Genomic DNA, 56,665 nt, shown 5'->3' with positions numbered 1-56,665 from the left:
GGTTTAACGCCCAATGAGTCAGAGCGAAGATACAGGAAAACTTACGAAGCCGTGGCCAAATTTAGTTGACCACTACAACCTTTTCTCCAGTCGCTTGTTTCTCATGGTGAGTTAGCGGTGAAATAACGGAACAACGTTCATAGTTGTTTTGAGGCCCTTTCGCTATTGCCATTTTTAGACGTAAATTACTTCTCCATGGCTGCACAAATTAATTATTTAACTGATGACTTAACGTTAAAGAAACGTTTTAGCCGGCTTGGTCGTTCCAGTGGTGCTTTTCTCTTCATATATCCAGCAATTGCAGTTGAACTTCGTTATTTTAATAAACTGCGGATTGGATCTTGTTGTGACCACCAATGCCATCTAAAATTTGATCTAGATCAAGGAAAGCTGGAGGTCGTGATGCGTAAAGAGAAGACTAATGTCGTGTCTATGTTGCAATATCGTCAGCGGCAACTTGGCGTGCTGCGGCAACAACGTGATGCAGAAACCGATCTCTATGGATTAGAGGCGTTGGTTACCAAGATCGCTGCAATCGTTGCTGTAATTGAGTGGCATCAAGCCAATAGCGGCGAAGTGGCAGAGAAGGCAGAAGCAGATTGGCTATTTAAGCAGCAGGCTAAATTTCTATTCAGTTAATGCGTGTGTGGCCGATCTGGGTGGTTCGGTTACGCAGCAGCTTAAGTAAATGCTGAAAATGAAAGCATTATGTGTAATTTTCACCCAAATCTTGCGGTGTTATCAGTGCGGAATTCTGAATGGATGTAAACGCACGCCAAAATAAAGTAACGCCTGTGTTACACATTGGTTTTAAAGGCGTGAGCGGAACTTTGTTTAATCGATAAATCGACTCAAAATTGCCGTGTGTTGCGATAAATGTCGGCATGGGTAAATATTTAGTGAGAAGCTGATCACGGTTCGATAAAGATAAAGGTTAATGAAATGATAAAGCTGTTGAAAGGGGTTTTGAGCTGACGGATAGTGACGGCGTTTCATCACAGACAGGGAGATATTTGGATGAACGCAACAGCATTTTCTCGTGCGGCAGTTGCCGTAGCAGTCTTGGCGGCTGTACCGTTTTCTCAAGCAGCGACTGAATTTAAATTTGGTGGCTATGTTAAAACCGATGTGATTGTTTCTGATTACAGTGAAGGCGCACCGGCAGACAATAACGTCGGCCGCGACTTTTACGTACCAGGCACGCTCTTAGGTGGCGACAAAAATCGCGACGGTCTGGTTACCGACATCAGTGCCCGCGAGTCCCGCTTTAACCTTTCCAGTAAGTCCGATATCAATGGCCATAAGCTGAAGTCATTCTTCGAAGTGGATTTCTTAACTCACAGCGATGGCGATGAACGGATCTCTAACAGCTACTCTCCTCGTTTACGCCATGCCTTTGTCTCTTACGACAAATGGATGATGGGTCAAACTTGGTCAACGTTCCAAAATCCTGGCGCGTTGCCGGAAGCATTAGACTTTACCGGTGCCGGTGAAGGCACAGTGTTTATGCGTCAAGCGCAGGTGCGTTACAGCAACGGTGGTTTACAGTTATCGATTGAGAACCCGCAAACCGTGGTTCGCGATGTTTATCTCAACGCTGATGGTCAACCGAAACAAGATCGTTTGAAGCCTGCGAGTTCTTACATTCCTGATGTGGTGGCGCGTTACAACTTTAACGCCGGTGATGCCAAGATCTCTGCCGCTGCAATTTTGCGTCAACTGAGTTTCGAGGAAACACGTGCTCGTGATGGCCTGAAAGTGGATGAAACTGAAACCGCTTACGGCGTATCGGTATCCGGTATCGTGCCAACCGTGGGCAAAGACAAATTCAAGTTTATGGTCAACTACGGTGACGGTGTTGGCCGTTACATGGCACTGAACTACATCGTGGACGCAGTATTAACGGACAACGCTAAGATGGAAACCATCGGCATTGTGTCTGGCTTCGCCACTTACCAGCACTGGTGGAGCGATAAGCTGCGTTCTAACTTTGTGGTATCGATGTTGGAAGCGGATTACGACACCAAGCCGGTTGCGGCGATGAACGAAAGCTCGATGAGCTACATCGCTAACTTGCTGTACTCGCCAATCAAGCCGGTTACTGTTGGGGTGGAATACTTACACGCCAGCAATGAATTGACCAGCGGTGCCGATGGCGACATGGATCGGTTCCAAGCGACCTTTAAGTACGCGTTCTAATACGCGCTTTAATTAGTCTGCTGACGTAAAAAGCCAGAGCATCTGCTCTGGCTTTGTTGTGTTATCGGCATTAAAAAAGCGGCGATTAAGCCGCTTAGTGCAGACAGGAGAGTTTAAGCGTACAAGCCTAAGTTAGCTTTGGCGTAGGCCACAAACTCATCACAGCCACCGATGTGGTCTTGATCAACAAAGATCTGCGGCACGGTGTGCACTGGCTTACCTACGGTTTTTTCCAGCTCTTCTTTGGTGACGCCTTCCGCGTGCATGTCTACGTAGCGGAATTTAAAATCATCACGCTGCTCTTCTAAGGTGGCGGCGATCTCTTTGGCGCGTACGCAGTAAGGGCAGCCAGGGCGGCCAAAAATTACAACAAACATGTGTGCTCCTTCGTAAGGTTTGCCTCGTTATAACACAAAATAGTGTGGCAAAACGGGGCTTAACCAGCGCTATCGGCTGTACGGTAGCGACCGGTGTAATCAAATAGGGTTTCGATCACTTTCCAGAAGCGTTTCTTCTCCAGCCGCGCGATAACAAAATCGGGGTGGCGAAAAAGGTGCTGATTCTGGATCACTTGGTCAATGCTGTTGAGCCGTAATGGTTGGCCCGGATTCTTCAAGTGTTGCCGAATAAACTGGTGGTAAAAATGCCCTTTTTGTCCCGGTGAGTCAAAAGCAAAAGTTCGATTAAGTTCATCGCCATCTTCATCGTACCAGGTCACTTTTAATCGACTTTTACCATCTTTACCGCTGCTTTGGCTGAGGTTTAGGCCGCTGCAACGGATCACTTTATAGTCCTTTAGCTTTAAGACTTCTTGCAGGCGCTTGTCCGGATCCACCAGCTGTTTATCGCAGTGGTGACAAAATCGAGCGGCGATGTCGTTTTCCGCTAAACAGTCGGGGCACTCTTTGTAGCGGAAACGGTAGTCACATTGAACCGGCTTACCTTCGCTGGGCGCGGAGCCTTGGCAACGCCGGCCAAAGTGTTCAATCACCAGATCAAACTCGTCTTTACGGCCCCAAAAGGCGTTGTTATGGCCACATTTAGGGCAGGGGACTTCCACCGCCACGGTATCACTGTGGGGGCGCGGCTCGCCGATCTCCGGCGAATAGATGGAATAGCCGTTACCGGCGTAATCCAGCACCAAGCAATCTTTTTTGTTGTCGGCCAAGCGCAATCCACGACCCACCATCTGCTGAAATAGCGCGGCGGAATCGGTTCGCCGCAGTAACGCGATCAGATCCACATGGGGGGCATCAAATCCGGTGGTTAACACCGCAACATTTACTAAGTATTTCAGCTTCTTGTCTTTGAACTGGGCAATCAACGCCGCTCGGGCTGCTTTTTTCGTATTCGCCGTCAGCAGGGCCGCTTCGGTGGCGGGCAGGTTCGCGAGGATCTCTTCGCCGTGGCGAACGGTTGCGGCAAAGATAATCACTCCTTGCCGCTGGCGAGCTTCTTCAACGATCTGTTGGCAGATTAACGTGGTGGCCCGGCCACGCAGTTCTGGGTTTACTTCCGGCAGTTGTCCTTCTGCATTAGGCAGCAGCCAGCTGGCGACGGCGCCATCCACCATGGTGGGTGGGGTTAAGAAGCCTTGCTTGATCAAGTGGCTAATGGGCAGTTCAAACACACAATCGCGAAAGGGCTTGGCTTCGGTGCTGCGTACGGTGCCGTTATGGTGCTGTTGGTAGATCCAGCCACTGTCGAGCCGATAGGGGGTGGCCGTCAGCCCTAGCACACACAAACGTGGGTTCAGCTGGCCTAATCGCGCTAACAGGGTTTGGTATTGGCTGTCGTCGGTTAGGCTGATGCGATGGCACTCGTCAATGATCACAATGGAGTACGCTTCGTCGATCTGCTCGGCAACCATTGCCAGCGATTGCACCGAGGCAAACACCACTTTGGCGCTGGTATCCTTTTGGCCTAACCCTGCGGAATAAATGGTGCTGTGCTCGCCAAAGGCGGCAAACTTTTCTTGGTTTTGCGCCACCAACTCTTGCACATGGGTAAGCACCAACACGCGCCCCCGTGCCAAGCGCGCCAATTCAGCGATCACCAAACTTTTACCGGCGCCAGTGGGTAACACCACGACGGCGGGGGCACGGTACTGGCGAAAATGGGCTAATACCGCGGTCACGGCGTCTTGTTGGTAGGGGCGAAGGGTGTAGGCCATGAGCGAAGTAATCTGCGAAAGGTGACGTTATTGTACCTGCAATTGCGGCGACAGCGGCAACTACTGTGGGGGCTGTGTGGTGCTAAACATCGTTGCACGAAAAACAAGAAACCCCAGCGCTGGCTGGGGTCTCTGTTTGCTATCAATTTATGGTGAAGGTTACAGCACCATTGCGGCGACCCAACCAGACACCAACAAGGGCAGGTTGAAGTGCAAGAAGGTGGGGATCACCGAATCACGGATGTGATCGTGTTGACCGTCGGCATTCAACCCCGAGGTTGGCCCTAAGGTGGAATCCGAAGCCGGCGAACCTGCATCACCTAGGGCGGCGGCGGTGCCAACCAGAGCGATGATCGCCATAGCGGAAAAGCCGAAGCTGAGCCCCAGCGGCACGTAGATGGTGGCGATGATTGGGATGGTTGAGAACGACGAACCGATCCCCATGGTAATAAATAAGCCAACCACCAGCATCAGCATGGCGGCAAGGGCCTTGTTATCCCCAATATAGGCTTGAATTGAATCCACCAGCAGCGGCACTTCACCGGTGGCCTTAACCACATCAGCAAAGCCTTTGGCAGAGATCATAATAAAGCCAATGGTGGCCATCATGTGCACGCCGCGGGTAAAGGCGTCTTGCGCGCTGATCTCGTTTTTATCAATGCCCGCTAACGACAACACCACAAAACCGATAAGGGCACCGAAAATCATTGAACCGGTGAGCAACTGCACGGCTAGTGCCATGGCAATCGCGGCGACTGCAACAACCAAGCGGCGGGTATTCAGCGGGCCTTGATGCTGTGGTGCCATCGCCGCCGTTTTGGCGGCATCGTATTGGCGCGGCTTGCGGTAACTGTAAAGTACCGCCACCAGCAAGCCTGCAATCATCCCCAGTGCCGGAATGATCATCGCGGTGGCTACGCTGCCTACGGTGAGGGTGTCGGCCAAGCCGTTGCTGATCAGGTTAGAAAGCAACAGCCCTTCTTGGAAGATCAAGCCAAAACCCAGTGGCACCGCCATGTAGGTTGTGACCAAGCCAAAGGTGATAACACAGGCCACCAAACGACGATCCAGTTGCAGAGATTCCATCACGTGCAGCAGCGGCGGGATCAGAATTGGGATAAAGGCGATGTGCACCGGCACCACGTTTTGCGACATAACCGCCATCGCCATAATGGCCACCAGCAACAGTACTTTTACGTGTTTGATGGCACCGGCTTCTGGCGCCAGCCCTAAACGGTTAATGATGTTGCGAGAGAGCAGATCGGTAATGCCGGTATGCGCCAAGGCAACCGCAAAGGCCCCCAGCAATGCATACGCCAGCGCGACTTCGGCGCCGCCACCTAGGCCATTGTTGAAGGTAGAGATGGTATCGGACAGGCTCATGCCAGCGGATAGGCCGGCTACCAGTGCCGAGATGATCAAGGCGATCACCACGTTAACTCGTACTAGGCTAAGCCCTAGCATCAGAGTAACGGCGATAATGACAGCATTCATGTTATTGGTTCTCTCGTTTCTTTTTGTGAGCTTTGTTTTTGAACTGAGCCATATTACGGTGAAAAGCCATTGTGTCCACAGGGCAAACTGCAATATGGTGCACGGACAGCGTGAAATAGTGATCTGCGCCGAAACTGTGCGCTTATTCAGCGATTCAAAAACCCTGACACTACAATCGGAAAAGCCGACGCTTTTAACGGTTGTATGAGTGAAAACTCGATTTATAATGCACGCATAGGTTAACGAAACGGTTAGCCATTACGGAATATCTAACCATACTATTGGAGATGGAACATGAGCGTATTAGTAGGCCGTCAGGCACCGGACTTCACTGCAGCAGCAGTACTGGGCAACGGCGAAATCGTTGAAGACTTCAACTTGGCATCTGCCATTAAAGGTAAGCCAGCGGTTATCTTTTTCTACCCACTGGATTTCACCTTTGTATGTCCTTCAGAGCTGATCGCTTTCGACAAGCGTTTTGAAGAGTTCCAGAAGCGCGGCGTTGAAGTAATCGGTGTTTCTATCGATTCTCAGTTCAGCCACAACGCATGGCGTAACACTGCCATTGAAGATGGCGGCATCGGTCCAGTTAAGTACCCACTGATTGCTGACGTTAAGCATGAAATCTGTAAAGCCTACGACGTAGAACACCCAGAAGCTGGCGTGGCTTTCCGTGGTTCTTTCTTGGTAGACAAAGACGGTCTGGTACGTCACCAGGTAGTGAACGATCTGCCACTGGGTCGTAACATCGACGAAATGCTGCGTATGGTTGACGCACTGCAGTTCCACGAAGAGAACGGCGAAGTGTGCCCAGCTCAGTGGGAACAAGGTAAGAAGGGCATGGACGCGTCTCCAGACGGCGTTGCTCGCTTCCTGTCTCAAAACACCGACGACCTATAAGCCCTTCGGGCTTAATGAGGTAATCGTCAAACGGGGCGGCCAGTTATCTGGCCGCCCCGTTTCTGTTTTACTGCAGTAACCGGTATAAAAACGGCGCCTTAAGGCGCCGTTGTTGTTGAACCGTTGCGGCAGTTACGCGCTTGGATCTTCAGCTTGCTCTGCCACTAATGGCCAGCCGCCAAGCTGTTTCCAGCGGTTAACGATAAAGCAGAACAACTCGGCAGTACGCAGAGTGTCGTACAGCGCGCTGTGCGCTTCTTTATTGTCAAAGGGGATGTGGGCCGCGCGGCACGCTTTGGCTAAAACCGTTTGCCCTAAAGCAAGGCCAGCTAAGGTGGCGGTGTCAAAGCTGGCAAAAGGGTGAAACGGTACCCGCTTCATTTTATTGCGCTCTGCGGCGGCATTCACAAAGTTCTGATCAAAGGTCGCGTTGTGGGCAACGATAATCGAGCGGTTACAACCGGCTTCTTTTTGGCCCTTACGCACCCCTTTAAAGATCTCAGTTAACGCTTCTTTTTCCGATACCGCGCCCCGTAAGGCAGAAAATGGTTCGGTGATGCCGTTAAATTCCAGCGCTGCCGGTTCAAGGTTTGCGCCTTCAAACGGTTCAACGTGGTAATGGAAGGTTTGATCGATCTGCAACCAGCCGTTGCTGTCCATCTTTAACGTGACTGCGGCAATTTCCAGCAGCGCATCGGTTTGGGCGTTAAAACCGGCAGTTTCAACGTCGATAACCACGGGGTAGTAGCCGCGGAATCGTTGGGATAACAGGTTGTCTTCAGTGTTGCTCATGCAATTCAATAAGCCTTATGATTAGCGCGCCATTATTACATACCGATCGCCCTGAGCAAACGCCCTAAAGCTCTTGGTGTTGGCGCCGATAACTAGGGCACGAGTAAGAGGTTGAGGTTTGCAATGAACAGATGGGTGGCGCTGCTACTGATGATGGTAGCGAGTAATAGCGTAGCGGGGATCCGCCACTACCAAGCTGGGCTAGAAGATTCCAGCTGGAATTTAAGTCAATCCAGCCCATTGCAATGTGTGCTGAGCCATCAGATCCCACGTTATGGCAGTGCACAATTTGTCAGTCGCGCCTCTAAGCAACTGAATATGCAGTTCACCTTAGATATGCTGCGGAAACCAGACTCGAAAACCTCGGCCAAGTTGCAATCGGTGCCACCGGCATGGCGACCGGGCAAACCCGCGCAGCCGATCACCGATCTGACTTTCTATCGTCAGTTTGATGGTGAGTTGGGAAAACAAGATTCTTGGTTGATGCTGAATGAATTGGAACGAGGCATGCAACCGACGTTTTATTACCAAGACTGGCAGGATAAGCAAACCGTTGCGGTTGGCTTATCCGCCGTGAACTTCAGCCCCAGCTACCAGCAATTTGTGCAGTGTTTAGATCGCTTACTGCCTTATGGTTTTGATGATATTTCGTTTACGGTGCTGCACCACGATAAGTACGGTGAATTAACACGGGAATCGGTGAAGCAGTTAGAACGGGTAATCACCTTTTTAAGCTTGGATCCCAGCTCAGAGGTGGTGCTGTTGGATGTTTATACTGATGCCTACGGTACCGAAGAAACCAATACCGCGTTAACCCGTAAGCAAGCGCAGAAATTGAAAGACCGGCTGATTGAAAAAGGGATCCCTGAACAGCGGATCACCTCGCAGGCCCATGGGGAAAAACGCCACGTTGCTGGCAACGCCAGTGAACAGCAGCGCCAGCGCAACCGCCGAGTGATGGTGCGAATCGAGCCATTCTAACCAATCCAGATTAACCGTTAAGCTGAGCCATTAAGGCGGTGCAGGTGATCCCCACCGCCATGGCAAAGGCCACGCTGGATAAGCTGCCAAGCATGACATATTCCGTTAGGGTGCGATCGTTGCTTTTAGAGAGATCCCCAAACCGAAACACGCTTTTTGCCGCCAATAAAAATCCCACACCCGCAAATTGGTCAAGCAAGACAAAGGTTAAGATTAAACCGCGCTCTAGGTAGCCAATGGTGGCTCCGGCGGCAATTAAACTGCTTTGCTGATTACGATTGCCTGCAATTGGCCAACGCTGCAGCAAGGTGCTGATCAGCACCGAAGCGGGTTTGGTGCAAAGCGCATAAGCCAACAACAGCAACAGGGCGTTATCGCCGTACTTGCTCATCCACATACCAAGCCGTTGCAACGGCCATTCGCTGAGCCACAACCACGCCAAGGCGATGGTGGCCAGATGCGCCGCCTGATCCCACAGCAAACTGGTTAATCCGGGCTGGCTGTAGCTTTTGGCCCAATCGATCAAGCCATGACCAAACATTAAGGCCAGCCCAGCCAATAAAGCCCACGGCCAAGGCACGAATGGGATCAGGGCGATAACCGTTAAGCTCCCATGCAAGGCACTGTGTTTGTACAGCGCAGGGGAGCGCCAATGACGTTGTTGGCGACAACGAACCCAATCGTCCGGTTGCAGCAGGAAGTCTGCCATTACGTGCGCCAACAGCAAAACCAGAAGCAGTTCAATCATCCTTGAGTACCTGTTCAAATTGGCTGAGCAACTGCTGCAACAGAGGCGCCCCAGCACGGCTTAAGTGGCGGCTAACCGTGGACTGATCCAGCCCTAACCGCTGCGCCAGTTGGCTCTGCTCGGTAACCGATTCAAACAGAAACGGTTGCAACACCTGCGCTTGCTTTGGCGTAAGCCCCTGTAGATGAAAACTGAGCCACTGCAGCAGCAGCTGATAAGGCGCAAGAGTCGGATCGGAGCTAAACAGCGCGATCTCATTGCCTTTTAAACTGTCTAAGCCTAAACCGGACAGTTCAAATGCTTCACCGCTGGAGGTGGCTCCGTTGCGGCGAAGCTGGCTGATCTCACCAACGCCAATGGCCAAGCGGCAATCGCTGCCCTGTTTCTGTTGGCGCTGGCCAATGAGGGTCAGTTTTAACTGCAAGGCACAGCGTAGGGCCAGTGAAGGCTTAGGTAAGGTAATTTGGAAGCCATCACCGCGGAAAAAGTGATGCTTGGTTCCCGCCGTATCATAGTGGGCTAACACCGAGCTCACCAACGCTAAGGTGGTATCCAGTTCGGGCGTGCTCATCTGTCGCGATGACACAATATCGCCACTGATCACGGCAACGGTCATGAGGGGCTCCAACTGTTCATTTATGTACAAAATGGCACATATTTTAGGTTATGTATATTTATGTGCATTTTGCGTGGCGATGGCATCACGGCTTAAACTCAACAATCACTACCCTAACAAGGGGCCTTGTGGTTGTTAAGTCAATAAAAAAGAGCGGCCTAAGCCGCTCTTTGTCTGGTTCGATGCACACCATTATCGGTTGAACGTTAACGCTTGGCCCACGGCTTCGCTGCTGGCATTGCGCCCATCAAACACGCGATGGCCACCCACCCAAGTGGAGGCGATAGTTGAGCGCAAGGTGGTGTTCTCAAACGACGACCAATTGCACTTATACAACAAGTTGTCTTTGTTAACGTGGTAAGGCTTATCCAAATCCACCAACACCAGATCCGCGTGGTAGCCTTCGCGTAAGTAGCCGCGCTCTTTCAGGTTGTAACGTTCGGCAACCGCGTGGCTGGTTTTCTGCACAATGGTTTCTAGGCTGAGTTCACCCGCGTGGTAGTGCTCAAACAGTGACTGCAGCGCATGTTGCACCAGCGGCACCCCTGATGGCGCCTTAAAGTAAGTGCCTTGCTTCTCGTCCCAGGTGTGCGGGGCGTGATCGGTGGCGATGATGTCGATGATGTCACGGCGCACCGCATCCAGCAGCGCTAACCGGTCCCGCTCGGTTTTAATCGACGGGTTACATTTAATTTGGCTGCCAAGGGTAAGGTAATCCTGCTCGCTGTAAAACAGGTGGTGCACACAGGCTTCGGCGGTGATGTTGGCCGTACCTAAGGCATCTAACTTTTTGCCCGCTTCGAACAGCGCTAACTCTTCGGCGGTAGAGATATGCAGTACGTGTAAGCGAGTGCCGTACTTACGCGCCAGCTCCATCGCGGTTTTGGTTGATTTAATGCAGGCTTCGCGGGAACGAATGCTGCCGTGTAACTGCATTGGTACGGCTTCACCGTACTTGGCGCGGGCGGCTTCTTCGTTGATGGCGATCATTGGACTGTCTTCACAGTGGGTTGCCACTGGGATCGGTGCATTGGCAAAAATCCCTGCCAAGGTCTCTTCATTATCAACCAGCATGTTGCCGGTTGAGGCGCCCATAAAAATTTTAATGCCGCAGGCGGCGTTGGGATCCAACGACTTAATCACTTCAAGGTTGTCGTTGGTGGCGCCCAGATAAAAGCTGTGGTTTGCCACTGATACCTCAGCAGCACGGGCAAATTTAGCTTGCAACGCCTCAACGTTGGTGGTTTGAGGGTTCACGTTGGGCATCTCCATAAAGGAGGTGATCCCACCGGCGATGGCGGCACGAGATTCAGTGGCCATGCTGCCTTTTTGCGTCAAGCCTGGCTCACGAAAGTGAACCTGATCATCGATCATACCGGGGATAAGCAACTTCCCTTGGGCATCGACAACTTCGGCACCGGCTGGTGCGGTGATCTGGCCACCGATCTGCTCGATACGGCCATTTTTGATTAATAGATCACCGCTTTGGCGGATCCCTTCGTTAAGAATTTCAGCGTTACTGATCAATGTGGTGGTCATATTGTTATACGTCTTGTTCTGACTGATAGGGCGATGGTAATAATAACGGTTTCTCAGCTTTATGCCCATCGAAGGAGTGAACCAATGGTTCGAATAATGTCAGCGTTTGTACTGATTTGGTTAAGTTTTTCAGCACAATCGCTGGAGCTGCAAGGAACCTTGACTCAAGGCAGCTTGATACGTGGCCAGCTCGAACCCGGTGCCCAGCTGCGGCTCAATGACGAACCCATTCGCGTAACAGCCGAGGGCAAATTTGTGTTGGGTTTTGGCCGGAAGGCCGCATTAGAGCAGCGTTTAACCATTATTGGTGCTGACGGGAAAATGCGCGAAGAAAACATCCAATTAAGCCCGCGGGAATACAAAATTCAACGCATCGAAGGGATCGCCAAACGGATAATGAAGCCGGATCCAGACAACGTTGCGCGGGCTCAGGCCGATGCTAAACGTACCCGTGCTGCACGGGCGCGATTTGAACAGCAAACCAGCTGGCAACAATCGTTTATTTGGCCATTAAAGGGGCCTATTACCGGCGTTTATGGCAGTCAGCGTTTTTACAATGGCGAGCCTCGCAGCCCCCATTATGGGGTTGATGTCGCGGCCCCAACCGGAACCACAGTGGTTGCGCCCGCGGATGGGGTGATTACGCTGGTGGGGGATCTGTTTTACTCTGGTGGCACCGTGATCATCGATCATGGCTTTGGAGTCAGTTCGACTTTTCTTCACCTGAGCAAGATGCTGGTGACAGAAGGGCAGCAGGTAAAACAGGGCGACATCGTGGCTGAGGTTGGCGCGACCGGCCGTGTGACTGGGCCACACTTGGACTGGCGCATGAACTGGTTCAAGCAGCGAGTTGACCCAGCTCTACTGGTACCACCAATGGCACGGTAATGCTAAGTGCGAACCTTAATGCGCCTTTAAATATGGACTCCAACAATAGGCTCTAAGCGCTTACGGAATTGAGATTAAGGACAGCGATGAAATACGACTTTACTGCGGCAATCGATCGTCGCAATGGCGATAGCATTAAGTGGAATCGCTACGGCAGCGAAGATGTGATCCCGATGTGGGTGGCCGATATGGACTTTGCCATTGCCGATCCGATTAAACAGGCGTTGCTGGATCGGGTCGAACACGGTGTGTTTGGTTATGCCGAGGTCGAGCCATCGCTGCGGCAGCTGGCGGTGACGTGGTTGGCCCAGCGTTGGGATTGGCAAATCGATCCTGCGTGGCTGGTGCCACTGCCTGCGGTGGTGCCAGGGCTCAATTTTGCGGTGCAATCGCAACCGCAACTGACCTCGCTGGTGTGGCCACAACCGGTGTATGGCCCCATCGCCCAGGTGGCAGAGCACTTAGGCTTAGCGGGCGCAACCTTTGGGGTGAGCAGCGATGGCTGGGATCTGCAGCAGTTAGAACAACAGTTACAACAAGGGGCACGCACGGTGATGCTGTGCTGCCCGCAAAACCCAATAGGCAAAACATTTAGCCTCAGTGAGTATCAGCAACTGGCCAAGCTGATTGAGCGTTACGATGCCTATGTGATCAGTGATGACATACATGGGGACTTGGTGCTTGATGGCCAGCGCCACCTGCCATTAGCGAAGGCGTGTCCGCAACTGGCCGAGCGCGTGGTGACGCTGATCGCCGCCGGCAAGGCGTTTAATATAGCAGGGCTGCCTTTTGCCTTTGCTGTAGTGCCAAATGCCCAGTGGCGTAACCAATTGCAGCAACGGTTAGCCGGTTTTGCCCCTGCGCCAGATGTGCTGGCGATGACGGCGCTAACGGCGGCATGGCAACACGGAGCACCGTGGCTGGAGCAACTCTTGCCAGTGCTAACAGAAAATCGCGATTATCTGATTGAAACCTTGGCGGATCTGCCGGAACTTACAGTACATAAGCCGGAAGCAACTTACTTAGCGTGGATCGATTGCCGCCAATTAGGTTGGTCGCACCCAGCACAGCGATTACGGCAGTTTGGGCTTGGCGTATCCGATGGCAGCGAGTTTGGTCAAGCCGGGTTTATTCGCATCAACTTTGCTTGCCCGAAAGCAACGTTAGTTGAAGGATTAGCGCGGCTGCGCCAAGCGGTGCTGGCAACGCGCTAGTGGTTGCAGGCGCAGGCGGCCGTATTTAAAACCACAAAAGCCGGTATATACCGGCTTTTGTTATAACAGGAACGAATTAATCTGCCGCAATGGGCATTAACCCCAGCACCTGACGGATATCCCATGGATGCACCTTAACGGTGATCCCTTCATGACGAAACGCAACCGTTGGGTTGGTTACCGGTTCATCTTCGCCCTTAGGGCAGCTGGCTTTCATCTCGATACCGATGGAGCCGTCGGATAACACCGGCCACTTGGCGATGATGGCCGGTACTTGACGGATTGCCGTGAGGATCTGGGCTTTATCCTGAGCATCGCATGGCAAAATCAACTCGACATGCTCCCAGCCGTCGCGGCGCTTCTTGCCATCGGGGAAGGGCAGTTCCACTAACTCAATCGCCCACGGGCCAACTTGCATTGGTGTGTTCAGTTGGATCAGCAAAATTGGGCGGCCGTTAATCTCTTTCTCTGATAACAGTTGGCCACGCTCAAGCAGGGCGTCCTTGATGGCTAAGGCATGGTTTAGTTCGGTGATCCGCAAGGCAACGTGATCTGCCTGCAGCCTGGCGCGAACCAACCCCAATCTGTCAGCTAATTTAGCGGCTTTGTCGGCGAAGGCTGGCAGATCTGCCATCAGTTGCTCATAAGTCATGTTCGATCCCAATCGGCACTGGCAATCATGTTGCCTTGTAAATCTAACACTTTGAATTTTTTGCCATCAAAGTGCCCAAAGCTCGCTACATTACCGCCTTTTGGACTGGTTATCGAGCCGGGATTAAAGTGCAGCCGATCATCCACCCATTGCGCTACAGGCAAGTGAGTATGACCAAAAGCGATCCCTTCGCCCGCCTGCAGAGGCGGTAAATTATCCGGCCCCATTAAGTGGCCATGGGTAAGACACAGGCGCCGCTGATTGAGCAGTAACCAATTGTAGTGCGCCAAAAGTGGAAATTGGCACAGCATCTGATCCACTTCCGAATCGCAGTTACCACGCACCGCAATGATCCGATCAGCGTATTGGTTGAGGCGTTCGGCGACACCTTGGGGATCGTAACCATCAGGGATTGGGTTACGAGGGCCGTGATTTAAAATATCACCCAGTAGCACCAAGGTGTTGGCTTGTAATTTCTGTTGCCACTGCAGGGCTTGCTCTAATGCGGACAACGAGCCGTGAATATCAGAGATAAACAGCATGGTTCGGATACTCAAAAAGGGATTTTGGCAGATTTTACCCGTAGTTTTGAAGCCAGCCTAGGGTTAAATCCGGTTCGACTAACCGTACCCGCAAGTGGCTTTAAACAGTGCTGTTAATGGCATGTTGACTGGTGTAATTTTGACGTGCGACAACACAATAAATAACCAAAAACGTCAGGAAAGTCGTGCCAGGGAGGCAAAATGAAGGACGAAATCACAAAAACGCTGCAAACCGGACCGATGCCCGCAGACAGCAGCGGGGATCAGCTGCCTAGTGGGTTAGTAGCAACCATGTGGATGTGTTTGTTGGCCTCTGTTGATAAACAGCATCTCGAAGAGATAGGCGACTGCAATATGGCGGTGGCGTTCGATTTGGGGATAGCAGTACAAGTGGCAGAAGAGGAAGTGATCCCGTTACCGGATCTGATGGTCGAAGTGTTCGAGTTTTATAATGAGAAACTCGAACTGACCCTGCCAAGCAAAGTGATGGCCAAGCAAGTAGCCGAGAGCTACTACCATGCTCAAGTGGCGCAAAAGCAGCTGCATTAACGTTAAACGTAAACGACAGACACAAAAAACCCCGCCTTAGCGGGGTTTTTCAATAACTCGTCGTGCGTAGTGCACTGGCGGCGTTATTACAGGCGAACGACGTTCGCAGCCTGAGGACCTTTAGGGCCTTGTTCGATATCGAACTTAACCGCTTGGCCTTCAGCCAAAGACTTGAAACCATCGCCTTGGATAGCGCGGAAGTGAACGAATACATCGCCGCCGCCGTTATCTTGGCTGATGAAGCCGAAGCCTTTGTCGTCGTTAAACCATTTAACGGTACCAGTTGCTTGAGACATGGGTCTCTCCTGAATCAATTGTGCTAATTCACGTCAATGCGTGAATGATAAAACCTGCGGCGAAACCGCCGCAGTAAGATAGTTACGAGCAGATAATGCCCGAGAACTATTACAAACGTACTACGTTTGCAGCTTGAGGACCTTTAGGGCCCTGCTCGATGTCAAATTTCACAGCAGCACCTTCTGCCAGAGATTTGAAACCATCGCCTTGGATAGAACGGAAGTGAACGAATACATCGCCGCCGCCGTTGTCCTGGCTAATAAAACCGAAGCCTTTGTCGTCGTTAAACCACTTAACAGTACCAGTTGCTTGAGACATGATCTCTCCAAAAATCTAATATAACTAAACGCCACCAATTTGCACTAATAGGCCACACATGCGGCCGCTTGGTGAGAAGCGCTTCACGACGACAAGGCTTGAAATTAGGTAGAACAAGCTTTTGAGCGGAAGAGTTCAAAATCAAATTGTGGCGGTCTCGCCCTTGACGGACACCTGCACTATACCATGTAGCTCGTTGATTACCATTGTTCAGTCATTAAATAATTAGATAAATAATGTTTTCGCGATGAAAAACAATTCAGTGGCTAAAAATTATCAAATAGGGGCAAGGTAAGTGCGTGAAATTCCCGCATTACCAGACGCGAACCACTAATCCTTTTAGGTAAAAACCTTCAGGGTAAGCGCAACCAATAGGGTGATCGGCTGCCTGAGTCAGCTTTTCGACTATCTGACCATCGCGGCCGGCATCCAGCGCCGCGTCGGCAACGATCTTCTGGAACAGCGGCGCATCCATCAAGCCCGAGCAAGAGTAGGTGAGTAAGATCCCGCCGGGTTTGATGCATTGCATCGCGACCATGTTGATGTCTTTATAGCCTCGACACGCGCCAACCAGCTGGGCCTTGTTATCCGCGAACTTAGGTGGGTCGAGGATGATCACATCAAACTGTTCTTTATTGTCGCGATACTGTCGGAGTAATTTAAACACGTCGGCTTCAACGTTATTTAACTTCGACAGATCCAATTGATTCAATTCCGCGGTTTTTTGAGCCAAGGCTAACGCTGGGGCAGAGACATCGGCATTGATCACTTCAGCCGCGCCAGCACGCAAGGCGTAGGTGCCAAAGCCACCGGTGTAGCTAAAGCAGTTAAGCACGCGTTTATCTTTAACGTACTTAGCGGCAATCGCGCGGTTGTCGCGTTGATCAATGTAAGCGCCGGTCTTATGCCCCTTTTCTACATCGACTAACAACTTAAGGCCATTTTCCATAAAGGTCATCGGCTGTGGTGGCAGTTCACCGTGGATCAATCCCGCGGTTGGGGTTAGCCCTTCTTTCTTACGTACCTCCACATCGGAACGCTCGTAGATGGTCAATTGTGGGAACTGCAGCTGCAATGCCTCGATCAACAAATGTCGCTGTGCTTCGGCGCCTGCGCTTAAGATCTGGCACACCAAGACGTTGTTAAAGCGGTCGATGGTGATCCCCGGTAAGCCGTCGGACTCGCCAGCAACCAAGCGGTAGCCAGTTAGGCCGCACTGTTCAATGACATGCTCACGCCCAGCCTGACAACGCGCTAAGCGGCGCTGGAAAAAGGCTAAATCAATGGTTTCTTGCTGATCGAAGGTCCAAATACGAACGCGGATCTGCGATTGAGGTGAGTAGGCGCCGCGGCCTAACCATTTTCCCTCTTTCGAGTACACCTCGACGGTGCTGCCTTGTTCAGGGTTGCCTTCAACGCGTTCTACCCCATTGGAAAAAATCCAAGGGTGACGACGAAGCAGGGATTTATCGCGGGCTTTTTTTAAGATGACTTTGGCAGACATGGCGTTTGATTTTGCATTTGGAGAGAAAGAGGGCGGATTGTAGGCATGGAACCTAAGCAGAGCAAGGGTAAGCCGGTCAGCAACGGCGTGTTCTGTCCCGCAGTTTGTTCATCTGTGGCACAATGGCGCCCCATTTTTGAGAGTACCGACAGCAATGAGCGACACCAACTTCGATGGCCGCGCGGCTAAATTTGCCAATAACATCTATGGCACCAGTAAAGGGCAAGTGCGTGAAGCGGTTCTGTGGCATCTGTTACAGCAACAGTGGCTGCCGACCTTGCCGACGCAGGCGCGATTATTGGATGCCGGCGGTGGCCAAGGGCAGATGGCGCGTAAAGTGGCCGCGGCTGGTCACAACGTTGTGTTAACGGATCTGTCCCAAGAGATGCTGGCGTTGGCTCAGCAGCAGGCACAGGATCAGCAGTTGCAATCGCGGTTTGAGTACATTCATGGCCCAATCCAGCAGCTGCAACAGCATCAGCTGGGTCAGTTTGACGGGATCATGTGCCATGCGGTGTTGGAGTGGGTGAGTGAGCCGGAAACCGTATTGGCGCAGTTGCAGCAGCATCTAAAACCCGGAGGGTTGCTGTCCTTAGCGTTTTTCAACCACCAAGGGGCGGAGTTGCATAACTTGGTTGCGGGTAACTTCGATAACCTCGGCGCCGCCATGACGACCAAGAAGACCAAACGGGTTCGATTGGTGCCGCAACACCCGTTACATAACGAACAGGTGCTGGTTTTGGCGCAGGCGCAGGGGTTCGAGTTGGTAGAACAAGCAGGGGTAAGAGTGATCCACGATTACTTGCGCGATAAGTCGTTGCAACAAAGCCAGCTGACAAGGCTGATCGAGCTCGAAATTGAATACTGCAGTAAACCGCTTTACCGCGAGATTGGCCGCTATACCCATATGTTGCTGCGAAAGCGTGAGCTGCCATCGTGCTAATTGGCTAAGCCAACATCGTTGATGTTAAGGGTTAGGCTATCGCCCGAAGTGGTCGCCTGATGGATGTAAAGCAGGAAACCGTTAAGTGCGGCCAAGTTCAAAGAACCGCGGGCCAAAGTTGACGAGTTGATTACATTTCTGCATTTTAAACCCCATTTATTTCATCCGAGGTTGAAGCTTTGTTGCGTAATTGGCGGAAAACTCGACAGCAACGAGACATCTTCTCGACGGCAACCAAACGCCATCAGGCTCAAGCGCGGCGCTGGCAAGCAGCTAAAGCCCCGCTGTGGAGCCGGATCTTGCCGCGTACTGTCGCCAGCCAGCGATCTCTGCTGTGCTTATTGGTACTGGCTGGGTTGGGGTATCTATTTAGTCAACAAAGTGGGGTTGCCAGCCACGGCAATTCATCCTCGGCGACTCAACGCCAGAGTGTACCTTTACCTGGCACCGCAGCCGCCAACGGCAATTCGGTGACAAGGTTAACGGCCAAGCCTGTGGCAACGGAGCCGCAGCTGGCTACTGCGCCACCCCCTGATGGCAGCACTGAGCCAGATGAAGCGCGGCCAACGGTTGCCGCAATCGATGCGACCAATGCCGCGGCGGCAGAGTCGCTTGAATTAACGGCTCGCATCGATCTTGGCCCACAACACCGCTATCAGGTGCAATCTGGCGATACCCTTAGCGCCATCTTTGATCGCTTTAATTTAAGCCAAAAGCAGATGTATCAAGTGCTGGAAGCCGATTACTCGGTGCTGGCGCTGGATACCTTGATGCCAGGCAATCAACTGAACTTTTGGGTGGACGCCGAAGGCTTACTGACCAAATTCGAGATTGAATTCGATCGCAGCCATCAGGTGGTGTTTGCCAAAGCGCCGCAAGGGTTTGAAGTTAATGAAGTGTTGATCGACGGCCAGTGGCAGTCGCAAAGCATTGGCATCAATATCCAAGGCAGCTTTTCTCGTTCGGCGCAGCGCGCGGGCTTACGATCTGCGTTGGCAAATCAGATCCACACCATGTTTAAAGATAAGCTCGATTTTCGCCGGCGCTTACGTGCTGGGGATACCGTGCGGGTGTTACTGGAAAACCAAAGTATTGATGGCAACGCGACGGGCAACAGCCGTTTATTAGCGGTTGAATTTGAAGGCCGAAATTGGCAACACACCGCTTATCTGCACAGCGATGGCAACTATTACGATGCCGATGGCGCGAGCTTGGCCCGCGCCTTTATGCGCCACCCTTTTGCGAAGTCGTACCGCATCAGCTCTAAATACAATCCACGTCGATTGCACCCAGTAACCAAGCGCGTTTCGCCTCACAACGGCACCGATTACGCCGCTGGCCGTGGCACGCCCATTTTAGCTGCGGGTGATGGGGTGGTGAAGCGAGTGGAAAACCACCCGATTGCGGGGAAATACGTGGTGTTGCAGCACGGCGGTGAATACCGGACTCGTTACTTGCACATGTCACGCATTGATGTACGCAGAGGCCAAACCGTGGTGCGTGGCCAGAAGATCGGTGCGGTGGGATCGACGGGGCGCGTAACCGGCGCGCACCTGCATTACGAATTCCACATTCGTGGCCGTGCGGTGAACTCCCTTACCGCCAAGATCCCGATGGCGACGTCGGTAGAGAAACAAGATAAGCAGCAATTTTTGGCTCAGGTTTATCTGTATCAAACTCAGATGCAAGAGATGTTAGCCAAGCAAATGGGGGTTGAAGGCGGCAATGACGCGGGCGAAGTGATCGTGACCGTCGCCGACTAATACAAGCTCACCCTCAATGAGGTTACGCGGATCCCATCAGGGCTGGCGGAATCTCATCGAGGGGCAGCGCTTCTTGTTCGCAGCATTCAATGCTGCCGTTATCAGCATCGTAGTACCACTGCTTATCCAGATGTAAGTTGCTGGGTAGGGTGTCGCTGATCGCAGCGATTGCCAGCCCATAACAGCGGTTACCGCATTGCCGCTGCTGCGCCATCCTCTGGGCGTTTGCCTCAGAGAGTTCGGTCATCACAAAGTCAGACAGGATCACCAGATCCGCTTGTTGAAATTCACCCTGAGTCATCAGCGTTAAACCGTGATTGAGCGCGGGCTCAACATCGGTGCCCCCGCAAAACGATTGCCCTAAGAACGCCAATAATCCCGCCAACCCGTTTTTGTCATCCAGCTTAAGGGTGTCAATGTCGGTGGCGAAGTTGATCAGGTAACAATCGCGTTGTTGGGCATTGGCGGTGGCGGCCAAATAGAGCGTCACGGCTTTGGCGATCAATTCGGGCGTACCGCGCATGGATAAACTGGTATCCACGCAGAGGATCATCGGCCCCATGTTTTGCTCAACGGTAATGCTGTGGGGCTGCAGCACCATTTTGGTTTGCCATTCCGGCTGCCAGCCGCGCAGTTGGTAACTGAGCAGCTGCTGTTCGGCGTATTTTAGATCAAATAATTCAGCCAGCTGTGGTTCGCCAAGCAGCGCCAATTCACAGGGCAGGGCGTGGGCGATCTCTTGCCCGAGGGTCAGCCCAAACACTTCCTCTTTGGCGGGGGCGTGGGGCGTATTAACCCAACTCGATTGCGGCACCGCAATCATCTCTATCTGTTCACTGAAGGCCGGTTTTCGCTGCTTGCCGATCTCTATACACAGTTGCAGCAGCTGGGGTTGCTGTTGCAGGTAATGTGCCCACTGTTGCAGTTTGCCGACGTCGCTGGCTTGCAGATCGCCGCTGCTGAAATCGATAAGATCGCCGGGCTCAAGCCCCAGCGCATGAAAGTCTCGGCTTAAACTGGCCAACAGATCCAACCACTGTTGAAGCTGCAACCATTGCTGCTGACGAATTAATGTCAGCTGCTGCAGCTGCCACTGCGCTTGGCTTTGTTCAAACTGTTGCCGCCACTGTTGCAGCATTAACCGCCGCAACACCAAGTTGGCGCTGGCCTTGGTGGATAACAGTGCCAGCTGTTGCTGCCAAAAATGTTGGTTCGTGGGCAGTTGTCGTTGGCAAAGAAAAAGGTGGTAGTGCTGCCAATCGCGCTGTATTTGCGGCTTACTGGCTTGCTGTTGTGCCAGTTCCGCTTCGGCTTGTTGCAGGGGCACTTGCAGCGCAGCAAATGGGCTGTCTTGTGCTAATTGCTGCTGTGCCTGTTGCTCCAGTTGTTGCAATACCGTGCTTAACCGCGCTTGCAGCGCCGGTGATTGCGCCAACAGATCGCCATAGTGCTGCTGCAGCTGCGACAACATCTAATCTTGCCCCAGTGCTAACAAGGCATCGCAACGGAACAGATTCAGTTCAATGTCGGCGTATTGCTGCGCTAACGCGAGCTCAATTCGGGCGTTTGCGGCGGCGTCATTAAAGGGGTTTTGAGGCTGTGCCTGATAGTGCGTTTGGTACTGCTTGGCTTGCGCTAACGCTTGTTGCAACTGTTGCTGACACTGGCCAATGCGCTGGCGCAAGGCAGCGATGCTGCTGGCGTCTTGATCGCTGCGCGCGTCACCTTGTTGGTGCAGCACGGTGGGTTTAAAGGGTTTGACCGAATAGGCCGAGGTATCGAAATTGCCGTATTCGGCGTAACGGATCTGCATCAACCCCGCATCGCTGAACTGGCATTGGACGTTTTCCCGCAATGGCCCCAGTGGATCAAAAGGGTGGAACGGTCGACGGCTGTGCATCTGGCTTTGATGAACAAAAAAGTCGATGTAGATGGGCTCGCGGGCATCGTTGTTGTGGCGAGCTTGGGCTTTTACGTAGAAATAGCGGTCACGGGCTTCGATGGGGTGTTCGTTGTCGTTATCGAAGAAGTGCTGCTGTGGATAAAACGCTTGGGTGTCGTAGATGGTTTCGGCGTAAAACAGCGCTTGGTTCAGTTCACTGTCCCATTGGCTTAGCTGCTGGTAGCACTGGGCTAAATCGACGTTAGTAGGTGATGCCGTGGCAGCAATGGCTTGCTCGACCAGCTCAAACAGCAATGGTTGCTGTTGGTTGTTGCTCCATAAACAGTGGCGCAGCAACAGCAAATCGCTGTGATTGGTGTGGTTACGTCCGCAGCAATGGGCGCTGGCTTTGAGTAACTGCGCGGCTCGCTGCCAACGGCGATCAGACACATAGATCGCGTGTTCTGCACCCAACGCCGCGATGGCATCACGCAGGTGCTTGATGGCAAGCAAACTGTCGGGGCTGAGCTGCACCTGTTGCGCCTGTTGTTGCCACTGGCTGAGCTGGGCGCTGCTGATTTGATCGCTCGCGGCCAGTGTTATCTGGCTGGAAACCGGTGGCTGTTGCAACAGGGCTGCAAAGTTATCCCACTGCTCGGTCGGGTTAACCAATAACCGCGTTAAAAAGCGGTCGTACAGTGCTTCGAGCCCTTGTTCGGCTTGGGGGAGTTCGTTTGAAGCGGCGAGCAGCCCTTTCAGTGGCACATCGATAATGGCATCGCCATTGCGAAATTGGCGTTCGTTAATGATGGTTAGCAAGGTGTTGAGGATCGCGGGGCTGGATTTCCAGATCTCATCTAAAAACGCAAACTCGACGGCGGGCAGGTAGCCATCCACTTGGCGGACGTAGCGGTCTTGTTTTAGCGCCTGAATCGAGACCGGCCCAAACACCTCATCTGGGGTGCTAAAGCGGTTCATTAAACATTCGAAATAACGGCTATCGCTAAAGGCGGCGGCAATGCGCCGTGCGAGTAAACTTTTGGCGGTGCCCGGTGGCCCCAGCAGAAACGTGCTTTGGCCTGCCAAGGTGGTTAACAGTGCCACCGCTACAATGTCGCGGCGTTCGTGCAGGCCAGTGCCAATGGCATCAATTAAGCGTTCTATCTGAGCAAGGGGGGAAGAGGACATGGCCGCTCCAACAATGGGATCAGGGATTACCCGCATCATACGATCTCAATGTGCTGCTGCTGAGGGGCAGGGCAATGAGTTGTGGGGCTGATCACTAACTGACATTGAGCGCTGCAATTAAGCGCTTTGTTCTACGCCGTCGTAAGGGGGATTGGCGATGAAATCAGGCGCTGAGCGATTATCGATACTGACCATGTAATCGCCTTCCTCCCATAAAATTTGGCAGGGGTAGCCCAAACTTTTAAAGAGCCTTAGCATCGGTCCATTTTGAGGGTGCACGAGGGCAATGATTTCGGTCACTCCCCAAGCGCGAGCTTGTTCAATCATATTGGCCACCAGCAAACGCCCCAGCCCTTTACGCTGAAACTTATCCACCATCATGCACGACAGTTCGCCAACGGTTTCTTCTGGTTTGGTGCGGATGATGCGACCGGCGCCTGCAAGTTGATCGCCGTACATCACAATCAACGACAGATGAACGGAGAAATCGACGTTGGTATACCGCTGCACCTGCTTGAGGGTGGGCTTATCGATCACCCGCAAAAAGCGCATATAGAGTGACCGCCGCGACACCTCGGGATACAGCGCAACAATCGTGGCGGCATCGTCTGGGTGGGAGGCGCGAATGATCACTTCGGTGCCGTCGTTGGCTTCGGTGGTAATTGCCAGTTGCTGTGCTAGTGCTGCGGTTAAACGGTTGGGTACGGTCATAAGCCCTCCATCGCGTCCAGTATAGCGATCTCCGCTTGGCAGCCATATGGGCAGCGGCACATTTTGTTCATTAAATGGATGATTCCGGTAACTTTGTCGTCTATGCGCTGGTGAGCACGCGGGCAACAAAAAGGCCTGCATCGGCAGGCCTTAAGCAACGTTCCAGAGCGGTAAACGGGGTTATTCGCTGCTGCGGTTCATCCGTTGGGAAATTAAGCCGTCCAGTACCGCCGGATCCGCTAAGGTGCTGGAATCCCCTAAGGCGGCCACTTCATCGGCGGCGATTTTACGTAAGAAGCGGCGCATAATTTTGCCGGAACGGGTTTTTGGCAGCCCCGGTGCCCACTGCACCAGATCGGGCGAGGCCAAGGCGCCAATCTCATTGCGAACCCATTGCCGTATCGCTTGACGCAACTCTTCCGATTCTTCGGTACCGCTGTTTAGGGTCACGTAGGCGTAGATCCCTTGCCCTTTAATGTCGTGGGGGTAACCCACCACCGCAGCTTCGGCCACATCAGGGTGTGCCACCAGCGCCGATTCAATTTCGGCGGTGCCCAAACGGTGGCCAGAGACATTAATCACATCATCAACGCGGCCGGTGATCCAGTAATAACCGTCTTCGTCGCGGCGAGCGCCATCGCCGGTAAAGTACATGCCTCGGAAGGTTTTAAAGTAGGTTAAGACAAAGCGTTCGTGATCGCCGTACACGCTGCGCATCTGCCCAGGCCACGAATCTAAAATCACCAAGTTGCCTTCGCCCGCGCCTTCAATCAGGTTGCCCATGTTATCGACCAACGCCGGTTGCACCCCAAAGAAAGGCCGAGTGGCCGAACCTGGCTTGAGATCCGTAGCGCCAGGCAGAGGGCTGATCAGGATGCCTCCGGTTTCGGTTTGCCACCACGTATCCACAATCGGGCACTGCTCTTTGCCCACCACCTCGTGGTACCAGCGCCACGCTTCGGGGTTAATGGGTTCACCTACCGAACCCATGATCCGCAAGCTGCTGCCATCAAAGTCTTGGTAGTTGTCGGTGCCTTGTGCCATGAGAGCGCGGATAAGGGTGGGGGCGGTGTAGAGAATATTGACCTTATGGCGGTCGATCATCTCGCCCATGCGGCCGGTATCGGGCCAGTTCGGTACCCCTTCGTGCATCAGCACGGTGGCACCGTTAGCAAGCGGGCCGTACACCATGTAACTGTGGCCGGTGATCCAGCCCACATCGGCGGTACACCAATACACCTCATCGTCTCGGTAATCAAAGACGTATTCATGGGTCATTGAGGCATACACCATGTAGCCGCCGGTGCTGTGTAACACCCCTTTGGGTTTGCCGGTCGAGCCGGAGGTGTAAAGGATAAACAGTGGGTCTTCGGCGTTGTGTTCTTCAGCGGGGCAGTGCTCTGAAGCCACGTTCATCAGCTCGTGCCACCATACATCGCGGCCTTCAACGAAGTCGATGTGGGCGCCTGTGCGATTAAGCACAATCACTTTTTCGATGGTGGTGACATCCGCCGACTGCAGCGCTAAATCGATGTTGGCCTTCAGTGGAATGGCGCGGCCAGCACGCATGCCCTCATCTGCGGTGATCACCACACGGGATTGGCCATCAACGATGCGCGAAGCGATGGAATCGGGAGAGAAGCCACCAAAAATCACCGAGTGCACCGCACCAATGCGGGCACAGGCCAACATGGCCACGGCGGCTTCCGGCACCATCGGCATGTAGATGGTTACCACATCCCCTTTACGTACCCCTTGGCTACGCAGGGCGTTGGCGCACTGACAGACGGCAACGTGCAGTTCGCGGTAGCTGAGAGTGCGCTGCTCTGAGGCGTCGTCGCCTTCCCAGATGATGGCGGTTTTGTCGCCGCGCTGCTCTAAATGACGATCAACGCAGTTGTAAGCGGCATTAAGAGTGCCGTCGGAAAACCAGTTAATGAATAGGTTGTGATCGTCAAAAGAGACTTTCTTAATCTTGGTGAACGGTTTGAACCAGCTGATCCGCTGGCCATGTTCCCGCCAAAAGCCTTCAGGATTAACAATCGATTCCTGATACATTTTACGATACTGCTCGTCGTTCAATTTGCTGCTAGCGGCCAGTGCTTCGCTGACCGGATAGAGAGACTGCGTACTCATTAGGGTTTTCCCTCTCCTAACTAAAGATTCGATTTAAGTGTCGCAACCGCACTAAAGTGCAGCCATTAGACCATGGTCTATCGGCCAAACATGAATCATAACTGCTTGATCCATAATGGTAAGGTGGCACACTGAAAGCCGGATTTCGAGGTGAAATGTGTGATGGTTAGTTCATATGGAATTGTAACAATCGCGCTGGCTTACATCAGTTTACTGTTTCTGGTGGCATGGGCTGGAGAGCGATGGACTGGCAAAGGGATGCGCCGTTGGTTGCCCGCCATTTATGGGTTATCGCTGGCAGTATATTGTTCTAGCTGGAGTTTCCTTGGCACCGTGGGGCAAGCAGCCAGCAGCCCGTGGGCATTTTTGCCGATCTACGTAGGGCCAATACTGCTGTTTACCATCGGTTTTGGCTTTCTGCGGCGGGTGGTTACGGTGGCGAATGCCCAAAGCATCACCTCGGTGGCTGATTTTATCGCCGCGCGTTATGGCAAGTCACAACTGCTGGCGATTGTGGTTACCTTGGTGGCCACGCTGGGCTTAATGCCCTACATGGCACTGCAGTTAAAAGCGATGGTGGTGTCAATCAACCTGTTTCAAGGGGACTCACCAACGGATCACAGCTTGTTGGCGCTGGCCATTGCCATCACCTTAGCGTTGTTTGCCATCCTGTTTGGTACCCGTAAGCTTGACGCGACCGAGCATAACCCCGGCATGATCATGGCGGTGGCGTTTGAATCCGTTGTGAAATTATTGGCCTTTGTGGCCGTGGGCATGGTGGTGGTGTTTATCGCCTTTGATGGCCCCGCCGCGTTGTTGCGGCAAGCGCAAAATAGCGCCAGTTTGCCGCCGTTGCATCTGGATTTGCTTGATGTTGCCCCCGATACGTTGATTGCGATGGCGGCCTTTGTGGCCTTACCGCGAATGTTTCATGTGCTGGTGGTGGAAAACCAGCGCAGCAGCGATTTAGAGCGCAGCCGCTGGACGCTGCCCGCCTATTTAGTGCTGTTTTCGTTGTTCGTGATCCCGCTGGCCATTGCTGGGCGTTTATTGATTGGCGATGCCGCCAGCCCAGACACCTATGTGATCACCTTGCCACAACACCTGGGCATGGATTGGCTGGCGGTGGTGGCGTTGTTGGGCGCCATCTCTGCGGCAAGCTCGATGGTGATTGTTGCCGTGGTTACCATCGCCATCATGATCTCTAACGAATGGTTGATCCCAATCTTGCTGCGCAGTGGCAACATTCGTGGCAAAAACTTCAACCAATTCTCCGTTCGGTTATTGAACAGTCGCCGTATCATCATCGTGCTCACGCTGCTGGCGGCCTATGGGGCTTATCTGCAAGTAGGTAATGCCCCCAGTTTGGCTCGAATTGGCATGTTGTCATTCGGCGCCTTTGCCCAATTGGCGCCAGCGTTAATCGGTGCGGTGTATTGGCGTCATGGCCACCGCCATGGGGTAATGGCGGGCTTATTATTGGGGCTTGTTGGTTGGGCACTGGTGTTGGCCAAACCGGTATGGCCAGCGGCCGAATGGCCATTTTTGTGGTTTGGGCTGCACAGCGACATGAGCCAACTGGTGCTGGTGCTGGCGGTTAACACCATTATCTATTTGGCGGTATCAACCTTGGCGCGGCCTTCGGTAACGGATCGAGTGCAGGCGCGGATTTTTACCCAAAGCCAACGAGATAACCGCAGCGGAGAGCGCCGTCACGGCACCATTTCGCAACAAGATCTGTTGCTGTTAGTCAGTCGTTTTGTGGGCCCTGAGCGGGCATACCGCAGTTTTGCCCAGCTGTTTCCCAGCGCCATTGCGAGGGAAACGTGGAATAAAACCGCTGAGCAGAACATGGTGGAAACCGGCGAACGGTTGATTGCCTCTGTGCTGGGGGCTTCGTCGGCATCAACGGTGATGGACAGCGTTTTGCTTGGGCAAGATCTGGCGATTGATCAGGTGTTTAACTTGGTGGATGAGGCCAGCGCAAAAATCTTGTTAAGCCAAGATCAGATGCGCGGGGCGATTGAGCACGCGGCCGAGGGGATCAGCGTGGTGGACAGTGATTTGAATCTGGTGGCGTGGAACCGCACTTACGAACGCTTATTTGATTACCCCACGGAATTCTTAACCGCTGGCATGCCAGTGGCCGAGATCATTCGTTACAACGCCGAACTGGGCCGCTGTGGCGCGGGCGCGGTGGCGGATCATATCGCCAAACGGGTTGGTTTTATGAAGGCCGGCTCCGCCCACAAATCCGAGCGTCGTCGCGCCGATGGTCGAGTGATTCAGATGCAGGGCAACCCCATGCCCGATGGCGGCTTTGTGATGACCTTTTCTGACATCACCGAATTTCGGCGGCAGCAGCAGGCGTTAACTTTGGCCAATGAAACCTTGGAGCAACGGGTGGCTGAACGCACCCAAGAACTGACCGAGCTGAACCAACGGCTGCGTCGAGCCAAAGCCGCCGAAGAGCAGGCCAACCAGTCGAAAACGCGCTTTCTGGCCGCGGTTGGGCACGATTTGATGCAACCACTGAATGCGGCGCGGCTGTTTACGGCGTCGCTGCTGCAAGAGCAAGCGCGCAGTGAGGCCGAGCGAGCGACGTTAGCCAACATCGCTGGTTCATTGCGGGGGGCGGGTGAGATGCTGTCGGATCTGCTGGATATCTCCAAACTGGAAGCGGGCAACTTAGCGGTGAATCGCCGCGCCGTGACCTTAGCCAGCGTGCTGGAGCCGCTGGTGGTGGAGTTTGAGGCGATGGCGGGCAGCGCCGGATTGCGTTTTCGCCACCGCTTGATGGCCGCCAATGTCGACACCGATCCCAATCTCTTGCGCCGAGTGGTGCAAAATTTCTTAACGAATGCTCTGCGTTATACCGATCGAGGCACCATTTTGCTGGGCTGCCGTCGTCGCCAAGGCCAGATTGAAATCCAAGTGTGGGACAGTGGCTGTGGCATCGACGAGGCCGACATGGCGTTAATTTTTGCGGAATTTAAGCAAGTGGATGGGCCGCGCAGCAACAATGGTCTGGGCTTGGGGTTGGCCATTGCCGAACGCATCGCCAATGTGCTGCGTTATCCACTGCAGGCGCAATCGCAACTTGGCCAAGGCTCGATGTTTTCGGTTACGGTGCCGATCACCGATACGGTGGTGGCCCTCCCCAAACCTCGGGCGGTCTTAGCCAATCGAGCCACGCCGCTGGCCGGTGTGGTGGTGCTGTGCATCGATAACGAAGAAACCATCTTGGCGGGCCTTAGCAGCTTGTTAGAGCGGTGGCAGTGTCAGGTGATCACCGCCAGCAGCTTGGCCGATGCCAAGATGCGGCTTGGCTTTGCGGGGGTAGCCCCAGATATGATGCTGGCAGATTACCACCTGGATGATGGTTTAACGGGGCTGGATGCGATGATCGCGATTCGGGCCAGCTACGGCGATGAGTTACCGGGCATCTTGATCACCGCCGACACCCGCAAAGAGTTGGTCGAGCAAGTGGAAGGGCTGCAGTTTGGCTTTATGGCAAAGATGGTGAAACCGGCGGCGTTGAAAGCGATGATCTCGTCCATGGTGCGCCGTGCCCCAGAACGCAAGATCTGAAGCGGCAAGGGTGATCTCGTCGGTCGGTGAGGGCAGCCAGGTTTTTGGGCTAGCTGGCGTAAGAAAGGGCGTCGTGCCGATTTAGCCTTGTTCTTTAATGGTATTGCGGCCGTCGTTTTTGGCCAAGTACAACCGCCTGTCGGCGCAGCTGTATAACTCATGCAGTTGCTTACCATCGGTTGGCCACTGGGCTAAGCCGGCGCTGAAACTGGTGTGGATCTCAATGCCATCGTATTGGCATGGGGTGCTGCCCAGCTGTTGTTGCAGTACCGACACCAGGTGGCTGCTGCCTGCCAGTTCGGTTTCGGGCAACAATAAACAAAACTCTTCTCCGCCTAAACGAAATGGACAGTCGCTGCTGCGCGTGCCGTTGCGTAACAAGTTGGCGATGTGGATCAAGACGGCATCGCCAGCGGGGTGGCCATATTGGTCGTTCACCTGTTTGAAGTGATCAACATCAATCAGCACCAGCGTAAAGGGTTGTTGTTGGAGGGTGAGCTGCTCAATTTGATTGTTCAGCTGGCTGCGATTCAGCAGCTGGGTCATGGGATCATGCTCAGCTGAGGCGCGCAGCGATTGCATCATGCCCGAGCGTTGGCGTTCGTGAATGTGTTTTACCGCCCAAATGGTGCAATACAGCACCGCAAAGCTGGCGACATCGAGCCAAAAGATGTGGCTGGCACCAGTGAGTAGCATTTCGGTGGCAATGCCGCAAAACAGCACCACGTACACGGCGCTCAGCAACAGGGCGGTGCGGCTGCCCAGCAGTGGATAGGTGAATACCGGCACCAGAAAGCTCCACATCAATGGGCCGTTCATCGATATTGTTGAAGTAGCAAGGGCATACAGCTGAGTAAAGCCAAAGCCTAGCATCAGCAGGATCACCCACGGGCTTAGATTGCGGCTGTAACGGCTGATCTGCAACATAAGGATGCAGTAGAGCAGGGTGGCCAGTTCCACTAATGCCAAAGAGTAACGTTGGTTAACGATATTGACGTAAAAGAAGAACAAGTAGGTTAGGCACAAGATCCCGAGCAACACGCGCAGTATTGGCAGTCGGTGGCTGTGATCGCTGATTGCGTTGGAGTCGAAGTTCATCGCCTACAAATAATGGCTGGGGATACCACTAAATTTAGTTGGTTTTTGTAAAAAACTGGCAGGCGGGCTTCACCAATAGTGAGGAGAACAACGCCACCGCAGTGGCGTTATGCGCGCAGAAGCGCGCAAAAAAACGAGGATTAACTGGTTTGGGCGGCAAAGCGTTCAAGCATTTTTGCCATCTCTAGCTGCACTTGTTGCATCCCCTTAAGCGGACGCACCATCACTTTAAAGTCGGTGATTTTCCCCGCGTCGTCCCACTGGATCATATCAACGCCGTTGACTTGAATGCCGTTAAGCTCTAACTGAAACTCTAAAATGGTGTGGTTGCCCGACTGCACTTCGCGTACGTACTTGAAGCTGTCGTTCAGCAGCACCATAAAGGCGGCGCTTAAGTAGCGCTGTACCATCGCTTTACCCTGCTGCGGCTTATGCACTACCGGAGAGTGAAACACCGAGTTCTCGGCCAGTAAGTCGTCTAAAGCCGCCACATTACGGTTGGCGATCATTTGGTGCCAATATTCAGTTCGATTCATGTCACAGTCCTTTGTTATTGGTTAATCAATAACCTGCCAGAGAAAGCCGCGATGGGCTAGTGCTTTTGCTCTTAAACCGCTAAGCATAAAAAAAGCCACTTAAACAGTGGCTTAATCTCTTTCAATGCCGCTTAGGGGGTAAGTGGCTGCTTAGGCGGGAATCACCCACTCAGTGTTGACTCTGCAAGCGTTGGTACCACATGCCGTAGAACATGATCCCCAGTGCAGAGAAGCTGCCAATGGCGCCAATCAGATACCAAGCAAAGCCGATATTGTGCATCTGATACAGCTGCTGAGTGAGCTGCTGCGGTGCGTCGCCGGTTAAAGCAACCAAACGGGTAAAGGCTTCGCCGGTGGGGATGGTGGCAAGATCGACCCCTTTTTCGGCCAGCATCTGCAGCGAGAAAGTCTCTTTCGAGGCGTACAGCTCATACAGCCGTGGCCCCCAGTAGCCTTCTAAGCCCCAACCAATGCCCTGCGGCAGCATCACAAAGCCGAGGTACATCGCCTTTTTCCCGTGCGGCGCAATGTTGCCCATGAATTCATTTTTCTTGGGGCTGATCATCATCTCGCCCAAGCTGAAGAGGGCGATGGCGAACACGATGGCCCAAGCGAAGTTGGAGGAGCCGATGATGAAAAAGGCCACAATTGAAGCAATGGCACCGGCGAGCATGGCGTGCATGATGCGGAATTTCGCGGTTAATGCGGCGATCAAAAAGCAGCTGGTCATGATCATGCCGGCATTGAGGTTAAGCATCCCCTCTGGCATCACCTTGGTGCCAGAGTTATCAAGCCCTAACCAAAATTGAGCAAAGCCGTTTTGGGTGCCTTGGGGGCCAAACAGATCGTTCACGATCACGCTGGTGTCGACCCATTCGGCGATGTGAACCGGTAACACATCAAACAGGGCGTTAAATAGGAACCAGAAACCAGAAAAGACAATCATGTACCAGAAAACGATGGGCTTTTTCAGCTCGGCCAGTGCGTCTTTCCACAGCGCTTGTTGGTTCTCTTCGCCGGAGGCCACTCGAGCTTGGCGGGCTAGGCGTTCTTCTTTGCCGGGCTCTTTGTAAGCCAGCAGCATAATGAAGTTAAGTGAGATAATCGCGGCACAGGCAAAGAACACGTTTTCCCACGCCAACTGGCGCAGGTGTACCGCCATCAGCGGCCCTAAGAAACCGCCAATATTCACCGTTTGATAGAAGATCCCCCAGGCCATGGAGGCGTTCTCTTTTTTGGTGGCCAACACCAAGGTGCCCTGGATCCCCGGTTTGAAGATACCGGTACCAATGGCCAGCAATACGGCACCAGCCATAAAGCCGTAAAAGCTTGGGAAGAATGCCATCACCAGATAGCCAGCGATCTTTAACACGGTTGACGCAAAGATGGTTTCTTTATAGCCAACCCGATCTGAGATCCCACCAGTGAGCACCGGCACAAAGGTTTGCAGCAATGCCCAGATCATCAAGATGATGCCGAAGTCACCCATGGTGATCCCCAAGCCCCCTTCAGAGGCGGGGGCCTTGGCATACAACGCGGCGCTGCTTTTGATGCCGTAATAGGCAAAACGTTCGATCAGCTCCATGCCGCCGACCAGCCAAAAAACATAACTGAGGCTCGCGATAGAAGCCCACAATCCCAATTGTTTTACTTCACGCAGGTCGTTGCCGGCGTGAGTTTGCGTCCCTGTCATAGCTTGGTTGCACTGTTGTTAGAATTTGGCGCTCAAAATACCGTACTTTTAAGCCTCTGGGAACGTTGCACTGGCCGTTTCGATGAGAAAGTGTACTGCAACGGTTAATTGATGCACCTTGCGGGCGGGTCGCAGTGACGACCGAAAGTAACTGCCGTCCGGTTATGGTCGTGTTAATTGGTTGTAATTCGCGACCGTTTTTATTTAAGCTGGGTTCAAGCATGATTCATGAACAGTGTGTTCTGTTCGTATTTTTCTAAATGACTGAAAATATATGAAACTTTGTCGCCTGCGACTGCTTTATTTTCGTAATTTTTCTACATTTGTTGATATTTTGCACACTGAAGAATGTTACACGCCTGAGTGACTTTTCAGCACTTGTTGGTTTTATTGAGTTGTTTGTGTGACTTCGGTCACATTGATGTTTTCTTCTCACAAGTGCCGCTTGATCACTGTCGGTTCACGTTATATCCGTGGACGTGCCATTCCCCGTAATGGGGAAATAAATAAGAAAATTACTACAACGAGAGATCAATGATGAAAAAAGCGCTCGCTTCAACTGCTGTGGCAGTTTCACTGGCCTTGACTTCATTTGCTGCCGCGGCAGCAGACTTCAAACCAGCTGTGGCCTACGATACTGCTGGCAAACACGATAAATCGTTTAACCAAGCGGTTTATGAGAACGGCGTAACTGCGTTTAAGAAAGACAAAGGCGTTAAAGTAAAAGAGTACACGCCATCCAACGATACCCAGCGCGAGCAGGGGTTGGAGAAGTTGGCAAAACGCAACTACTCCCCAATCGTGGTGGTTGGTTTTAACTACGCTGCCGCACTGAGCAAAGTTGCCCCTAAGTTCCCAGAAACTGACTTCGTGATTATCGATTCTGTGGTGGATATGCCAAACGTTAAATCGTTGGTGTTCGCTGAGCACGAAGGGTCGTTCCTGGTGGGCGCTTTAGCGGCCATGAAGTCTGAAACCAACACCGTTGGTTTTGTTGGCGGTATGGATATCCCACTGATCCGCAAGTTCTCTTGTGGTTACGAACAGGGCGCTAAGTACGTTGCCAAAGACGCAACCGTACTGTCTAACATGACCGGTTCTACGCCTTCAGCTTTTGCTGATCCAGTGCGTGGTGCTGAACTGGCTAAGTCGCAGTTCTCTCGTAACGCGGATGTGGTATTTGCCGCCGCTGGTGGTACCGGTAACGGCGTTTACCAAGCTGCAAAAGACGAAGGCAAGCTGGCGATCGGTGTCGATTCAAACCAAAACCACCTGCACCCAGGCGTTATGCTGACCTCAATGGTTAAGCGTGTCGGTTTCACCACTTACAAAGTATTTGAAGAGTACCAAGCGGGTAACTTTAAAGCTGGGATCCAGCCTAATGGGCTGAGCAACGGCGGCATCACCTGGGCACTGGACAAGTACAACCGTGATCTGGTTAGCGCCGATCAGGAAGCCAAAGTGAACGCCATCGCCAACAAGATCATCGCTGGCGAAATCATGGTGCACGACTACATGGCCGACAGCACCTGTAACTACTAATTCGCCCTGAATTAGCGCTCGATTCAAGTCTCACCAAGCCACGCTTGGTGGGGCTTTGCCCCAAAGTGTTACCCGCATAGCGAGAAAATCAATGGTTCAAGCCTCGAACACGCCACGTATGGCGTTGGAACTGCGTGGGATCGATAAACGGTTTGGTGATGTGCATGCCAACAGTGACATCAATCTGAAAGTTCCAGCCGGTACGGTCCACGGCATCATCGGTGAAAACGGTGCCGGTAAATCAACTCTGATGAACATCATCTACGGCTTTTATGAAGCCGACCAAGGCGAGATCTTGGTGGATGAACAGCGTTGTAACATCAGCACCTCTAAAGCCGCGATTGCCGCTGGCATCGGCATGGTGCACCAGCACTTTATGTTGGTCGACAACTTCACCGTGTTAGAAAACGTGGTATTGGGTGCTGAGGAAGGCGCCATGTTGAATGTCAGCCTACGCAAAGCGCGTAAAGAGCTGCAGCGACTGGCGGACGAATATCAGTTGAAGGTGCCATTGGACGCCACCATTGAAGAGCTGTCTGTGGGGCTGCAACAACGGGTGGAGATCTTAAAAGCGTTGTACCGTGGTGCCAAGGTGTTGATCCTTGATGAGCCAACCGGGGTACTGACGCCACAAGAAACCGATCACCTCTTTAAAATTTTGGATGCCTTGCGTCAGCAAGGGGTCACCATCTTATTAATTACCCACAAGCTGCGTGAAATTTTGGCGGTAACAGACAATGTGTCGGTTATGCGCCAAGGGCAGATGGTGGGCCACGTGAAAACCAGCGAAACCAGCAAGGAACACCTAGCCGAACTGATGGTTGGCCGTAAGGTGCGCCTGAAAGTAGAGAAGCAAGCCGCTGCCCCGCAGCAGGTGTTGATGTCAGCCAAGGGCTTGACCTACACCGACAGCCGCGGCGTCGACATGCTGAAAGCGGTCGACCTTGAAGTGAAAGCCGGTGAAGTGGTTGGCATTGCTGGGGTGTCTGGCAATGGTCAGTCTGAGCTGATGGAAGTGTTTGCGGGGATCTTAACCCCCAGCAAAGGTCAGGTGCAGATTGGCCAGCACACCATTACCGCAGAGCAGCCTTCGGATCCGAAATCGGTACGCGCAATGGGCGTCGGCCACGTGCCGGAAGATCGCTTGTCGATGGGGCTGATCAAAAGTTTCAGCGCCGAAGAATCGGCCATGCTCGGTTTTCACGAACAAGCGCAATACAACGGTTCGGTCTTCAACAAGCCGGCGGTGATCACCGCTAAGTGTGCCGAGTTGATGGAGGAATGGGATGTGCGCCCACGCAACCCTAAGTTGCGCAGCTCGCTGTTCTCCGGTGGTAACCAGCAGAAGCTGATTATTGCCCGCGAAGTGGATCAAGATCCCGATGTGCTGATGATTGGTCAGCCAACCCGAGGGGTTGATATTGGTGCCATTGAATATATCCATAAACGCATTATTGATATGCGCGATCAAAACAAAGGCGTGTTGTTGGTGTCGGTTGAACTGGATGAAATCTTGGCGTTATCGGATCGGATTGTGGTGATGTTTGACGGCAACATCGTTGGTGAAGTACCAGCAGATCAGGCCAACGAACGGATCCTCGGCATGATGATGGCCAACGTGATCCCAGATGAATTACAACAACACGCAGGAGAGTCCCTGTGAACAATAATAATCTTCCTACTTGGATCAACGTGCTGCTGTTGCCGCTGTTGAACATTGTGTTGGCGTTTGCGGTAACCGCGGTGGTGTTTGTTGCCGTTGATGTGGATCCGGTCGAAGCGGCTAAGTTGATCATTGAAGGGGCCTTTGGCTACCAAGAAGGGATCGGCTACACCCTCTACTACGCCACAAACTTCATCTTTACCGGCTTAGCCGTTGCGATCGCCTTTTCCGCGGGTCTGTTTAACATTGGCGGCGAAGGTCAGGCTTACATTGGCGGCTTAGGCACCGGTTTGGTCTGTTTGGCGCTCGACGCCACCATGCCGTTTTACGTGCTGTTGCCCCTGTCGATGTTAGGCGGGGTGTTGTTTGGGGCCTTATGGGCGCTGATCCCAGCCTACTTGCAGGCATATCGTGGCAGCCACGTGGTGATCACCACCATCATGTTTAACTTCATTGCCTCGTCGTTGATGGTGTACTTGATGGTTAACGTGCTGAAAGAAGAAGGGCAGATGTCCACGGTGTCGCGCATGCTTGGTGACAGCGCCCACCTGCCATTTATCCATGAAATGTTGGCCAGCATCGGCATTAGCTTTGACGCCAGCCCGTTGAATTTCTCCTTTATTTTGGCGTTGTTGGCACTGGTATTTGTATGGGCGCTGTTGTGGCGCACCCGCTGGGGCTTTGCCATTCGTGCCTTGGGCGCCAGCCCAAGCGCAACCAACTATGGCGGCATTAATCCGAAACGATTGACGGTGATTGTGATGCTGATCTCCGGTGGCATGGCGGGCTTACTGGGCATGAACGAAGTCACTGGCTACAGCCACCAACTGCGATTGGACTTTGTGGCAGGTTACGGCTTTACCGGCATTGCGGTGGCCTTGATTGGCCGCGGTCATCCTATCGGCATTCTGTTTGCTTCAATCCTGTTCGGGGTGTTGTTTCAAGGCGGCAACGAACTGGCGTTTGAATACGACAACATTGAGCGAGAAATGGTGGTGGTAGTGCAATCACTGGTGGTGTTGTTCTCTGGGGCGTTGTCGCTGATGCTGGTGAATCCCGTATCGAAAATTTACCACGCCATCAAAGAACGCAGTGCTCGTAACGAGCAAGCGTCCGCAGTGAAGGAGGCATAAAGCATGTTTGATACCATTATTTTGTTGCTGGACTCCACCTTACGGATCTCCACCCCATTACTGCTGCTGGCGTTAGCGGGGCTGTTTTCAGAGCGTTCTGGGGTGGTTAACATCGCCTTGGAAGGAAAGCTATTGGCATCGGCCTTTGCCGCTGCCGCCACCGCGTACTGGTGTGACAGCGTTTGGATGGGCTTGCTGGCAGGCATGGTGGTTGGGGTGATCACCTCAATGATCCACGGTTTTGCTTCCATCACCCATAAAGGCGATCAGATTGTCTCTGGTACGGCCATCAATATGCTGGCCGCCGGTTTAACCGTGGCCCTTGGGCGCTACTGGTTTGAGATGGGCGGGCAAACGCCGTCGTTGGTGGGCGAACAGCGCTTTACCGGCATCACCTTACCGTTTGCGGATGCGTTAGCGGATGTGCCGCTGCTGGGCAGCATCTACTCCACCTTGCTGTCGGGCCATAACTTGCTGGTGTACACCGCCTTTGCGTTAGTGCCGCTGTCTTGGTGGGTTTTGCAACGTACCCGTTTTGGCTTACGTTTGCGGGCGGTGGGGGAAAACCCGCATTCGGTGGACACCGCCGGTATCTCGGTGACTTGGCTGCGTTACCGTGCCTTGATCATTGCGGGCATGTTGGCGGGGATCGCCGGGGCTTACTTATCAACGGCCCATGCGGCGGGTTTTGTACCGAACATGAGCGCCGGTAAGGGCTTTATCGCCCTGGCGGCGTTGATCTTCGGTAAATGGCGTCCGCTCACTGTGATGTTGGGTTGTTTACTGTTTGGTTTGCTGGATGCGTTGGCAGTACGCCTGCAAGGGGTAGAACTGCCTCTTATCGGCGAAGTGCCAGTACAGGCGATCGAAGTGCTGCCGTACGTGTTAACGGTGTTGTTGCTGGCGGGCTTTATTGGCAAAGCCGTAGGGCCGAAAGCCGTAGGCACCCCGTATGAGAAGAGCCGTTAATGCGGATGCCTTAATGGCTGAGTAATGTTACGGTAAGAAAACAAGGAGGCTTCGGCCTCCTTTGTTGTGTCTGGGCTTCACGGTTAAGGGTGGCTTTGTAGTGGTCAACTCAATTTGTTGAATCAGTAAATGTGAATAAAATTAGCCACTTTTCAACTTGGTTGCGTTTACCTCCTCGATAATAACAATCAAGGGAAAGAACCGATGAGCCAATGTGAACCGACCCAGATGTTTGATGTTAATACTCGCCTAATTGAAGCGTTGCATCAGCGCCAGCTTAACCGTAATTCCTCTTTGGTGTTTCAACCGCTGGAAGCACTGTGGTGTGCCGATATCACTCAGCAGGCGCAGCAAGAGGGCAGCTTGAGTTATCAGACCGTACGACGCTTGGCTAAGTGTTATGCGGTGCCCCTAAGCGTGTTACTGGCAAGCTAAAGCGGGAAGGCAGCCTAACTGAGTTGTGGCTGAGGTTTATGACTAACGATTCATAAAAACAGTGAACACCCACACAATGCCAAAACCACAACGCCGCGACGATCGTCGCGGCGTTGTCGTGTCTATCGCTGGGGGCGGTTGCGGCGCTTACAGCGCTTTTCTTTCCATCTCTAAGCCTTGCAGGGCAATCACCGCTTGGGTGCGATTGCGTACCCCCAATTTACGGAAGATGGCGGTGGCGTGGGCTTTAATGGTGGCTTCAGAAACGTCTAAGTCGTAAGCGATCTGCTTGTTCAGCAGCCCTTCTGCAAACATTTGCAGCACCTTGTACTGCTGCGGCGTTAACTCCGCCACACGGCTGCCGATGTCGTCTTCTTCAATGGTGAGATCGGCTTCTGACAGATGGGCTGGAATGTAGGTTTCACCGGCTAAGACCAGATTGATGGCGGCGGCAAATTCACTGGGCGCGGCCGATTTAGGGATAAAGCCCTGCCCATCGTAATGTAAGGTTTTGCTGATGGTCGTGTTGTCTTCGTGGGCGGAGATCACCACCACCGGGACGGCAGGGTAGTGGCTGCGCAGGTGAATTAGGGTGGAATAACCACGGCTGCCGGGCATTTCCAAATCCAGCAGCACCAGATCAACGCTTTGTTGGGCTAGCAGTTGATCAAGGGAGTCGGCGCTGTCGGCTTCAAGCCAGTGGGCGCCCATCTGGCTACTGAGTGCTTGTTTCAGTGCACTGCGAAACAGAGGGTGATCGTCGGCAATGACGATATTAAGAGTCGAGTCGTCCATGGTTCGGTCTTTAATAAAGGCGGGTTAATGCCCTCTATCAGAAACTAAAATTGGACAAAAGTCACCCCAACGATTAGTCGGGGTGAAGAAACGTTATGTTTATGAAACAGTTCGGCGTGCACGAACCGCAGCAGCCAAATCGCGCAGCAGCTGTTCCGAGTCAGCCCAATTGATGCAACCGTCGGTGATGCTTTGGCCAAACGTCAGGGCTTTGCCTGGCTCGACTTTTTGCTGGCCAGCCACCAAGAAGCTTTCTGCCATCACCCCGCCTATGTGGCTGCCATGGGGCTGCTGCATCTGGTTGATGATGTCTTGTGCCACCAGCAATTGGCGCTGATGCTGCTTCAGGCTGTTACCGTGGGAGAAATCCACCACCACTTTTGGGATCACGCCGCTGCTGCCAAGGCGCTCGGCCGCATCGATAACAAACTCGGCTTGGTAGTTTGGCTCTTTACCGCCGCGCAGGATCACATGGCCAAAGGGGTTACCGTGGGTACGGTAAACACTCATCTGCCCATCTTTATCTGGCGAGTAGAAGATGTGTGGTTCGCGAGAGGCACGCACTGCATCAATGGCAATACGCATGTTGCCGTCGGTGCCATTTTTAAAGCCCACAGGGCACGACAGCGCTGACGCCATTTCACGGTGGATTTGGCTTTCGGTAGTGCGTGCGCCAATGGCGCCCCAAGTGATCAGATCAGCAATGTACTGGCCATTCACCATGTCGAGGAACTCGGTGGCGATGGGCAGATCCATTTCGGTAATGTCCACCAGCAACTTACGGGCAAGGCGCAAACCTTTATTGGCGCTGAAGCTGCCGTCCAGATCCGGATCGGAGATCAGGCCTTTCCAGCCAACAATGGTGCGGGGCTTTTCAAAGTACACGCGCATCACAATCAGCAAATCATCTTTGAGCTCGTGATGGATCCCAGCCAGTTTTTTCGCGTAAGCGATGGCAGCATCGGTATCGTGGATTGAGCAAGGGCCGATGATCACCATCAGTCGATCGTCTTCGCCACTTAAAATCGCTTCAACCCCACGACGGGCATTGACCAAATTGTCAGCGCCCGCTTGGCTAAGCGGAAATTCGTCGGCCAGTTCAGCCGGGGAAATTACCTTCGACAACAGCGTTGTACGAAGTTCATCGGTTTTAATAGTCATGCGCTTCCAACTGGACGGCTTGAAACCGCCAAATGGCGGGAAATGAGCACGAGTATACCGAATTTAGGGGCGTTTGCGCGGCAGGAATGAGGGCTTTAGGTCGGTCTGTTGAATATCTGCACAGACCGACCGCATTAACGGAAGAAAATGACTGCTCTAGAACATTTTTCGTTCCAGTTTGGTTTCAGACAGGATCTTGGTGGCGATCTCTTCAACGGAGTGAAAGGTGGTGTTAATAAACGGGATCCGTTGCTTCTTAAACATCATCTCAACCTCCTTTACCTCCATTCGGCACTGACGCAACGACGCATAAGTGCTGCCTTGTAAGCGCTGATTGCGGATCTCATGCAGGCGCATTGGATCAATGGTTAAGCCAAACAGCTTATGTTTATGCTTCTTTAACTCTTCCGGTAGTTTTAGGTTGTCCATGTCTTCGGCAATAAAAGGGTAGTTGGCCGCTTTTACCCCAAACTGCATTGAGAGATAGAGACTGGAAGGGGTTTTGCCACAACGGGATACGCCCACCAAAATCACATCGGCTTGATCCAGATTCTTCATGGTGATGCCGTCATCGTTGTCCATGGCGAAGTGGATGGCGTCGATCCGATCGTTATAGGCGGCGTTGTCGATTGAGTGGGTTCGGTGGGTTTTTGGCTCTGCAGTCACCCCCAGTTGTTGCTCTAACGGGGCCACAAAGGTGTTCAAAAAATCGTAATCGAGCCCTTCAGAAGAGTAAATAATGCTGCGAATATCTTGATTCACAATCGAATGGAATACTAAAGGGCGCTCCCCTGTTGTAATAAAACAGTCATTGAGCTGTTTTTTAACCTCTTCTGCTTTTTCGATGGTTTCTACAAAAGGGATGGTTGTTTGTTCAAATTCGATGGGAAACTGCGATAAAACTGCGTGCCCGAACACTTCTGCGGTGATCGCAGTACCGTCAGAAATGTAGAAAACTTTACGCCCCATAACACCCTCGCTTTCGTTTATGTAGTAATAAAATTACAAGTAAAATTAGCCATTTACCGTAGCTTTCAGCGCAGTGTAAAATGCCCGCGCCCCTGCTGGAAGGGGCAACATAATTAAAACCGAGGTTATGAGGATAGAACTGTGACCCAATATGTACTCTGGTATCAGGAACTTGGCATGCACGATGTCAACCGAGTGGGCGGCAAGAACGCTTCCTTGGGCGAAATGATCAGTAACCTGGCCAGCGCTGGTGTGCAGGTGCCGGGTGGTTTCGCGACTACATCTGATGCATTTAATGAATTTCTCGATCAAAGTGGCCTGAACGAAAAGATCTATGCCGTTCTCGATACTCTGGACGTGGATGACATTGATGCGCTTACTACTGCCGGTAAGCAGATCCGCCAATGGATTATCGATACTCCGTTCCAAGCCGATTTGAATAAAGCCATCGAAATCTCTTACGCCGAGCTATCTGCTGATGGCGGCGATGAAGTTTCCTTTGCAGTTCGCTCCTCTGCGACCGCTGAAGATATGCCTGACGCATCCTTCGCGGGTCAGCAAGAGACCTTCCTCAACGTGCGTGGTATTGCCGCAGTGAAGCTGGCGATTCACCACGTTTACGCATCCCTCTTTAACGACCGCGCTATCTCTTACCGCGTACACCAAGGTTACGACCACCGTGGCGTGGCGTTGTCTGCCGGTGTGCAGCGCATGGTTCGCTCTGATAAATCATCGTCAGGCGTACTGTTCTCCATCGATACCGAATCCGGCTTTGAAGACGTAGTGTTCATCACCTCGGCTTACGGTTTGGGTGAGATGGTAGTGCAAGGCGCGGTTAACCCTGATGAATTCTACGTTCATAAGCCAACCTTGGCGCAGGGACACAACTCGATTGTTCGTCGTAACTTGGGCTCTAAACTGATCCAGATGGTTTACTCAGGCGATGAAGCACACGGCAAGCAAGTTGAGATCATCGACGTACCAGCAAGCCAGTGCAGCAAGTTCTCCATCACTGACGCAGAGGTGATGGAACTGGCTAAGCAAGCGGTAATCATTGAAAAGCACTACGGTCGTCCAATGGACATCGAATGGGCCAAAGATGGTTTGGATGGCAAGCTGTATATCGTGCAGGCTCGTCCAGAAACCGTACGCTCAAATGAAGATGCCCAAGTGATTGAGCGTTTCAATTTGGCCAACCGTTCTAACGTACTGATTGAAGGCCGCGCCATTGGCCATAAGATCGGTGCCGGTACCGCGAAAGTGCTGCAGTCCATCGAACAGATGGATCTGATCCAGCCGGGCGACGTACTGGTGACCGACATGACCGATCCCGATTGGGAACCGATCATGAAACGTGCCGCTGCGATTGTGACTAACCGTGGTGGCCGTACTTGTCACGCGGCGATCATCGCCCGTGAACTGGGGATCCCAGCGGTAGTTGGTTGTGGCGATGCCACCACCGTAATTGCCAATGGCCAAGAAGTGACGGTTTCTTGTGCTGAAGGCGATACTGGCTTCATCTACGACAGCAAGCTGGAATTTGAAGTGACTGAGTCACGGGTTGATTCCCTGCCTGAATTGTCGATGAAGATCATGATGAACGTCGGTAACCCAGATCGCGCCTTTGATTTTGGTCGCTTGCCAAACGAAGGCATCGGCTTGGCTCGCTTAGAGTTCATCATCAACCGCATGATCGGTGTGCACCCGAAAGCGTTGCTGAACTTAGAAGATCAAGACGCGTCCACCAAAGCTGAAATTGCAGAGATGATGCAGGGTTACGACAACCCACGCGAATTCTACATCTCTCGTTTGGCGGAAGGCGTGGCCACCTTGGCGGCATCGGTTTACCCGAAACGCATCATCGTGCGCATGTCTGACTTTAAGTCGAACGAATACGCCAACTTGGTTGGCGGTGATCGTTACGAGCCTGAAGAAGAGAACCCAATGTTGGGCTTCCGTGGTGCGGGTCGTTACATCGACGACAGCTTCCGCGATTGCTTTGCGCTGGAATGTGAAGCAATTAAGCGCGTTCGTGGCGAGATGGGCTTAACCAACGTTGAGATGATGATCCCATTCGTCCGTACCGTTGGCGAAGCGGAGCAAGTGATTGCCGAGATGGCCAAGAATGGCCTGAAGCGTGGCGAAGACGGTTTGCTTGTACAGATGATGTGCGAGCTGCCTTCTAACGCGTTGCTGGCGGATCAGTTCTTGGATCACTTCGATGGTTTCTCCATCGGTTCGAACGACATGACCCAGCTGACGTTGGGCTTGGATCGTGATTCTGGCATCATCAGCCACCTGTTTGACGAGCGTGACGAAGCCGTCAAAGCACTGCTATCGATGGCCATTAAGGCCTGTAAAGCGCGCGGCAAGTACGTGGGGATCTGTGGCCAGGGGCCTTCCGATCACGAAGACTTCGCCCAGTGGCTGGCAGAGCAGGGCATCGACTCGGTGTCGCTGAACCCAGATACCGTGGTTGATACTTGGCTGTACTTGGGTAAAAAATTAGCAAAATAAGCTAATTCGATAACCTGATAAGTTCGAACCAGAAAGAAGCCGCTGTGAATGCGGCTTCTTTTTTTTATGCTAGTCGCAGTTTTGGCTCAGTGGTGTCTATTACGGCTGAGCGTTACCATGGCAAGGTACAGCCATGGTGCTAGAAGGATTTTATATGCTGCCCGCGTTACACCCCGAGGCGTCTGTTGCGCCTGAATACCAAGCCTATTTGACTGCGCTAAAAGGCGCAGGCTTTAGCGGTGAAATTGAATCCGGTTATGACCACCGCATCAATTACGCCACCGACAACAGCATCTATCAACTGTTGCCACAGGCGGTGATCAAGCCTAAAACCGTGGAGGATCTGCAAATTGCCCTGCGCTTGGGGCACACACAGCCCCACCAAGCGTTGAGCTTCAGCCCGCGTGGTGGCGGCACGGGCACGAATGGTCAGGCGCTTAATAACGGCATCATTGTGGATACCTCTCGCCATTTAACTCAGGTGGTGGCGATTGATGCGCAGCAGCAACAAGCGCGGGTGCAATGTGGGGTGATCAAAGACGCGTTGAATGATGAGCTGCGCCCCCACGGCCTCTTTTTCGCCCCCGATCTGTCTACCTCGAATCGCGCCACGGTAGGGGGCATGATCAGCACCGATGCCTCGGGTGCGGGCTCTTTGGTGTACGGCAAAACCTCGGATCATGTGTTGGGCATTACCGCCATTTTGGATGATGGCAGCCTATTGCAAACCGCGCCGTGGGATGCCGCGGCGCGGGCTCAGCTGAGCGGCCGAGCCCGACAGTTAGCGCAAGCGATATTGGCTTTGTGCCAGCAACAGCAGGGGCTGATCGAAGCGCGCTTTCCCAAGCTCAATCGGTTTCTCACCGGTTACGATTTAAAGCATTGCTACAACCCCGACACCGACATTCTCGATCTAACCCGCTTGTTGTGCGGCGCCGAAGGCACCTTGGGGTTTGTGGTTGAAGCACAGCTGGATCTCACCGCCATTCCCGCCATGCGCACCTTGGTAAATATCCAATACGACAGCTTTGACAGCGCCTTGCGCGATGCCCCCGCCTTAGTGGCAGCCAATGCCACCGTAGTCGAAACCATCGATGCGACCGTACTGGGTTTGGCCAAAGAAGACGTAAGCTGGCACGAAGTGGCCGATTTGGTGGAGCCAGAACAGAGCGAGCGCCGTTTTGATGGCATCAACATGGTTGAGTATGCGGGCAGCGAGGAAGACGTTGCTGAGCGCGTAGCGGGGTTGCTTCGCCGCTTAGACAGTAAACCCGCATCGGTGCTGGGCTATAAGGTGTGCCGAGATCTGGCCAGCATCGGCCGAGTGTATGCCATGCGCAAAAAAGCGGTGGGGCTGTTGGCTGCAGCCAAAGGCGCCCGTAAGCCGTTGGCCTTTGCCGAAGATACGGCAGTGCCGCCAGAAAAATTAGCGGATTTCATTGCGGAGTTCCGTGCCATTTTAGATCGAGAGCAGCTGAACTACGGCATGTTTGGCCATGTGGATGCGGGCGTGTTGCACGTACGTCCCGCTTTGGACATGGCCGATCCCGCCGATGAACAGCTGCTGTATCGGTTGTCGGACGAAGTGGCGGCATTAACCCAGCGCTATGGCGGCTTAATGTGGGGCGAACACGGCCGTGGCATTCGCTCTAAGTACGGCCCCGAGGTGTTTGGCGAGCTGTTCGGATCCCTGCGCCAAGTCAAAGCGTGGTTTGACCCCAGCAATAAACTTAACCCCGGCAAGATCTGCACCCCCGCGGGCAGCGATGCAGAATTGATGCCGCTGGAAACCACCAGTCGTGGCGCCAACAACCGCCAGATCAGTCCAATGAGTCGCGAACAATATGAGCGCGCCATTCGCTGTAATGGCAACGGCTTGTGCTTTAACTACCAAGCCAGCACGCCGATGTGCCCCTCATATAAAGCCAGTGGTGATCGGGTGCAAAGCCCGAAAGGCCGTGCTGAGCTGATGCGCGAATGGTTGCGGCTGTTGGCGGAACGCGGAGTGGATCTCAGCCAATACCCACCCCAGCCCGCCAGTGTTTGGCAAAAAGCCAGTAACAGTTTGCGGGGCGGGGAAGATTTTTCCCACCAAGTGTATCAAGGGATGCAAAGCTGTTTGGCCTGCAAAGCCTGTTCTGGTGCCTGTCCAGTTAAGGTGGACATTCCTACCTTGCGAGCCGAGTTTTTGCATCACTATTACGGCCGCTACCTGCGTCCCGCCAAAGATTATCTGGTGGCAGGGTTAGAGCAAACACTGCCATTGCAGGGCAAAGCCCCACGGCTGATCAACGCCTTAGCTCAAAACAAACTGGCGACCGTAGCGATCAGAAAACTGTTGGGTTACGTTGATGCGCCGCCGTTGTCCGTACCGACCCTGGCTGAGCGAGTCGGGGCTGCGCCACAAACCATGGCGCAATTTGAACAGCACCTTGCAGGACTGAGTGCCGACCAGCGAGCCAACACCGTTTTGCTGCTGCAAGATCCGTTCACCAGTTACTACGACGCTGACGTGGTTGAACAGGCGTTGAAGTTATTGGGCAAACTGGGTTTTACGCCGTTGCTGGTGCCTTATCTGGTGAATGGCAAACCGCAACACATTAAAGGCTTTATCGATCGCTTTAAGCGCACGGCGAGCAACACCACGGAAACTCTGAATCGCATTGCCCGTTATGGGCTGCCCTTGGTCGGGATCGATCCGGCCATGGTTCTGACCTATCAAGATGAGTACGTTGAAACCCTTGGGGCCAGTGCGGTGCAGTTTGAAGTGCAGATGTTGGCCTCGTTTTTATTAACGCAGCAGTCTCGCTGGCCACAGGCCACCGCCACTGAGAAACGCTACCGTTTGATGGGCCACTGTACCGAGAGCAGCGTGCGCCCCCAAGGGGCGCAAGAGTGGCAACAGCTGCTTAGCCACTTTGGTGCTCAGCTTGAGTTAGTGAGCGTCGGCTGCTGTGGCATGGCGGGTACTTTTGGCCATGAAGTCAGTAATCTTGAAACGTCCAAGCGGCTTTATCAGATGCATTGGCAATCGCCGTTGCAGCAAGGGCAGGGGGAAGCCTTGGTCAGCGGCTATTCCTGTCGCAGCCAAGTCAAACGATTGGCCCAGCAACAGTTGCGACACCCACTGCAGGCGCTGCTGGATCTGTTGGACTAATTTAGTTGGATCGGAGCCAGTGATTGCTGGCATCAGCGCTGAGCCAGTAAAAGGAATACACACATGTTAGAGCGGTTAATTACCCAAGTGGGCGAGCACCCGAAACTGGCACAATGGCAACCGCCATTGTGTGGTGACATGGACATGCGGATCGATCGTGATGGCAACTGGCACAGCCTAGGGCAGCCGTTAGCACGTGAGCGAATGGTGCGGTTGTTTGCCAGTGTTTTGCGGCGTGAAGATGACGGTGAATACTATTTGGTGACACCGGTAGAGAAATGGCGGATCAAAGTTGATGACTTGCCCTTTGTCCTTACGGATCTGTGTGAGCAAGACGATGGTTTCTGGTTGGTTGGCCCACTTGGTGTACGCTGTAAAGTGAATCCTGATCATCCGTGGGCGATCATTAACCAGTTACCGGCCGTAGAGTTATGGCATGGTAACTGGGCTAGATTAAGCCGTCCTTTATACTACCGTTTGGCCGAAATGGCTGAACATCGAGACCAAGGTTATGGCGTCATGATAAATGATTATTGGTGCGTGCTTGCACAAGATTAGCCTGTGTTGCTGCGGCTTGAGCAATCTTCATTGCCCTTTGTGGGTATAGACTAAGCGCACTGTTTGAGCGCTAACTGTGACGCTGGCAGCTGGCACTCTTTAACAGATTGTGAACAAGCTCCCGTTGTTGGGTTGTGTCAAAATTGGGCGGTTGCAGTTCGTGTGTCAGTTAATATGATGAGTCTCGAATGATCTAAAATAATCCGAGAGAACTCTTATGCTCAGTAGCACCATCTTGTCGTCCATGTTTTGTTTTGCGAGTGCCGCTCGCCATTTAAGCTTTACTAAGGCGGCAGAAGAGCTACACCTAACTCAAAGTGCAGTTAGCCATCGCATTAAGAAATTGGAAGAGCAATTGGGCTTCAAACTGTTCTTGCGCTTTAACCGCCGTTTGCAATTAACGGAGCAGGGTCAAGGGCTGTTAGCGGTGCTGGATAACTCGCTGGGGGATCTGGATGGCGCTATTCGCGATCTGCGTCAACAAGAGTTCACTTCAAGCGTTAACATTACTGTGCCTCACAGTTTTGCCCGCTGCTGGCTGGCAGAACGCCTAGGCGGCCTACATAACGAATACCCAAAAATGACCTTGAACGTGCGGGCGCAAAGTCGAGCCACCGATTTTCAGCATGAAAAGGTGGATGTGGCGGTATATTTTGATACCCCAGATCGTCACCATTTGCACCAGCAGGTGTTGTTTGGCGAAAGCCTAGTGCCAGTGTGCAGTAAAGAGTATGCCGATCAACACAACTTGTGGCAGAACCCAGATGCCTTAGCCAGCTGCTTGTTGCTGCACGATGAAAGCGCGTGGCGCGGCGCCGATGTGCATTCCGAGTGGATGTACTGGGCACGTAAAGCTGGCATGGAGCAGTTATCGGTGTCGCACGGTTTTGTGTTTAACCGTTCTGATCTGGCTTACCGCGCGGCAATGTCTGGTCAAGGGGTGGCGATTGGTCGCTGGCAGATGGTGGCGCCACAAGTGGAGTGTGGCAACTTGGTGGTACCCATTGATGCGTTTGTGCCAGCAGAGCAGTCTTACCTAACGGTGTGTCACCCAGATCGTAAAGACGTGCCAGCGATTAAAGCGATGTTTGAATGGCTGCACAGTCAGTCACACAGCAGCATGATTGAACGCGAACAACATAAACAAGAGCTTTGTTTTAGCTAAAATACTGAGTTGAAAAAATCGGCTTATGAAGCAACGGCGTCAGACAATTTCTGACGCCGTTGTTGTATCTGCCATCTTTACGCTGGCGTGGTTATTCTTTTTAAACAAACGCTTACTGGTCTGTCCTGTCGAAGCGTCTAGGGGAGTATGCTATGCCGTTGATAAAAGTTTATAGCGATTGAGAACAGCAGATGCACCTTGACCTAAGCCAACAGCAGATCCCGTCCCACTTAGCCTTAATGTGGAAGGTATTTACCAAAAAGACGGTGCCTGCCGAGCTGCCGGCAATGACCATTCGGGTCGCCGATTTTCGCTTTGACCCACTGCAACTGCGCAAGTACAACGAATACTGCGGATTTGCCCCCGATGCGATGCCGCTGTGTTACCCCTTTGTGGCCACCCAATCGGTGCAAATAAAATTGCTGGTGGATCCGCAGATCCCAGTGACGCCACTGGGGATGATCCACATGGGCGTCAGCTTTGAGCAACTGTCGCCACTGGATCTAAACCAAAGCTACCAGTTTGAATTAAGCGTAGGCGAGCAAGTGCGCGGTGAACGCGGCTTAGAGTTTGAACTGCTGGGCACCTTCAGTGCTAACGGCGAAGATGTGTGCCGCTACCGCTCGCGTTGCTTCATTAAGATGGATGGCCCTAAGCCAACCACACGCCCCGCACGGGAGCGCCGTGTAAACCGTGAATGGCAGACGCTGACCGAGCTGCAACTGGACGCCAGCCAAGCGCGTGGTTATGCCCGTTTGTCTGGCGATTTCAACCCAATCCACCTGCATCGAATGCTGTCTAAACCTTTTGGTTTTGATGAGCCCATCGCCCATGGCATGTACATGGTTGCGAAGGTGCTGAGCAAGGCACCCAACGGGGTAAGCTTCGCCGCGTTCGAATTTAAACGCCCGGCGCTGTTGCCGATCAGCGGTGCGGTTGAAGGCTGTGATGGTGCCCTGCGTTTTGTGAACAGTAAGCGTAAGCCATTGTTAGAGTGCAGCTATCACTAAATCGGCCTAGGCTTTAGATCACTTGATTGATAGCGGGGCATCAAATGCAGGGAGGTTGTGATGAATAACGAATGCAACACCTTTACTAATGATTACAGCAGCGAATGGCTGCGATTATTAGTGGGCACCCGTGGGGTGACGCGTTTGATGGCGCCGCATAACCAGCTGCTGTCACAGCCAGACAGCATCGACTTAGCGTTGTGTTGGCAGGTGCTGGCATCGGCGGAAGTGGTTGCAGCCTGTTATAGCCAAAATCACGATCGCATACCGGACGTGGCTAAGCAGTGGCTGAATCGCCGTCAAGGCTTATACGCCCGCCGCTGTAAAATTACCAAAGAACAAGCTGATAAAGCCCATAGCGCAGTAACCATGGCGTTACAGTGGCAAGGGCTGAAGGAGTGGTGTTGTTGCCACGCCTGCGGCCAAGCATGGCAACAACGGCAACAAGAGCTGCTGCAGCGGTTAGCGCAGCCTACGTCGATGCTGTCTCATTAGCAGCGCATCAATTCACCGTCGTTCGGTGGGCAAAAGAGCAACAAAAAGCGCGGGCCTTAGCCCGCGCTTTTTTATTGTGGCGACAGCGAGTGATTAAAACGCTGAACGCTTGTATTGACGGTACTCTGGGTACCAGAAGCTCTCTTCAATGGCATCACGCAAGTGATCCAACTTCACCCGCATCGCCACTCCGTCTTGCATGGCACTTTTGCCTACAGCGAAGGCGATCTGCTTGCTGACCTCGGCGATCTGTTCTAGATCTGGCAGCAGCGGGCCTTCCCCTTTCTGCCCTAAGGGCGAACACTCAGCCAAGGCGCGGCTGGCGGCCATAAGCATGTTGTCTGTCACTCGGTCGGCACCTGCCGCCAGTACCCCAAGGCCAACCCCAGGGAAGATGTAGCTGTTGTTGCACTGGGCAATCACAAACTCTTGCTCATCGTAGGTAACTGGGGCAAACGGGCTGCCGGTGGCAACCAAGGCACGGCCTTCACTCCAGCGCAGTACGTCTTCTGGAGTGGCTTCAACTCGACTGGTTGGGTTGGAAAGCGGGAACACAATGGGCTTGTCGTTATTGGCCGCCATTGATTCAATCACCTGTTGGGTGAACAAGCCTGGGGCGCCTGATACGCCAACCAAAACCGACGGTTTGGCGTTCTCAACCACTTCTAACAACGAGATGTTGTCACTGCTGGTGGCCCATTGTTCCAAGACGCTTTGCGGTTGCACTAAGTTTTGCTGGAAGTCGAGCAGGTTTGGCATGCCTTCGAGCAGCAGCCCCCAGCGATCAACCATGTACACTTGCGCGCGGGCTTTGTTTTCACTGAGCCCTTGGGACACCATTTCGGCGATAATGGCCTCAGCAATGCCGCAACCGGCTGAGCCGGCGCCTAAGAAGGCGATGGTTTGATCTTTTAGCTCGCTGCCTTGGGCTTTGCAAGCGGCCAATAAGCAACCCACGGTGACCGCGGCGGTGCCTTGAATATCATCGTTAAAGCAGCACATCTCATCTTTGTAGCGGCGCAGCAGCGGCATGGCGTTGCGCTGGGCAAAATCTTCAAACTGCACCAAGGCTTGTGGCCAGCGGCGTTTGATGGCTTGCATCACTTCATCAACAAAGTTGTCGTACTCGTCGCCGGTAACGCGGGCATGGCGTGCGCCCATGTACATCGGATCGTTCAAACGCTGTGGGTTATCGGTGCCCACATCCAACACTATTGGCAAGGTGTAGGCGGGGCTGATCCCACCACAGGCGGTGTACAGAGCCAGCTTACCGATTGGAATGCCCATGCCGCCAATGCCTTGATCACCTAAGCCTAAGATCCGCTCGCCGTCGGTGATCACAATCACCTTCACGTTGTGACCAATGGCGTTGTACAGCACCTCGTCAACGCGATTGCGATCCTCGTACGAAATGAACAAACCACGGGAGCGGCGATAGATGTTAGAGAACTGCTCACAGGCCGCGCCCACGGTTGGGGTATAGATGATTGGCATCATCTCGCTGATGTGATCCTGCACCAAGCGGTAAAACAGGGTTTCGTTGGTGTCTTGGATGTTGCGCAGGTAAACGTGACGATCCATGTCGTTGGTGAACGCGCGGTATTGTTCTGCGGCGCGGTTAACCTGCTCATCGATGGTTTCGACCGCTTTTGGCAAGAGCCCGTGCAGGTTGAAAAATGAGCGTTCATCTTCAGTGAAAGCCGAACCTTTATTCAGCAGCGGAGATTCGAGTAACACCGGACCGGCGTAATGAATAAATAGCGGGCGTTTGTTGTCGTCCATGAGAGACCTTTGTGGACCTGTGGCTGGGGCAAAAAAGTGGCGCAATCTTACCATGATAAACAACCCGTTGTGATCGCATTTTATTGAAAGAATGCGATCACAACGGATTGATTTATTGACATCATTTATAGCACTGGGAGCAGTGTTTCAGCGTCGCCACGTCGCTGTGGTGCCAGCATAAAAGGCGCAGGTTTTTCTAACTCGCTATCGGCGTTAATTCGTTGGTACGCACTGCGGTAACGCAGCTGCCACAAAGCGCGTTTATCGTCTTTAAAATCGATCTCTTTGGTGTTGGTTAATCTATCGCCACTGCGCCGTAAAGTGTGGCGGATGGTGATGGGGCGATTACTCTCTACATCGCTGTGTTCTTGCACCAAAATCCAGCTGTTGGGGTTCAGCACCTGCATCACGGTAGTGCGGCTTTCAAATGACTTCATTCGGCCATTACGCACATAGGCAACTTGCGCCGGTTGAGCCAAGGTGCGGATGGTCAGGGTATCGACCGGCATGGCGGGATCGATGAACTCCCGATGCACAATTAGGGTGGTTTGATCATTGGTGCTGCTAACGGTGAGCTGCAGCGGTTGCTGTTGCATTGTGCCACTGCCGTGGTCAATGTACTCCATGGTGCCACGCCATTGGCCGAGTAACGACAGCAGTGAATCCCGCTCTTGCAGCGGGACTTTAGCCCAGGCAATGGCGGGCAAACACAACAATAAGATGATCCGCTTCATGGTAACGACTCCACTGATTTGCACAGACAAGCATAGTGGTTTTGGCGTAAGCGGGTGAACAAGCAGGAGCATGGATGGCAACGGCGAATCAACGGCAGATCTTTGGCTGGGCCATGTTTGACGTGGCGAACTCGGCTTACACCACGGTGGTGATAACGGTGGTTTACAGTGCTTTTTTCGTGGGTTATGTGGTGCCGGCCGACAGTGAATGGGGCAACAGCTACTGGGCTGCAGCAATCATTATTTCCAGTGCCATGGCGATGCTGTTAGCGCCGTTGCTTGGTAGCTGGATCGATCAGTATGGCGGCAAAAAGCGGATGCTGTTGGCCACCATGGGCCTGTGTGCGCTCGCCACTGCGGGGCTCTATTTTGTCGCACCGGGCATGGTCTGGCTGGCGATAACCTTATTGGTGCTGAGCAACTGCTGCTGGATGCTCTCTGAGGTCTTTTGTGCCAGCTTTTTAACAGACATTGCTGATCAACAATCGATGGGTTGGATCTCGGGCTTGGGTTGGGGGCTCGGCTATTTAGGCGGCCTAGCCAGCCTGATCCTGGTGTTGTTTGGGGTGATCACCGCAACGCCGCAGCAGTTGGATTTGTATGTACAGCAGCACCAGTGGGCGATGGTGGCGGTGGCGGCTTATTTTGTGTTGCTGTCTTTGCCCACTATGTTGTGGCTGCAAGAGCCTAAGCCCGTAACAAAATCGTCCATTCGCTTTGCAGAAGTGGTTGCTCAATCGTGGCAGCAGTTTGTAGCCAGTCGTCACCTAGCGCGGCAACTGCCGGTGTTGTCTCAGTTTTTCATCATTTTCACGATTTACAGCGCTGGCATGGCGACGGTGATCAAATTCTTTGGGATCTACGTTGAATCAGAGTTGGTGCTCAGCAGTACGGAAAAAACCACGGTGTTCTTAGCGCTGCAGATCGCCGCCTTTATCGGCTCTATCGGCTTTGGTTTGCTAGAGCGCCAATTCGGGGCGCGCTTAACGGTGTTGCTGACGTTGTTGTGGTGGCTACTGGGCTTGCTGGCCATTCACCAGCTTAATGGTTTGAGCACACTGACCGGCATTGCTGTAAACCCACTCTTTATCGGTTGCACCTTATTGGCGGGAGCGGGGTTGGGGGCAACCCAAAGCGCCAGTCGTACCTTGGTTGGTTTGTTAAGTCCTGCCAGCTACAGCGGCCAACTGTTTGGCTACTGGGGACTGTTTGCCCGATTGGCGGCGATGGTTGGCACTGCTGCCTTCGCTTTAGTGGCGGATCTATTGTCAACTCGTCAGGCGTTACTGGTGGTGATGGCGTTTTTTGCCTTAGGCGCGGTGTTGATCAGCCGTTTGCCGGTGACGCGGGGTATTGAACAGGCCCAGCAGCTGCATCGCTAATCTCTGTTGATGATGGCTAAGCTCAGCGTGGTGGCAATTCGCGCTGTTTTGCGGTGGATTTATAAGGCTAACGAGCAAATTTTCTTTGGTTTTTCTGCCAATGCCGCCACGCTTACCTACACTTAAATGGTTATCAGCAAATGGAGTGTGCTCATGCTGCTACGTGAACAAAACTCTGGTGATCTGGTGGAAGTTATCCACGAACCGGATTTGTTGAACCCTTTTGTTCAGCAAATTCAAGTGCAATACCAATGCGGCCAAGATTTGGCTGATCCGGAAGTCTGTGACAAGTCTGCGTTAGCTTTTCCGTCCGGGGAAACGTTACCGCAGTGCTGGCTTAACGGCCATTACCGTACCAGTCCTTAAGGGAACACGTTCATCTCCTTGTTAGTTTTAGCCCTCCTTAACGGAGGGTTTTTTTGTGCGTAAATCGTGCACTTAAGGCTGGTTGCCGCGTTTGGGTTTATACAGCTTGGGTGGCAACCGCCGCGGATCGGCAATGGTAGGCCGAGTTTGTGGCCGCTGTATGCCACCGGAGCGTCTAACCGGCGAGGGCTTTTGCGGCTGAACCTGCCCATAATAGCTAGGCTTGTGCGGGCGCGGCTTTATCATTGGTGGCCGCTGGGGCTTCACGTAGTGAGGATGTTTGGCTTTGTGGCGATGTTGATGTTTGCGCTGAGGCTTGTGGTGGTTGGGATAATCGGGGCGATAGTAGGGAACGACCAAGTAGCTATGGTGCTGTTGGTTGCTGTAATAGCCGCTTGAAAGTGAGACGCGTTGATAATGACCGCCAAGACTGTAACAGCCGCTTAATAAGACACTGATGCTGCAACTAAAGATCAGCAGACGTAACGTTTTTGCATGGCTCATGATGCCCTCCTGCTCACGCTAGGCCGAGCGATTGCACCGATGGTGCGATAAAGGAAGTTTAGCTGATGATTGATTATCACTGTGATCAAGCGCACGCTGGTGGAGCGCAGCAGCCAGCCAAGGTATGATGTGCCGATAAATATCAATTTGATAACCAACACCGGTAGCTAACCGGGATATCGTGAGGCTGGGCGGGATGCCCATCGGAGACCATCATGGCCGTAATTCGTAAGCAAGACTTCATCAGTTCTGTGGCTGATGCATTGCAGTACATCTCGTACTATCACCCCAAAGATTTCATTCAGGCACTGACGAAAGCGCATCAGCGGGAGCAAAACCCTGCCGCCAAAGATGCCATTGCCCAGATCCTGATTAACTCCCGTATGAGCGCGGAAGGTCATCGTCCACTGTGTCAAGACACCGGCATTGTCACCTGTTTCGTTAAAATTGGCATGCAGGTGCAATGGGACAGCGATTTGACCGTACAGCAAATGGTGGATGAAGGGGTGCGTCAAGCTTACCTCAATCCAGATAACCCACTGCGTGCGTCGATTGTTGCTGATCCGGCGGGAGCCCGTAAAAATACCAAAGACAACACCCCTTCAGTGGTGCATATCGAAATGGTGCCCGGCGGCGAAGTGGAAGTGATGCTGGCGGCCAAAGGCGGCGGTTCGGAAAACAAATCGAAGATGGTGATGTTGAACCCATCCGACAGCATCTCCGATTGGGTGATCAAAACCTTGCCAACCATGGGCGCAGGCTGGTGTCCTCCGGGCATGTTGGGCATTGGTGTCGGTGGTACGGCAGAAAAAGCCGCAGTACTGGCCAAAGAATCCTTAATGGGCCACGTAGATATCCACGAGTTGCAGCAACGCGGGCCACAAAATGCAGAAGAAGAGCTGCGCTTAGAGATTTTTGAGCGAGCGAACGAGCTGGGCATTGGGGCGCAAGGGCTTGGCGGGGTGACCACCGTCTTGGACGTTAAAGTGAACTCGGCCCCAACCCACGCGGCGTCTAAGCCCGTGGTAATGATCCCCAACTGTGCAGCCACGCGACACGTGCATTTCCACCTTGATGGCAGTGGCGTGGCCGAGTTGCCGGTGCCGGATCTGAACGATTGGCCAGAAGTGACCCAAGAGGTTGGCGACAAGGTTAAGCGGGTTGATCTGAACAACTTGAGTGACGCTGAGCAGCAAAGTTGGCAAGCCGGTGATGTGTTGCTGCTTAATGGCAAGATTCTTACCGGCCGAGATGCCGCGCATAAGCGCTTAAAAGAGATGCTCGACAGTGGCCAAGGCTTGCCTGAAGGGGTCGATTTTAAAGGGAAATTTATCTACTACGTTGGCCCAGTTGATGCGGTGGGCGACGAAGTCGTTGGCCC

47 protein-coding genes and 1 pseudogene (1 of these 48 running past the window's edge) are annotated in these 56,665 nt (G+C 53.0%); 24 read left to right on the top strand and 24 right to left on the bottom strand.

Translation table 11 applies throughout. The features are described 5' to 3' along the window. Positions 1–195: 195 nt before the first annotated feature. Both Q0796_RS09450 and Q0796_RS09445 read left to right on the top strand, forming a co-directional pair. Complete coding sequence (locus Q0796_RS09450) at positions 196–639, top strand: hypothetical protein (RefSeq protein ID WP_298442269.1); 444 nt, start codon at positions 196–198, stop codon at positions 637–639. 378 nt (positions 640–1,017) lie between these two features. Further along, the gene (locus tag Q0796_RS09445; protein WP_298442267.1) at positions 1,018–2,199 is read left to right on the top strand and encodes a DcaP family trimeric outer membrane transporter; all 1,182 of its coding nucleotides are present in this window, start codon (positions 1,018–1,020) and stop codon (positions 2,197–2,199) included. A gap of 113 nt (positions 2,200–2,312) precedes the next feature. Here the strand turns inward: Q0796_RS09445 and Q0796_RS09440 are convergent, their stop codons facing one another. The 3 genes from Q0796_RS09440 to Q0796_RS09430 all read right to left on the bottom strand — a co-directional run bounded on the left by Q0796_RS09440 (position 2,313) and on the right by Q0796_RS09430 (position 5,866). Further along, a complete protein-coding gene (locus Q0796_RS09440; RefSeq protein ID WP_298442265.1) occupies positions 2,313–2,576 on the bottom strand; it encodes a GrxA family glutaredoxin in 264 nt (87 codons plus the stop codon). Positions 2,577–2,635: 59 nt separating this feature from the next. Beyond that, complete coding sequence (locus Q0796_RS09435) at positions 2,636–4,372, bottom strand: DEAD/DEAH box helicase (protein WP_298442263.1); 1,737 nt, start codon at positions 4,370–4,372, stop codon at positions 2,636–2,638. A gap of 159 nt (positions 4,373–4,531) precedes the next feature. Then, on the bottom strand, positions 4,532–5,866 hold the full coding sequence (locus Q0796_RS09430; protein WP_298442261.1) for a Na+/H+ antiporter NhaC family protein: 1,335 nt from the start codon (positions 5,864–5,866) through the stop codon (positions 4,532–4,534). A gap of 294 nt (positions 5,867–6,160) precedes the next feature. Here Q0796_RS09430 and Q0796_RS09425 point away from each other — a divergent pair, with 294 nt between their 5' ends. After that, entirely contained in the window at positions 6,161–6,766 is a 606-nt protein-coding gene (locus tag Q0796_RS09425; RefSeq protein WP_298442259.1) for a peroxiredoxin C, read from the top strand. Between the two features lie 132 nt (positions 6,767–6,898). On the opposite strand, the gene rnt is transcribed toward Q0796_RS09425, so the two are convergent. Then, positions 6,899–7,558 (bottom strand): ribonuclease T, encoded by a 660-nt coding sequence (rnt, locus tag Q0796_RS09420; RefSeq protein WP_298442258.1) that lies wholly within the window; start codon positions 7,556–7,558, stop codon positions 6,899–6,901. Positions 7,559–7,681: 123 nt separating this feature from the next. Here rnt and Q0796_RS09415 point away from each other — a divergent pair, with 123 nt between their 5' ends. Next, complete coding sequence (locus Q0796_RS09415) at positions 7,682–8,539, top strand: OmpA family protein (RefSeq protein ID WP_298442256.1); 858 nt, start codon at positions 7,682–7,684, stop codon at positions 8,537–8,539. Between the two features lie 10 nt (positions 8,540–8,549). On the opposite strand, the gene Q0796_RS09410 is transcribed toward Q0796_RS09415, so the two are convergent. The 3 genes from Q0796_RS09410 to Q0796_RS09400 all read right to left on the bottom strand — a co-directional run bounded on the left by Q0796_RS09410 (position 8,550) and on the right by Q0796_RS09400 (position 11,442). Next, entirely contained in the window at positions 8,550–9,287 is a 738-nt protein-coding gene (locus Q0796_RS09410; RefSeq protein ID WP_298442255.1) for a DUF3307 domain-containing protein, read from the bottom strand. Continuing rightward, entirely contained in the window at positions 9,280–9,903 is a 624-nt protein-coding gene (locus tag Q0796_RS09405) for an ArsR family transcriptional regulator (RefSeq protein WP_298442253.1), read from the bottom strand. The genes Q0796_RS09410 and Q0796_RS09405 overlap by 8 nt, the downstream gene beginning before the upstream one ends. A 192-nt stretch (positions 9,904–10,095) precedes the next feature. Further along, positions 10,096–11,442, bottom strand: coding sequence for a dihydroorotase (locus tag Q0796_RS09400; RefSeq protein WP_298442251.1), 1,347 nt, complete (start codon positions 11,440–11,442; stop codon positions 10,096–10,098). A 96-nt stretch (positions 11,443–11,538) separates the two neighbouring features. Here Q0796_RS09400 and Q0796_RS09395 point away from each other — a divergent pair, with 96 nt between their 5' ends. Both Q0796_RS09395 and Q0796_RS09390 read left to right on the top strand, forming a co-directional pair. Beyond that, positions 11,539–12,330, top strand: a complete 792-nt coding sequence (locus Q0796_RS09395; RefSeq protein ID WP_298442250.1) for a M23 family metallopeptidase — start codon at positions 11,539–11,541, stop codon at positions 12,328–12,330. Positions 12,331–12,416: 86 nt separating this feature from the next. Then, complete coding sequence (locus Q0796_RS09390; RefSeq protein ID WP_298442248.1) at positions 12,417–13,544, top strand: PatB family C-S lyase; 1,128 nt, start codon at positions 12,417–12,419, stop codon at positions 13,542–13,544. Between the two features lie 76 nt (positions 13,545–13,620). Here Q0796_RS09390 and Q0796_RS09385 read toward each other — a convergent pair whose 3' ends face one another. Together Q0796_RS09385 and yfcE are read right to left on the bottom strand one after the other, a co-directional pair. Further along, complete coding sequence (locus tag Q0796_RS09385) at positions 13,621–14,196, bottom strand: VOC family protein (RefSeq protein ID WP_298442246.1); 576 nt, start codon at positions 14,194–14,196, stop codon at positions 13,621–13,623. Next, complete coding sequence (yfcE, locus tag Q0796_RS09380; RefSeq protein ID WP_298442244.1) at positions 14,193–14,738, bottom strand: phosphodiesterase; 546 nt, start codon at positions 14,736–14,738, stop codon at positions 14,193–14,195. Before yfcE ends, Q0796_RS09385 begins: the two co-directional genes overlap by 4 nt. 201 nt (positions 14,739–14,939) lie before the next feature. On the opposite strand from yfcE, the gene Q0796_RS09375 reads away from it, so the two are divergent. Then, complete coding sequence (locus Q0796_RS09375) at positions 14,940–15,287, top strand: hypothetical protein (protein WP_298442242.1); 348 nt, start codon at positions 14,940–14,942, stop codon at positions 15,285–15,287. Between the two features lie 86 nt (positions 15,288–15,373). On the opposite strand, the gene Q0796_RS09370 is transcribed toward Q0796_RS09375, so the two are convergent. The 3 genes from Q0796_RS09370 to Q0796_RS09360 form a co-directional block, all read right to left on the bottom strand. Next, entirely contained in the window at positions 15,374–15,583 is a 210-nt protein-coding gene (locus Q0796_RS09370; protein WP_298442241.1) for a cold-shock protein, read from the bottom strand. A gap of 109 nt (positions 15,584–15,692) precedes the next feature. Then, positions 15,693–15,902, bottom strand: coding sequence for a cold-shock protein (locus tag Q0796_RS09365; RefSeq protein ID WP_298442240.1), 210 nt, complete (start codon positions 15,900–15,902; stop codon positions 15,693–15,695). 313 nt (positions 15,903–16,215) lie between these two features. Next, positions 16,216–17,406 carry a class I SAM-dependent methyltransferase gene (locus Q0796_RS09360; protein ID WP_298442237.1) on the bottom strand — a complete coding sequence of 397 codons (1,191 nt, stop codon included), beginning with the start codon at positions 17,404–17,406 and terminating at the stop codon, positions 16,216–16,218. 100 nt (positions 17,407–17,506) lie between these two features. On the opposite strand from Q0796_RS09360, the pseudogene Q0796_RS09355 reads away from it, so the two are divergent. After that, a pseudogene (locus Q0796_RS09355) lies at positions 17,507–18,349 on the top strand (methyltransferase domain-containing protein); the annotation flags it as partial. Between the two features lie 179 nt (positions 18,350–18,528). Next, positions 18,529–20,112: a peptidoglycan DD-metalloendopeptidase family protein gene (locus Q0796_RS09350; protein ID WP_298442236.1), complete on the top strand. Its 1,584-nt coding sequence runs from the start codon at positions 18,529–18,531 to the stop codon at positions 20,110–20,112. Between the two features lie 22 nt (positions 20,113–20,134). Here Q0796_RS09350 and Q0796_RS09345 read toward each other — a convergent pair whose 3' ends face one another. The 4 genes from Q0796_RS09345 to acs all read right to left on the bottom strand — a co-directional run bounded on the left by Q0796_RS09345 (position 20,135) and on the right by acs (position 26,029). Continuing rightward, the gene (locus Q0796_RS09345) at positions 20,135–21,583 is read right to left on the bottom strand and encodes a VWA domain-containing protein (RefSeq protein WP_298442235.1); all 1,449 of its coding nucleotides are present in this window, start codon (positions 21,581–21,583) and stop codon (positions 20,135–20,137) included. Further along, positions 21,584–23,182 carry an AAA family ATPase gene (locus tag Q0796_RS09340; protein WP_298442233.1) on the bottom strand — a complete coding sequence of 533 codons (1,599 nt, stop codon included), beginning with the start codon at positions 23,180–23,182 and terminating at the stop codon, positions 21,584–21,586. It lies immediately after the preceding gene. 117 nt (positions 23,183–23,299) lie between these two features. Continuing rightward, a complete protein-coding gene (locus Q0796_RS09335) occupies positions 23,300–23,893 on the bottom strand; it encodes a GNAT family N-acetyltransferase (protein WP_298442231.1) in 594 nt (197 codons plus the stop codon). Positions 23,894–24,073: 180 nt separating this feature from the next. Beyond that, complete coding sequence (gene acs, locus Q0796_RS09330) at positions 24,074–26,029, bottom strand: acetate--CoA ligase (protein WP_298442229.1); 1,956 nt, start codon at positions 26,027–26,029, stop codon at positions 24,074–24,076. A 162-nt stretch (positions 26,030–26,191) separates the two neighbouring features. On the opposite strand from acs, the gene Q0796_RS09325 reads away from it, so the two are divergent. After that, positions 26,192–29,620: a PAS domain-containing hybrid sensor histidine kinase/response regulator gene (locus tag Q0796_RS09325; protein ID WP_298442227.1), complete on the top strand. Its 3,429-nt coding sequence runs from the start codon at positions 26,192–26,194 to the stop codon at positions 29,618–29,620. Between the two features lie 81 nt (positions 29,621–29,701). Here the strand turns inward: Q0796_RS09325 and Q0796_RS09320 are convergent, their stop codons facing one another. The 3 genes from Q0796_RS09320 to Q0796_RS09310 form a co-directional block, all read right to left on the bottom strand. Next, positions 29,702–30,718, bottom strand: coding sequence for a GGDEF domain-containing protein (locus tag Q0796_RS09320; RefSeq protein ID WP_298442226.1), 1,017 nt, complete (start codon positions 30,716–30,718; stop codon positions 29,702–29,704). Between the two features lie 140 nt (positions 30,719–30,858). Continuing rightward, the gene (locus Q0796_RS09315; protein ID WP_298442224.1) at positions 30,859–31,254 is read right to left on the bottom strand and encodes a nuclear transport factor 2 family protein; all 396 of its coding nucleotides are present in this window, start codon (positions 31,252–31,254) and stop codon (positions 30,859–30,861) included. A 169-nt stretch (positions 31,255–31,423) separates the two neighbouring features. Then, positions 31,424–32,947: an MFS transporter gene (locus Q0796_RS09310; RefSeq protein ID WP_298442222.1), complete on the bottom strand. Its 1,524-nt coding sequence runs from the start codon at positions 32,945–32,947 to the stop codon at positions 31,424–31,426. A gap of 537 nt (positions 32,948–33,484) precedes the next feature. Here Q0796_RS09310 and Q0796_RS09305 point away from each other — a divergent pair. From Q0796_RS09305 to Q0796_RS09285, 5 genes are all read left to right on the top strand, one after another. Beyond that, positions 33,485–34,489 carry a BMP family ABC transporter substrate-binding protein gene (locus Q0796_RS09305; RefSeq protein WP_298442271.1) on the top strand — a complete coding sequence of 335 codons (1,005 nt, stop codon included), beginning with the start codon at positions 33,485–33,487 and terminating at the stop codon, positions 34,487–34,489. A 91-nt stretch (positions 34,490–34,580) separates the two neighbouring features. Further along, positions 34,581–36,152: an ABC transporter ATP-binding protein gene (locus tag Q0796_RS09300; protein WP_298442220.1), complete on the top strand. Its 1,572-nt coding sequence runs from the start codon at positions 34,581–34,583 to the stop codon at positions 36,150–36,152. Then, entirely contained in the window at positions 36,149–37,285 is a 1,137-nt protein-coding gene (locus tag Q0796_RS09295) for an ABC transporter permease (RefSeq protein ID WP_298442218.1), read from the top strand. Before Q0796_RS09300 ends, Q0796_RS09295 begins: the two co-directional genes overlap by 4 nt. Before the next feature lie 3 nt (positions 37,286–37,288). Further along, on the top strand, positions 37,289–38,254 hold the full coding sequence (locus tag Q0796_RS09290; protein ID WP_298442216.1) for an ABC transporter permease: 966 nt from the start codon (positions 37,289–37,291) through the stop codon (positions 38,252–38,254). Positions 38,255–38,458: 204 nt separating this feature from the next. Next, positions 38,459–38,689 (top strand): hypothetical protein, encoded by a 231-nt coding sequence (locus Q0796_RS09285; protein WP_298442214.1) that lies wholly within the window; start codon positions 38,459–38,461, stop codon positions 38,687–38,689. A 147-nt stretch (positions 38,690–38,836) separates the two neighbouring features. Here the strand turns inward: Q0796_RS09285 and Q0796_RS09280 are convergent, their stop codons facing one another. The 3 genes from Q0796_RS09280 to Q0796_RS09270 all read right to left on the bottom strand — a co-directional run bounded on the left by Q0796_RS09280 (position 38,837) and on the right by Q0796_RS09270 (position 41,614). After that, a complete protein-coding gene (locus Q0796_RS09280) occupies positions 38,837–39,484 on the bottom strand; it encodes a response regulator transcription factor (protein WP_298442212.1) in 648 nt (215 codons plus the stop codon). Positions 39,485–39,583: 99 nt separating this feature from the next. Continuing rightward, positions 39,584–40,645, bottom strand: a complete 1,062-nt coding sequence (locus Q0796_RS09275) for a 3-deoxy-7-phosphoheptulonate synthase (protein WP_298442211.1) — start codon at positions 40,643–40,645, stop codon at positions 39,584–39,586. Between the two features lie 156 nt (positions 40,646–40,801). Then, the gene (locus Q0796_RS09270) at positions 40,802–41,614 is read right to left on the bottom strand and encodes a pyruvate, water dikinase regulatory protein (RefSeq protein ID WP_298442209.1); all 813 of its coding nucleotides are present in this window, start codon (positions 41,612–41,614) and stop codon (positions 40,802–40,804) included. Between the two features lie 141 nt (positions 41,615–41,755). Here Q0796_RS09270 and ppsA point away from each other — a divergent pair, with 141 nt between their 5' ends. The 6 genes from ppsA to Q0796_RS09240 all read left to right on the top strand — a co-directional run bounded on the left by ppsA (position 41,756) and on the right by Q0796_RS09240 (position 50,516). Next, the gene (gene ppsA / locus Q0796_RS09265) at positions 41,756–44,131 is read left to right on the top strand and encodes a phosphoenolpyruvate synthase (RefSeq protein WP_298442207.1); all 2,376 of its coding nucleotides are present in this window, start codon (positions 41,756–41,758) and stop codon (positions 44,129–44,131) included. Between the two features lie 154 nt (positions 44,132–44,285). Then, a complete protein-coding gene (locus tag Q0796_RS09260; RefSeq protein ID WP_298442270.1) occupies positions 44,286–47,288 on the top strand; it encodes an FAD-binding and (Fe-S)-binding domain-containing protein in 3,003 nt (1,000 codons plus the stop codon). A gap of 63 nt (positions 47,289–47,351) precedes the next feature. Then, entirely contained in the window at positions 47,352–47,846 is a 495-nt protein-coding gene (locus tag Q0796_RS09255; protein ID WP_298442205.1) for a DUF1285 domain-containing protein, read from the top strand. A gap of 217 nt (positions 47,847–48,063) precedes the next feature. Continuing rightward, complete coding sequence (gene dsdC, locus Q0796_RS09250; RefSeq protein ID WP_298442204.1) at positions 48,064–49,011, top strand: DNA-binding transcriptional regulator DsdC; 948 nt, start codon at positions 48,064–48,066, stop codon at positions 49,009–49,011. A 191-nt stretch (positions 49,012–49,202) separates the two neighbouring features. After that, entirely contained in the window at positions 49,203–50,021 is an 819-nt protein-coding gene (locus Q0796_RS09245) for a MaoC/PaaZ C-terminal domain-containing protein (protein ID WP_298442202.1), read from the top strand. A 60-nt stretch (positions 50,022–50,081) separates the two neighbouring features. Next, positions 50,082–50,516, top strand: coding sequence for a hypothetical protein (locus tag Q0796_RS09240; protein WP_298442200.1), 435 nt, complete (start codon positions 50,082–50,084; stop codon positions 50,514–50,516). Positions 50,517–50,609: 93 nt separating this feature from the next. Here the strand turns inward: Q0796_RS09240 and Q0796_RS09235 are convergent, their stop codons facing one another. Together Q0796_RS09235 and Q0796_RS09230 are read right to left on the bottom strand one after the other, a co-directional pair. Next, on the bottom strand, positions 50,610–52,298 hold the full coding sequence (locus Q0796_RS09235; RefSeq protein WP_298442199.1) for an NAD-dependent malic enzyme: 1,689 nt from the start codon (positions 52,296–52,298) through the stop codon (positions 50,610–50,612). A gap of 125 nt (positions 52,299–52,423) precedes the next feature. Beyond that, positions 52,424–53,032 (bottom strand): hypothetical protein, encoded by a 609-nt coding sequence (locus tag Q0796_RS09230; protein ID WP_298442197.1) that lies wholly within the window; start codon positions 53,030–53,032, stop codon positions 52,424–52,426. A 74-nt stretch (positions 53,033–53,106) separates the two neighbouring features. Here Q0796_RS09230 and Q0796_RS09225 point away from each other — a divergent pair, with 74 nt between their 5' ends. The 3 genes from Q0796_RS09225 to Q0796_RS09215 form a co-directional block, all read left to right on the top strand. Next, complete coding sequence (locus Q0796_RS09225; RefSeq protein WP_298442196.1) at positions 53,107–54,414, top strand: MFS transporter; 1,308 nt, start codon at positions 53,107–53,109, stop codon at positions 54,412–54,414. A 153-nt stretch (positions 54,415–54,567) separates the two neighbouring features. Further along, a complete protein-coding gene (locus Q0796_RS09220; protein WP_298442194.1) occupies positions 54,568–54,780 on the top strand; it encodes an acetyltransferase in 213 nt (70 codons plus the stop codon). 719 nt (positions 54,781–55,499) lie between these two features. Next, positions 55,500–56,665 carry the 5' portion of a fumarate hydratase gene (locus tag Q0796_RS09215; RefSeq protein WP_298442193.1) on the top strand. 352 nt of this gene lie beyond the right edge of the window, so only the first 1,166 of its 1,518 coding nucleotides appear in the window; the start codon lies at positions 55,500–55,502; its stop codon lies beyond the right edge, outside the window.

The sequence above is a fragment of the uncultured Ferrimonas sp. genome, assembly GCF_947489035.1.
In the GTDB taxonomy this organism is placed as follows: Bacteria; Pseudomonadota; Gammaproteobacteria; order Enterobacterales; family Shewanellaceae; genus Ferrimonas.
The sequence above is the reverse complement of the archived record's forward strand: the minus strand, read 5'-3'. Positions and strand labels throughout refer to the sequence as shown.

What these genes read in the sequence shown, in the direction of transcription:
- Q0796_RS09435 (WP_298442263.1), bottom strand. Translation starts at nt 4,372, where the DNA reads ATGGCCTACACCCTTCGCCCCTACCAACAAGACGCCGTGACCGCGGTA.
- dsdC (WP_298442204.1), top strand. Translation starts at nt 48,064, where the DNA reads ATGCTCAGTAGCACCATCTTGTCGTCCATGTTTTGTTTTGCGAGTGCC.
- Q0796_RS09365 (WP_298442240.1), bottom strand. Translation starts at nt 15,902, where the DNA reads ATGTCTCAAGCAACTGGTACTGTTAAGTGGTTTAACGACGACAAAGGC.
- Q0796_RS09235 (WP_298442199.1), bottom strand. Translation starts at nt 52,298, where the DNA reads ATGGACGACAACAAACGCCCGCTATTTATTCATTACGCCGGTCCGGTG.
- Q0796_RS09400 (WP_298442251.1), bottom strand. Translation starts at nt 11,442, where the DNA reads ATGACCACCACATTGATCAGTAACGCTGAAATTCTTAACGAAGGGATC.
- acs (WP_298442229.1), bottom strand. Translation starts at nt 26,029, where the DNA reads ATGAGTACGCAGTCTCTCTATCCGGTCAGCGAAGCACTGGCCGCTAGC.
- Q0796_RS09395 (WP_298442250.1), top strand. Translation starts at nt 11,539, where the DNA reads ATGTCAGCGTTTGTACTGATTTGGTTAAGTTTTTCAGCACAATCGCTG.
- Q0796_RS09360 (WP_298442237.1), bottom strand. Translation starts at nt 17,406, where the DNA reads ATGTCTGCCAAAGTCATCTTAAAAAAAGCCCGCGATAAATCCCTGCTT.
- Q0796_RS09280 (WP_298442212.1), bottom strand. Translation starts at nt 39,484, where the DNA reads ATGGACGACTCGACTCTTAATATCGTCATTGCCGACGATCACCCTCTG.
- Q0796_RS09440 (WP_298442265.1), bottom strand. Translation starts at nt 2,576, where the DNA reads ATGTTTGTTGTAATTTTTGGCCGCCCTGGCTGCCCTTACTGCGTACGC.
- Q0796_RS09225 (WP_298442196.1), top strand. Translation starts at nt 53,107, where the DNA reads ATGGCAACGGCGAATCAACGGCAGATCTTTGGCTGGGCCATGTTTGAC.
- Q0796_RS09335 (WP_298442231.1), bottom strand. Translation starts at nt 23,893, where the DNA reads ATGACCGTACCCAACCGTTTAACCGCAGCACTAGCACAGCAACTGGCA.
- Q0796_RS09305 (WP_298442271.1), top strand. Translation starts at nt 33,485, where the DNA reads ATGAAAAAAGCGCTCGCTTCAACTGCTGTGGCAGTTTCACTGGCCTTG.
- Q0796_RS09385 (WP_298442246.1), bottom strand. Translation starts at nt 14,196, where the DNA reads ATGACTTATGAGCAACTGATGGCAGATCTGCCAGCCTTCGCCGACAAA.
- Q0796_RS09290 (WP_298442216.1), top strand. Translation starts at nt 37,289, where the DNA reads ATGTTTGATACCATTATTTTGTTGCTGGACTCCACCTTACGGATCTCC.
- Q0796_RS09260 (WP_298442270.1), top strand. Translation starts at nt 44,286, where the DNA reads ATGCTGCCCGCGTTACACCCCGAGGCGTCTGTTGCGCCTGAATACCAA.
- Q0796_RS09410 (WP_298442255.1), bottom strand. Translation starts at nt 9,287, where the DNA reads ATGATTGAACTGCTTCTGGTTTTGCTGTTGGCGCACGTAATGGCAGAC.
- Q0796_RS09255 (WP_298442205.1), top strand. Translation starts at nt 47,352, where the DNA reads ATGTTAGAGCGGTTAATTACCCAAGTGGGCGAGCACCCGAAACTGGCA.
- Q0796_RS09405 (WP_298442253.1), bottom strand. Translation starts at nt 9,903, where the DNA reads ATGACCGTTGCCGTGATCAGTGGCGATATTGTGTCATCGCGACAGATG.
- Q0796_RS09245 (WP_298442202.1), top strand. Translation starts at nt 49,203, where the DNA reads ATGCACCTTGACCTAAGCCAACAGCAGATCCCGTCCCACTTAGCCTTA.
- Q0796_RS09425 (WP_298442259.1), top strand. Translation starts at nt 6,161, where the DNA reads ATGAGCGTATTAGTAGGCCGTCAGGCACCGGACTTCACTGCAGCAGCA.
- Q0796_RS09285 (WP_298442214.1), top strand. Translation starts at nt 38,459, where the DNA reads ATGAGCCAATGTGAACCGACCCAGATGTTTGATGTTAATACTCGCCTA.
- Q0796_RS09370 (WP_298442241.1), bottom strand. Translation starts at nt 15,583, where the DNA reads ATGTCTCAAGCAACTGGTACCGTTAAATGGTTTAACGACGACAAAGGC.
- Q0796_RS09430 (WP_298442261.1), bottom strand. Translation starts at nt 5,866, where the DNA reads ATGAATGCTGTCATTATCGCCGTTACTCTGATGCTAGGGCTTAGCCTA.
- Q0796_RS09270 (WP_298442209.1), bottom strand. Translation starts at nt 41,614, where the DNA reads ATGGGGCGTAAAGTTTTCTACATTTCTGACGGTACTGCGATCACCGCA.
- Q0796_RS09390 (WP_298442248.1), top strand. Translation starts at nt 12,417, where the DNA reads ATGAAATACGACTTTACTGCGGCAATCGATCGTCGCAATGGCGATAGC.
- Q0796_RS09315 (WP_298442224.1), bottom strand. Translation starts at nt 31,254, where the DNA reads ATGAATCGAACTGAATATTGGCACCAAATGATCGCCAACCGTAATGTG.
- Q0796_RS09340 (WP_298442233.1), bottom strand. Translation starts at nt 23,182, where the DNA reads ATGTCCTCTTCCCCCCTTGCTCAGATAGAACGCTTAATTGATGCCATT.
- rnt (WP_298442258.1), bottom strand. Translation starts at nt 7,558, where the DNA reads ATGAGCAACACTGAAGACAACCTGTTATCCCAACGATTCCGCGGCTAC.
- Q0796_RS09325 (WP_298442227.1), top strand. Translation starts at nt 26,192, where the DNA reads ATGGTTAGTTCATATGGAATTGTAACAATCGCGCTGGCTTACATCAGT.
- yfcE (WP_298442244.1), bottom strand. Translation starts at nt 14,738, where the DNA reads ATGCTGTTTATCTCTGATATTCACGGCTCGTTGTCCGCATTAGAGCAA.
- Q0796_RS09240 (WP_298442200.1), top strand. Translation starts at nt 50,082, where the DNA reads ATGAATAACGAATGCAACACCTTTACTAATGATTACAGCAGCGAATGG.
- Q0796_RS09230 (WP_298442197.1), bottom strand. Translation starts at nt 53,032, where the DNA reads ATGAAGCGGATCATCTTATTGTTGTGTTTGCCCGCCATTGCCTGGGCT.
- Q0796_RS09320 (WP_298442226.1), bottom strand. Translation starts at nt 30,718, where the DNA reads ATGAACTTCGACTCCAACGCAATCAGCGATCACAGCCACCGACTGCCA.
- Q0796_RS09450 (WP_298442269.1), top strand. Translation starts at nt 196, where the DNA reads ATGGCTGCACAAATTAATTATTTAACTGATGACTTAACGTTAAAGAAA.
- Q0796_RS09445 (WP_298442267.1), top strand. Translation starts at nt 1,018, where the DNA reads ATGAACGCAACAGCATTTTCTCGTGCGGCAGTTGCCGTAGCAGTCTTG.
- Q0796_RS09220 (WP_298442194.1), top strand. Translation starts at nt 54,568, where the DNA reads ATGCTGCTACGTGAACAAAACTCTGGTGATCTGGTGGAAGTTATCCAC.
- Q0796_RS09415 (WP_298442256.1), top strand. Translation starts at nt 7,682, where the DNA reads ATGAACAGATGGGTGGCGCTGCTACTGATGATGGTAGCGAGTAATAGC.
- Q0796_RS09310 (WP_298442222.1), bottom strand. Translation starts at nt 32,947, where the DNA reads ATGACAGGGACGCAAACTCACGCCGGCAACGACCTGCGTGAAGTAAAA.
- Q0796_RS09300 (WP_298442220.1), top strand. Translation starts at nt 34,581, where the DNA reads ATGGTTCAAGCCTCGAACACGCCACGTATGGCGTTGGAACTGCGTGGG.
- Q0796_RS09345 (WP_298442235.1), bottom strand. Translation starts at nt 21,583, where the DNA reads ATGTTGTCGCAGCTGCAGCAGCACTATGGCGATCTGTTGGCGCAATCA.
- Q0796_RS09275 (WP_298442211.1), bottom strand. Translation starts at nt 40,645, where the DNA reads ATGACTATTAAAACCGATGAACTTCGTACAACGCTGTTGTCGAAGGTA.
- Q0796_RS09375 (WP_298442242.1), top strand. Translation starts at nt 14,940, where the DNA reads ATGAAGGACGAAATCACAAAAACGCTGCAAACCGGACCGATGCCCGCA.